The organism is Brevibacillus jepli (assembly GCF_047229145.1).
GTDB lineage: Bacteria > Bacillota > Bacilli > Brevibacillales > Brevibacillaceae > Brevibacillus.
In genome coordinates this window covers 171,697-229,367 of the sequence record NZ_JBFEFW010000001.1, presented here as the reverse complement: position 1 = coordinate 229,367, position 57,671 = coordinate 171,697, and the positions used below count along the sequence as shown (strand labels likewise).

Sequence of the window (57,671 nt, the reverse complement as noted above, 5' to 3'; positions counted from 1 at the left end):
GTCTTACTTCACGTGGCGTAACCAAGGTCATCGCAATTCCTTTGCGACCTGCACGGCCAGTACGACCAATACGGTGTACATAGCTTTCCGAGTCTTGTGGAATATCGTAGTTGATTACGTGAGACACGTTCCCTACGTCGATACCACGTGCAGCTACATCTGTCGCGATCAAGAATTCAATGGAGCCCTCACGGAACGCATTCATTACTTTGTCACGCTGTGCTTGCGACAAGTCGCCATGCAAGCCGTCTGCAAGGTATCCACGGGATTGCAGCACTTCGGAGAGCTCATCAACACCGCGCTTAGTGCGGCAGAAAATGATACCCAGCTCGACATCCTCACTGTCCAGAATACGGCAGAGGCTCTCTACCTTGTTGCGATCAAATACTTTGTAGTATACCTGTTCGATCAATGGCGCCGTCACTTCTTCACGGCTGACCGCGATCGTTTGCGGTTGTTTCATGTAACGGGTAGCCAAACGCTTGATTTCTGGCGGCATCGTCGCAGAGAACAGCAAGGTTTGTCGCTCTTCAGGCATATGTGTGATGATCGTCTCGATATCTTCGATGAAGCCCATGTCCAGCATTTCATCCGCTTCGTCCAAAACGAGTGTATGTACGTGCTCCAACTTCAGTGTTTTGCGGCGCAAGTGGTCCATGATACGACCAGGAGTACCTACGACGATTTGAACGCCTTGGCGCAGCGCGCGAATTTGATGTCCGATCGATTGTCCACCATAGATAGGCAGTGTACGAACTTTGTTGTATTTCGAAATGCGCAAGAGCTCTCCCGCAACCTGGATAGCCAGCTCACGAGTCGGAGTCAGCACGATCGCTTGTACACGGTTCGCAGGTGAAATTTTTTCCACGAGTGGAATACCGAATGCAGCGGTCTTACCAGTACCTGTCTGAGCTTGACCAATCAGGTCTCCGCCATCCAGTACTTTTGGAATGCAAGCTGCCTGAATCGGCGATGGCTCTTCGAAGCCCATATCGTGGATCGCTTGAAGAATAGATTTATGTAAAGGAAAATCAGAAAAAATCGTCATGAAAAAATCACCTTTCTTTTTGCATTTGCAGCGCATAAAACAGCGCGTATTTTGCGGCACGCCCAACGATTGCCTGCCTTCTTCCTGCCAGGCGCAGCTCTTTTACAACTGTGGGCATACCCTCTGCCGCGATCCCTACATAAACAAGGCCAACAGGCTTGCCCTCGGAAGGATCAGGACCAGCCACTCCCGTAACAGAAATCCCGTAGGTGGCTCCCAGCTTTTCTCGTACATTTTCCGCCAGCAATTGAGCTGTTTTCTCACTTACGGCTCCATCTGTTTGCAATACGGATTCAGGTACTTCGAGCAACTGATTTTTCACTTCATTCGTGTAGCAGACGACTCCACCACGGAAAACATGAGAGCTTCCCGGTACGGAAGTGATCAACGAAGCAATCGCTCCTCCTGTGCAGCTTTCCGCACAAGCAATCGTCTCCTTGCTCTCTTTCAGCTGTTGAACCAGCACAGCATGCAACGACGAGTTCTCGCCCATTCCGTACATATACTGGCCAACGCGATCCAGAATCTCTTTTTCTACAGGCAAAATCAGGGATTCCCCTTCTTCGACCGTAGCTGCCCTCGCTGTAATCCGCAAAGTGACTTCGAATTCCTTCGCGTATGGCGCAATGGTTGGATTCTCCTGCTTTTCAATCAGATCGAGTAGCTGCTCCTCCAATGCCGACTCGCCAATTCCGTAGAACCGAAGTACATGAGAATGAAACACTTGCTTTTCAGGAAGTAAACCGGTCAAATAAGGCATCACGTAGTTCTCCACCATGGGATACAACTCGCTTGGTGGTCCAGGCAACAGCACGAACGTACTACTGTCATGACGGATAGCCATCCCCGGCGCCATCCCGAAATCGTTTGAGAATACATGGCTGCCCGAAAGCACTAGCGCCTGCTTACGATTGTTCTCCGTCATGACAATCCCACGTTGCGAAAAGAACTTTTCAATTCTTTCCATGGCCACTGGATTCGTTTCCAATCCAATACCTACATGCCCCGCCATGGTTTCTTTCGTCAAATCATCTTGAGTAGGACCAAGCCCACCCGTGAGAATGACGAGATCAGATCGCCCTGATGCCAGTCGAATCACTTGTAGCAATCGCTCCGTGTTGTCTCCCACAACTGTATGAAAGTATACACCCACACCAATATCCGCCAGCTTCTGAGAGAGAAACTGTGCGTTTGTATTGGCAATCTGGCCTAACAAAAGCTCAGTACCTACCGCGATAATCTCCGCTCTCATCTTCCTCATCCATTCTCTTTGAGAGTAGAAAAGCCTCTAAACTAATAGTTTATCACTTAGAAACGCTCAAGAGAAGAGTCTTGTGAAAAAAGAGACCAATACCCGCATTACGAGTATTGGATCACGTTACGATTCTTCGCAAAGTAGTCGTACCCGGAGTAAATCGTGATGATTACCATAGCCCACGTGGCTACTTCGTCGAACGGAATACCAAAGAACTCAAATGGGAAGTTGCGAATCATGACAGCCGTAATTGCTACGATCTGCACCCATGTTTTCAGTTTACCCAATGCACTCGCAGCAATTACCTGTCCTTCTGCTGCTGCAACTAGCCGAAGACCAGTCACCGCAAACTCACGGCTGATAATGACAATCGCAATCCATGCCTCTAGACGCTGCATCTCTACAAGTGAAATCAGTGCTGCAGAAATAAGTAGTTTATCAGCAAGCGGGTCCAGAAACTTCCCCAAATTCGTTACGATTTTATTTTTCCGCGCAATGTAACCATCGAGTCCGTCCGTACTGGCTGCTAGGATAAACACCAAAGCCGCAATCAGCTCGTTATACGTCATCGTCAGGCTGCCAATCGAAAATGTCCCGATGTTGTAACGCACCAGCATAAAAAACATAACTACCGGTACCAGAAAAATTCTGGCGAGGGTGATGCGGTTGGCGAGATTCACCTAGACTACCTCCCCGGCTAAATCGTATTCATAGGAGTGTGTAATTTTTACTTTCACAATGGTGCCTAATTCGCCTTTAAAACCGGAGACGAATACTTCACCATCGATTTCCGGAGCGTCATACTGTGTTCGACCTACATAAATATCGTTACGTCCCTCGTAACGTTCAATCAAAACATCCAACACTTGACCAACAAAGCGTCCGTTGCGATCTCCGGCTACTTCACGCTGAACTTCCATCAGCATGTTCGCTCGTTTTTCTTTGATCTCATCGTCTACGTGGTCAGGCAGACGTGAAGCAGGAGTGTCATCCTCGTTGGAGTAAGTGAACACACCCAATCGATCGAAGCGGATATCCTTCACAAACTCAGATAGACGCTCGAAGTCTTCCTCTGTTTCCCCAGGGAACCCGACGATCAAAGACGTACGCAGCGCAACATCTGGAACCTGAGCGCGAATTTTTGCTACCAGCGCACGAATGTCCGTTTGTCTTCCTGGACGACGCATTCTTTTCAGGATATGGTCCTCTGAGTGCTGCAAAGGCATATCTACGTATTTGCACACTTTTGGATTGGTAGCAAAGGTGTGAATCAATTCATCCGTGAAAAATCCAGGGTACGCATAGTGCAGACGAATCCACTCGATGCCCTCGACTTCTGCCAAACGGTTTAAAAGTTCAGGAAGCATGAGCTTTCCGTCATAGATGTCAGTTCCGTAGTTCGTGGAATCTTGTGCGATCAAGCTCACTTCTACGATCCCTTGTGCGGCCAAATGACGCGCTTCTTCCACAATGGACTCGATCGTACGACTGCGGAATCCGCCACGCATCAAAGGAATCGAGCAAAACGTACAGGCGTTGTCGCAGCCCTCAGCAATTTTAATATATGCAGTGTACGTGCCTTGCTTCACTTTCCGTTTCACTACATCTTCGTACGTAAAGATAGGATTTCCTACAAAAATCGGACGCTTTCCCTCTAGAGACTCTTCGATAATACCCGTAATCGACATAAAATCGCCTGTTCCGACAATGCCGTCCACCTCAGGAATCTCATTCAAGATATCCTCTTTGTAACGTTGTGTGAGACAGCCTGCCACCACAAGCGATTTCAGTTTGCCGGATTCCTTCAATTCACCCATTTCCAGAATCTTATTCACGGATTCTTCCTTGGCTGCATCGATGAAACCGCAGGTATTGACGATGACCACGGTTGCTTCTTCTGGGTTATCAACCAGTTCATAGCCTTTTTCATCTATCAGATGGGCCATCATGTCCGAATCAACGAGATTCTTTTCACAGCCCAGCGTAACAATCGCTACTTTTTCACGCGTGCCTACCTTCTCTGTCATCTTTTTTCCTCCATTTGGTCACACCAACCCATATTACACCTATCCAGTATAATATAAGCCTAAAGGAAGTGTCAAAAGAGACAAAAGTATGAAAGGCAAGCATACGCTTGCCTACTGGGTGACCGCCTCTTTTATTTTGATCGTAATATTAGACGGCATGGACTTCATTTTAGACGTATCTACCAAGACACCGTTAACCTTCAATTCCACTACAGTCGGTTTGCCCAAACGGATATAAGCTGATTTCCCCAGCTCAATCGTTTTCTCCTGATCCTTCTTGAGCGTGGCCTGTTCAACATACGTTTTGCCTTTTCCTTCCGAAATACCAAACCAGCTTGTGCCTTCCTTCACCTTCATATGTACCGTGATTTTTTCTCCACCTTGCAAAGAATAGTTATACATCGATCCTTGCTGAGATTCGAAAGTGATCGTTGCCTGAGGAGGTTCCGTTACGGTTTCAGGTGTGTTCGTTCCTGTTTCAGGAGGTGTGGCGATCGAAGGGGGTATCGGTTGTTGAGCAATCGGAGAAGTAGTTGCCCCACCTCCATTGCCAGGTGTAACAATTTCCGCTCCTGGGTTAACTGTTCCACCAGGCACTGGCTGAGTCAACTGACCTCCGTTATTGTTGACGACAGCGAAATAAATTACCCCGATAATCAAGGCAATAAACAAGATGAGCAAGGTCTTTGTGACCCATCGTCCCGCTTGTAATGGATTGTTCGCTGAAGCAACTCGTCTGCGACGCAGTCGTTCTACTTGCTCTGTAGGTGGCTGGGCCGGCAAATCGGACTGAAAGTGAGTCAGGATGTGATTCGGGTCTAGACCGACGGCTTCCGCATAGCTCTTTATGAATGCACGCGCGTAAAAGTGGCCAGGAAGTACATGAAAATGACCCCTTTCAATGGCTTCCAAATATCGCCGCTGTATCTTGGTGATTCGTTGGATGTCGTCGAGCGTGATTCCTTTTTCTTCGCGGGCCCTTTGCAGGACTTGACCTAGCTCAGACACAGCTGCCCCTCCTTAATTCATTTCGAAATTATCAAAGCCGCGATTGTTGATAAGCTCATATGTAATCTCTTCGTCCGGATGATGACGCAGCTCAATAATGTAATGGAAATCATCGATTTGGTACTCTGATTCCCTTACAAATATATCCGGATGTTCAATGATTTTTGCGGCAGGAAAATTCATAATCTCCCGAAGCAAGGTAAAGTGCTTTTCTGTCGATCGCAGCGTTGAGACAATTCCATCTATCAAATATACATGATCAGTAGACATTTCATCAATGGCTAAGGAACTACGCACCGTCTGGCGCAACAAAGTAGAGGAGATGAATGTCCAACGTTTATTGGCGGATACGCTGGCAGCAATCATTGATTCTGTCTTCCCTACGCGAGGCATTCCGCGAATCCCGATGAGCTGGTGACCTTCTTTCTTCAGGATTTCTGCCATGAAATCAACCAGCAAGCCCAGCTCCTCACGAACAAAACGAAACGTTTTCTTGTCTTCGCTATCTCGTTCAATGTAGCGACCGTGGCGTACAGCCAAGCGATCCAGCATTGTCGGGGGACGTAACCTCGTTATGGTTATGTTGTCCATTTTTTGCACAACGTTGCGCAAAACCTCCATTTTTTCATCATCATCGGTCAAGAGCAGCATACCTCGACGCATTGTATCCACACCATTGATCGTCACGATGTTGATGTTCAACATCCCCAGAATAGAAGATACGTCCCCTAAGAGACCGGGACGGTTACGGGCAATCTCATACTCCATGTACCATTCTTTCTTCGCTTCCATATGCAATCCTCTCCGCCAACCAGAATTCTCTTCTTATGTAGTATATCACGTTCGTATCATTCGACAATCGCGAAAAGAAAAATCCCCAAAAGTAGGGGATTTGAATGGCTAGCTGCCAGCGTTCGCGTCGTTGCGATTCTGAACAAGCTTCACCATGAGTGTTGCCAAAGCTTGTTGCTGCTGTTGATCACCTGCGTCCCACAGCTGTTTCAACAGACGCTCCTGATCGTTTTTCGGGTCGACTTGCTCGGACAGATAGCTACCGATTTGATAAGCTACGTTTTGAAGCGTATCGCTTTCCATCCCGGCTTGTTTCGCTTGTTCTACCCGATCTCCGAGAAACGCTTTCCAGTCGCTAAAATTGTCAAGAATCGACATAGGGAAATTCCCTCCTTTTGTACGTTGCGAACAGATTTGCTGCCCACACAAAAGGTAGAATTCCATCATTTCTCGTATTTTATTCATGCATACTTTCTGCTATGTGTACCATCCTCCGTTGGGACTAATCACTTGGCCAGTCACATAACTGGAATCGGCTGACAACAAAAAGCGCACGACGGCCGCAACCTCGTATGGTTGTCCGAGGCGGTTTGCTGGTATTTCTTCTGCGATCATTTCTACTTCATCCGGTGCAAAGCGCTCCATCATACCTCCAGCAATCGCTCCAGGTGCTACTGCATTTACCGTAATTCCGTTTGGGGCCATTTCCTTTGCCAGGGATTTGGTAAAGGTGTTAATTGCTCCTTTAGTCATGGAATATAGAACCTCACATGATCCTCCGGTTAGACCCCAAATCGAAGAAATGTTGACGATACGCCCATATCTTGCGCGCAGCATGGCTGGAACAGCAGCTTGGCATACAAAAAAAGCAGATCGGACATTGAGAGCAATCAGCTCATCGAATTTCTCGACGGTCACATCTGTAAACAAACCAACGTCATCCACGGAGGCATTGTTGACGATCAACAGGGGTGCAACCTGCATCTGGCCAAACATCGCGGCAATTTGCTCTGGATTACGCAAATCAGCCTGAAGAATGCCGTACGGAACGTCGCGCTCCTGACATTTTCGAACAAGCGGCTCCAACTTTTCCATGTTGCGATTGTAATGCAGATAAAGGGGAACCCCCGCATCAATCAGGTAGGCACCTATCGCCTGCCCAATCTCTCCGGAAGCTCCCGTAATTAACGCCCACGGCGTCTCTTGCTTGAACATGAATACATTACTCCTGTGGCGAAGCAGAACGAACGATGGAAACAGCTATCTGCTCGGGTAAAAAATGCTCCTTCAATCGTTTTTCCACATCTTCGCGTGTGATCGACTCCAGAGTCGGCACCACGGAAAACAGATCGTTACCATTAAATTTGAAGCTGGTGAACTGGTTGGCGATGAACTCCACAGAGTTCAGTGACCGCAGGAAATTCCCGATTTTTTTACGCTTCGCGCGCTCAAAATCATCCTGTGCAATTCCGCTTTGCTTCAGCTGTTCGATCTCCGCTTTGATTGTTTCCACCAAGCGCTCCGGGTCAGGCGTATCTCCGCCAATAATCGTATACGCATAGTCCTTCTCACTGCTGTAGTCAAAATCAAAGCTTTCCGTAATCAGCTCGCTATCATACAGACGCTCATAGACAGCGGAGCTAGTACCGAACGCGATGTCCAATACCAGTTTAGTAGTCAGCTCACGTTTTAACAAGGCTTCCTTGGTCAGCCCGTTTTCCTTTTCCTTAATGCCAATCATGCATTTAGGCAGACCAACTGTAAGAAAAGCTTCGACTTTTGCCTCCGCAGGAGCTGCCGGCTCTTCTGGGAAAACGCGAGTGATTTGTGGTGCAGGGGGAAACTCCTTTGCTCCCTGGTTTTCCCGAATGAGCTTCATGATCGCTTCCGGTTCAAATGATCCCACGACTAACAAGAGCATGTTTGCCGGGTGGTAAAACGTTTCATAGCACTGGTACAAATACTCTTTGGTAATATGAGAGATCGTCTCGATCGTACCTGCAATCTCAATATTGATCGGATACTTTTGGTACATGGCCTTTAAGAGGTTCATGTACACCTTCCAGTCAGGATTGTCATCATACATCGTGATTTCCTGACCGATGATTCCTTTTTCCTTTTCTACACTGGCATCTGTAAAGTACGGGTCCTGCACATAGTCCAGCAGCAGATTTAAATTGTCATCCAATTTGTCTGTGCACGAGAACAAATAAGCGGTTCGATTGAAGCTCGTAAATGCGTTGCAGCTTGCACCATTTTTACTGAACTCGTGCATGACATCCCGATCTTTTTTCTCAAACATTTTGTGCTCGAGAAAATGCGCAATTCCATCGGGTACATTGATTTCCTCCCCGCTTCGGGTACGAAAATGGCTATCGATAGAGCCATATCGCGTCGTGAACACAGCGTATGTTTTGCTAAAGCCTTGTTTTGGAACGAGATAGACTTGCAATCCATTCTGGAGAGTCTCATGATATACCGTTTCATTTACTTGTTCAAAGACAGTCGTCTGCATCTTACGCCTCTCCCTTCTTGTCCCGCAGCAGATAAATCGTGTCAATCGTCACTTTCTCAGCCACTTTCTTGATATCCTCAATCGTCGCTTGGTTGATTCCATTCAAGAGCTCCTCGATTTTGCGAGGGCGCCCACTAATGACTCCATTGTACGTAAAATCAATCATGCCACGAGCACTGTCCAATAGCTCACGGAACTGGTTTGACAATGTAGCACGTGTCTGGCTGATTTCCTCATCAGAGATGCTTCCTTTTCGCATCAAGTCAAGCTGTTGCTTAATAATCTCAACAGCGCGCTGATATTTGCTGACATCAATCCCGGACATAATCATGAGAATGCCTTTGTGGCTCTCTAAACGGGATACGGCATAATACGCGAGGCTCTCTTTTTCCCGGACGTTGACAAACAGCTTGGAATGAGGAAAGCCGCCTAAAATTCCGTTGAACAAGAGCAGCGTCGGATAATCGTCATCCTTGTAGGTGATCTGTGTACGGCACCCGATGTTGAGCTTTGCTTGGTTGACATCGAGTCGATCGATAACCTCTCGCTCTTCAGATACCTGCTTCGCCGTCGAGCTGATTTGCAGCTCTTGGACTTGTGAGCGTTCCAATGGAATGTGCTTGCGAATAGCCTCGATTACTTCTTGCTTCGCGACATCGCCGACGACAAACATATTGATCGGATTCGTCGTCGTTACTTCTTTATAATATTGATACAGCTCCTGACCCGTTATCCCCGACAAATCCTCTACGCGCCCTTGTACAAGGAGAGAGAATGGTTCCCCTTTGCACATTTCCTCTGTGACGCGTTGATTCGCATACTTCATTTTGTCGTCAATCAGGCTCTCCATCCGTTTGCGAAGAGTTTCTTTCTCTTGTGACATGTACTTCTCGGAAAAAGCGTTCTCCTTTACGTACGGCCTCGCGAGCATATCTCCCACGAATTCAATAGCCTGCTCCAAAAGAGATGCGTCTTTGGACAAGTATTTTTCATTCGGTACTTCCATATAAATCTGCAGGATTTGTCTCTCGCCTTTTTTCATAACGTCTACATCAAAAATGGCGCCGTACAGAAAATCCAAATGTGCACGCAATAGCTTCGTTTCCGGAAAACGAGCGCTGGCACGCTTCATGACCATCGCAAGTAATGCTGTCTTTGTTACGTGTTCCTCCGACAAGGCCTGTTCAATCATCGTCACGATCGTGGTTGTCTTGAACTTTTCTGTTGGAAGGATATGTACGTTCATCCCATTGATTTGGGAGCTTTGAAATGCAATTTCGGTTGTTTGTGCAGTCATGCCCATTCTCCCTTCTCCATCAGCTTACTCATACTCTTCTCTATTGTAACCAATTGTCAGGGCATCAAGCATCAGAATCTTCCATTATATATCCCGGTGCTTCCATCCTATGCGTTCACGCCAGTCCTTTAATACGTGAATCACTGTGCAAACCTATAACGAAAAAGAGCGAACGGCACCTTTGGCAAAGTGCGTTCACTCTTTTTCTTACATATCCATGGCGTCCCAATCTCGGGGATCATCTGATGTTCGATTCTCTTCAACAAATCGACCGCAATCGGACGAGAGACAGAGCACACCATCCAGCTGCTCATCGTGAAAGGGAACTCCGTGGCTTCCACCACAATACGGACATGTCCACATACGAAGGGCCTCCTTTATTTATGAGGGTACTCCTTAGTAGTTTGTCCCAATATCAAAATGGACTTTCCGCTTTATTATGCTCCCAATACCGTAAGTAATCATACGGATCAATCGCCTGCCCCGTACTGTTACGGTAGAGGCCAAAATGCAGGTGAGGTTCAAACATGCCAACTGTTCCAGTTCCACCGTAGCCTGTGTCACCCACAAACCCAATTAACTGTCCAGCTTTAATTGCTTTACCTACGCGCAATCCAGGCGCAAATGCCTGCAAATGAGCGTAATACATGCGATATTGGCCATTCTTATCTGTAATGTTCACACGCCAGCCACCATACGTATTCCAGCCTACCTTGTTAATCGTCCCATCCGATACAGAATAAATCGGTGTTCCTTTCGGTGCCATAATATCGATGCCTTCGTGTCTGCGCACATTGCCGCTATTCGACTCTGTCCACTCTCGATCAGATCCGAAGCTATCACCGTACGGCTCATACCAACTGTTGCCATGGAATGGAAAGCGTAATTGACTACCAAGCAAGCGATCATCCCCTACTTTTTCGGCTAAGGAATGCTCTGCTTGTTCAGCACCTTTTGGCAAGAATAGAATTTGGCCTACAATCAGCTCATCAGAAGAGAGATGGTTATTTTTCTTAATGGCACTCATGTTCGTTTCATGGTTAGCAGCGATTTTCGTTAAGGTATCTCCCTTTTGAACGACATAGGGATTCGATGAGTAATTCACATTCGCAGCTTTGTCTTCAACAGGCTTGGATTGTATGTATGCGACAGCCGACTTCTCGTCCCATTGTACACGATACCCAAATGCTTCCGATATAAATCGTATCGGTACAAGCGTCCGCTTATTCACAATGATTGGCGAGACATCCATCTTCAATTGTTTTCCGTTAACGTACGCAACCTTGCTGCCAATTGTAAGTGTGACGCGCTTGCCCTTTTTGGTAAGCATCACTTTTTGACTGGTGGCATCGTAGCTTACATTTGATCCGGTTGCTTCTCCTACTACCCGAATCGGAACGAGCATCCGCCCATTTTGATGGACTGGTGATACATCTGAGATGACACCAATTCCATTGACAACGACTGAAATCACAGGACCTGGCTCTTTTGCGGAAGCCATACCACCGGATGCCGCTATCATCAGGCAAAAAACAAAAGCGCCTAGAAGCCTGTTCCATCGAAAACTGCTGTACTTACGCAGACAGCGGTTCATCTTTTTCCCTCCTCACAGACAATTTACCAAAACGGGTATGACCGTTTTTGCTGACCGCAAGCAGTCAAAAAAATTATCGCACAGAGGAAGTGACAGGTTCTAGACGCTAAATTTTGTCAACGAATCATTAACGCGATCCCGTATCGTAAGGTTTTCCAAGGGCCGCTGGTGCACTGGATCGTCCTACCAGACCAGCCATCACGAGAATCGTCAATACGTACGGAAGCATGAAGATAAATTCAGTCGGAATGTAATTGGTCAATCCGAAGATTTGCACCAAAGACTTGATCGCTTGAGCGACCCCGAAGAACAAGGCTGCCCCCATTGCACCAGCTGGATGCCATTTACCAAAGATCAAGGCCGCAATCGCGATAAACCCTTGTCCGGAAACCGTATTATGGGAGAAGTTACTTGTCGTCGTCAAGGAAATGGTAGCTCCACCTAATGCAGCCAGCATACCACTGATCATAACGGCAGTGTAGCGCATTTTCTTAACGTTGATCCCTACTGTATCAGCCGCACGCGGATGCTCACCAACTGAACGCAAGCGCAATCCGAATGGTGTCTTAAACACAACATACCATGTAACAAAAACGGCAATGAAAGCTAAAAAGCTAGTAGGATACGCCTCAAAAATGGCATGTCCGATATACGGAATTTCACTCAATCCAGGAATACTGAATTTGGTAAACACAGAGGACAAGGTTGTCGTCTGACCTGCTCCATCGAAAATAATTTTAGTCAGGTAGATGGAAAGTCCTGCTGCCAAGAAGTTCAGGGCCACACCACTGACGGTCTGGTCCGCTTTAAATGTAACAGAAGCAACGGCATGCGGGAGTGCAAAAATAGATCCGGCGATTCCTGCCGCAATAAATCCGACCCACGGTGCCCATGCACCAAGTGAATCTTGAAAAGCAAAGGTCATTACAGCACCGGTAAAAGCACCGATAATCATCATACCTTCTAGCGCAATGTTCACAACACCAGAACGCTCCGAGAACAATCCACCCAATGAGGCAAAAATCAAGGCAGTAGAAAACACGATGGTATCATGAACGAGGTTGCTAAGAATTAATCCCCAATCCATCAGTTTCCACCTTCCTTTTTCTTAAGCAAAATCGGCTTCACAAATATTTTCACGATGCCATGTGCAGCAACGAAGAAAATAACAGAAGCAATGACGACCCGAATCAGCTCAAACGGTACACCCGCGCTAAACTGCATGCCGCTCGCACCGAAAGTGAGGACACCAAACAATATGGCAGCAAGGATAACCCCAAACGGTGTATTCCCGCCAATCAACGCGACAGCGATTCCATCAAAGCCATAGCCAGTATGCTGTGTCATAATCGCTTGATAATGGAATACGCCCAAAATCTCAGTAGCTCCGCCAATCCCTGCGAACATACCACCAATAAACATAGCTTTTACGATATTACGATTTACGTTCATACCAGCATATTCTGAAGCATGCGGGTTCAAACCGACTGAACGCAGTTCATAGCCGGATTTTGTTTTCCAAAGAATAACATAGAAGAAAATAGCAGCGAGTACCGCAATCAGCGTTCCCCAGTGCAAACGAGCATTGTCAAACATCTCTGCGAGCCAGGTAATGGTTATAATAGCAGAATCCTTAACTTCTTCGGATGTTTGCTTTCCTGCCGGGATAAAGAAAGCGTTCATGACCCAGTTGGCCAAGTAGAGAGCTACCCAGTTCAACATGATGCAGGTAATAACCTCATTGACACCGCGGGCTGCTTTCAAATATCCGGCAATTGCTCCCCACAGACCACCCGCTACTGCCCCCGCAAGAATGGCGAGTGGAGCGTGGATGATTGCTGGCAGATCAAAGGAAACACCTACAACAGTAGAAGCAATCATTCCTACGATAAATTGACCTTCTGCCCCGATGTTAAAGAGACCTGTACGGAATGCAAAAGCCACAGCCAAACCTGTAAAGATCAAAGGTGTAATTTGACGGATTGTTTCCCCGAAGTTATACGCACTACCAAATACTTTATTAATCAATGCCATATAGGCATCGATTGGGTTAAAGCCACCCGCCAGCATTGCGATTGCCCCGGTCAACAGACCAAGAATGATCGCGACGACAGGAACGAGAAACGATTCTTTTGTAAATACCGCAATGACCTTATTCATCGTTTCCCCCTCCTTGCATTACTTTTCCACCGGACATCATCAAGCCCAACTCTTGTTCTGTAGTCGATTTCGCATCGACAATTCCCACAATGGTTCCTTCATAAATAACCGCAATTCGGTCAGAGACGTTAATAATCTCGTCCAGCTCCAAGGAAAGTAAAAGAACTGCTTTTCCTTGATCACGCTGATCGATCAGTCTGCGATGAATGAATTCAATAGCTCCTACGTCCAAGCCGCGAGTAGGTTGAGCAGCAATCAACAAATCCGGGTTCTTGTCCACTTCGCGGGCAATAATTGCCTTTTGTTGGTTACCTCCGGAGAGTGCACGTGCTGGCGTGTAAATACTCGGTGTCCGCACATCGAACTCTTCAATCAGTTTTGCCGCATGCTTGTCAATGGCGCCATAATCAAGAAAACCGTTTTTATTAAACGTTGGATGGAAGTATGTTTCCAAAACCATATTTTCACTCATGGTGAAATCAAGAACCAGACCTCGCTTATGTCTGTCTTCTGGAATGTGAGACAAACCAGATTCCGAAATATTACGCGGATTTTGATTCGTAATTTCTTTGCCATTAAGAAGGACACGACCGCTCGTTGCCTTACGCAAGCCAGTCAATACTTCGATGAGCTCGCTTTGACCATTTCCATCGACTCCGGCAATTCCGAGAATTTCGCCAGCGCGAACCTCCAGACTGAGACTATTCAGAGCATTTACGCCACGGTTGCCCATTGCTGTCAGATTCTCCACTGCAAGGATCGTTTCTTTCGGTTTGGCAGCCACTTTATCTACTCGGAAGTTGACTTCGCGACCAACCATTTTTGCAGCCAAATCATCTGGATTTGTATCTTTTACTAAGACAGAATCAATCACTTTCCCACGACGAATGATCGTAACCGCGTCACATACAGCCATAATTTCTTTCAGCTTGTGTGTGATCAGAATAATCGTCTTACCTTCTTTTACCAAGTTATGCATGATCTCGATAAGTTCATGGATTTCCTGCGGCGTCAAAACAGCCGTAGGCTCATCAAAAATCAAGATGTCAGCACCACGATAAAGCGTTTTCAAAATCTCTACACGCTGCTGCATCCCTACTGAGATATCCTGAATTTTTGCTCTCGGATCAACTTTGAGCCCGTATTGATTCGACAGTTTTTCTACCGCTTTCTCAGCGCTTTGAATATCTATCTTCAACCCGTTTTTCGGTTCATTTCCTAGCACAATGTTTTCCGTGACTGTAAATTTTTCTACGAGCATAAAATGTTGATGAACCATTCCAATACCAAGTTCATTTGCAATCTTTGGGCTGGTGATTTGTACTACTTTTTCGTTAATCAGAATTTCGCCTTCATCCGGCTGATACAGACCGAACAAAATATTCATGAGTGTCGACTTGCCTGCGCCATTCTCTCCGAGCAGCGCATGAATTTCACCTTTTCCTACGGACAGTGTAATACTGTCATTTGCAATAATACCTGGGAATCGTTTTGTGATCCCTCTCATTTCAACTACTTTTTTTACCGAGTTCATGCATGCTCACCCCATTTTTCGGGTCTATTGTGAAGGTAAAGGACAAGGCCAGTAGCTCGAACCAGCCTTGTCCATTTGCAGCTTCCCTAGTTTTTACTTGTCAGGAACCGTGATTTCGCCTTTAACGATTTTTTGCTTGTATTCTTCAACCAGCTTCAGTACGTCTTCTGGAACGTTCTTCGTAGAAGTTTCCGCCAGACCTACACCGTTTTCAGCCAGACCGAGCCATTGAACTCCGCCTTCGAATTTACCCTCAGACAGGTCTTTCGCTACGCGAATAACCGCTTCGTCAACGCGTTTTACCATGGAAGTCAATGTGATCTCATCGCCGAAAGTTAGGGATTGGTCTTTGTCAACACCGATTACCCATACGTTTTCGCCTTTAGCTTTACGGTCTTTTGCTTCGTTGAACACACCGTCGCCTGTACCGCCGGAAGCGTGGAAGATGATGTCCGCGCCTTGACCGTACATTTGGGATGCAGTGGATTTACCAAGGTCTGGTTTATCAAAAGCACCTGTGTATACTTTGAGAACTTTAATGCTTGGATCTACAGCTTTTACACCAGCTTCGAAACCAAGGTCAAAGCGTTTAATTACAGGAATATCAACGCCACCTACGAAACCAACTGTTTTCGTTTTGGTCATTTTCGCTGCAACTACACCAGCGAGGAAGGAGCCTTCATGCTCTTTAAAGAGTACAGATGCTACGTTAGGAGCCTGTACTTCAGCGTCGATGATCGCCAATTTAGCGTCTTTGTTTTCATCTGCTACTTTTTTCAGGTGGTCACCCATCAGGAAGCCGATACCCCAAGTCAGATCCCAACCGTCTTTTACGAATTGAGTCAAGTTTGGTACGTAATCAGCATCTGTTTTGGATTGCAGATAGTTTACGTTTTCTTTCGGGAGATTCAAATCGGTTTGGAGTTTTTGCAGCCCTTCCCAAGCGCTCTGGTTAAAGGAGTTGTCGTTTACACCACCAACGTCTGTAACCATACCTACTTTGATAGCTTTAGCGGCTGGTGCGCCTCCATTGCTACCAGTTTGGCCTTGAGGCTGTGCTTCTGGTTTGCTTCCGCAGCCAGCGAGAACGAGCGACACGCTGAGTGCTGCAACAGAAAGCACGGATAGAACTTTCTTCATCTGAGATTACCCCCTGTTTTTAGTTGATGAAATTGTTGAGTGAGGTTTCCCTCACAGTTACAACCGTCTCCGTACGACATGAAAGTGAATTTTGTCAGCCCTGAAGTAATTATGGGAGTATAGCACTGGCTTTTCACTTTCGTCGTAATGAATCTGCTTGAGCAAGAGCATAGGTGCAGATTTATCGCAGTGCAGCAGGTTGGAAACCTTTTCATTGTAGCCCATGGGTTCAATATCAGCCACTGCATATGCGATCCTAACCCCTGTTACGCTCTCCAGCCATTTGAAGATAGACTCTCCACTTGCCGCATAGCCCTCAGGTACCAGATGTGCGGGAATGCGGTCCACACAATAAACCACGGGCTCACCGTCAGCCGTGCGAATCCGTTCTACCATGAGAACGCCTTCACCCGGATTTAAGGCAAGCCGCTTCCTCTCTTCTTCAGCAGATTCGGCAAAGGATGTTCGGAGGATCAATGTTCCTGCCTTATATCCTTGGCGCTCGATTGCATCCGTCACACTAAAGAGTTCCCCAATCCCGCCTGAAAAAACAGGCTTCGAGTTGATAAAGGTCCCTACACCGTGTCTACGAATGACAATCTTTTCTTCTTCAAGAAGTCGGAGTGCCTCGCGAAGCGTCGCCCTGCTTACACCAAGCTGTTTAGATAGTTCGGCTTCAGAAGGGAGGCGTTCACCAGGACGTAGTTGTCCGGATTCAATATCACTCTTGATTTTGTCCATGACCAAGAGAAAAAGTGATCGAACATTCCCTTTGATGCTCATCATCATTCACTCCTGCTGTCCGCAAGCCACCCAACAGGTAGGACGTCAGACCTCTGATTCGTATGAGACATGATAACAACAATTTCCTTCAAGCTCATAAAAATTTTACATGAGGGGCGACTATCATGCAAGCCAAATATTTATGAATAATAATGCAAAAAGATTAATTTCGACAGGGATTTTTCATCCAAACTAGGAAAAAAGACCCTGCCAGCACAGATTCTGGCAAGGTCGATCTCTACGATATATTACTTTCCATGGAAGGACGTGGAAGACGAACCTCACGAGGCTTGCTTCCCTCATAGGGACCTACCACACCCTGCGCTTCCATCATATCGATCAAACGTGCCGCTCTGGTATATCCGACACGCAGACGACGTTGCAGCAAGGAAGCGGATGCCGTCTGTGCTTCAGACACGATTTGTACAGCTTGATCGTACAGCTCATCATCTACGACTGGCTGCTGTTCCTCCTGCACTTCACCCGGGATCATCTCTTCATTGTAGCGTACTTCTTGCTGTTCTTTTACAAAACGTACAACCTCTTCGACTTCCTTATCGGATACAAAGGCTCCTTGAACGCGAATCGGCTTGGACGCTCCCATCGGCAGTGAAAGCATATCGCCTCTACCCAGCAGCTTTTCTGCGCCGCCCATATCCAAGATGGTTCTGGAGTCGGCCATCGAAGACACACCGAAAGCAATTCGGGATGGAATGTTCGCCTTGATCACACCCGTAATGACATCTACAGAAGGTCGTTGCGTCGCAATAATTAAATGAATACCGGAAGCACGTGCCATTTGTGCGAGTCGACAAATCGCATCCTCAACTTCTCCAGGCGCTACCATCATCAAGTCCGCCAGCTCATCGACAATGACGACGATATAGGGAAGAGGCGTTCCTTCCACTTGAGCGTTGTACATCTCGATATTGCGGCTGCCCGTTTTTGCAAACAGATTGTATCGGCGCTCCATCTCGGAAACAACTTTTTTCAATGCAACAGATGCTCTTCTCGGATCCGTTACAACTGGAGCCAGCAAATGGGGGATTCCGTTGTACACATTCAGCTCTACCATTTTGGGGTCAACCATCATGAGCTTGACTTCTTCTGGTTTTGCCTTGAACAAAATACTCATGATCAATCCGTTAATACATACGGACTTTCCGCTTCCCGTTGCGCCAGCCACGAGCAAATGGGGCATTTTAGTCAAATCGGCAACGATTGGCTCTCCAGAAATATCTCGGCCAAGTGCTACGGTTAGCTTTCCTGGTGCATCCTGATACTCAGGGGCTTCCAACACTTCTCTGAGTGATACAACTGCAACCTCTGAATTCGGAACCTCGATGCCAATCGCTGATTTTCCTGGAATCGGGGCCTCAATTCGAATATCTTTTGCAGCCAGTGCCAATGCAAGGTCATCCGTCAAGCTGACAATCCTGCTCACTTTTACTCCTGTAGCGGGCTGTACCTCGTATCGTGTAACTGCTGGCCCCCGATGAACTTCGGAGACAGTCGCATTTACACCGAAGCTTTTTAATGTCTGTACTAATTTGGCTGCGTTGGAGGTATGATCGACTTCTTTTCCCGTTGAGCTTGCTCGTGGCCTAGCGAGCATTTGCAAATTTGGGAGCTCGTAAGGTACCGCTAGCTGTTCTTCCGCTCTGTCCAAGGTACCGAAGATTTCTTCTTCCCCTTCCAACGCAAACGTAATTTCTTGGTTCGTTTTCGGTTGTGTTGCTCTGGATTGATTTACAGGTACACCAGGTGTTTCATCCTCTTCAAGCGCAATCCGATCCGTGAAATCACGAATGAGCGGGACATTCGGTTGTTGGTTTTCTTCATCCGCTACAGTTGGCTTGGCTTTTTGTTCCTGCAAAGCGGAAACAGCGATTGCCTCGTGATCAGCCTCAGATTGCTTTTGCTTGCGTGCCTCCTCGGCTTCCTTCGCTTCTTTCTTTCGCTTCTCGCTCTCCTCTTGCAAAAGCTGTACAGAGTCCTTCACTGTATCCTTTGCCTTCCCGTAAAACAAAGCGAGCTTGTCCTTGGCAAACATCAAAATGTTTACGTAGGAAAGGTTGAACAGAAACATCAATCCAACGAGGAACAGGAACACAATTACGAGACCTGTACCAATTGCACCAACGAGCCCATTCGTCACTGCAAAAAATAGAGCGCCTACCATCCCGCCGCCTACTCCAGTGGTGGACACCCTTTGGCTATGATCCAGCCAGATTCTGTCCCACGTGACTCGAATGATACTTTGCTCAGCAAACTTTCCATCTGCCGTAATTTGTTTGTACAGAATCATGTGATCCCAAGTTAAAATCGCCACGCCAATTAAAGCGATTCCCAGTACGCGGTAAGTAAGCTTCGGTGATTTTCTTGTAAACATCATATGTATGGCCATACCGATTAGCAGCACAGGAATGATGAAATCCCATGAGCCCGCAATAAACCGAAATAAAAGTGCCAGTACATTTTTGCCCAGCCATCCACTCTCCAAAAGCCCGATCAACGATAGCACGATGATGAGAAGTCCCAGCAGCTCTATCTTGACAACTGAGGCCAATGCCGCTTGTGAACGCTCTTTTTTTCTCCTACTCAATGGCACGCCTCCTCCTCGTTATTCCACTCGTTATGCACCATAACTGTAAAAAAGGCAGCCGTCGTGTGTTCGGCTGCTGTTCGTACATAACTAGTATAACACAGGAAATTCATAGAAATACAGGACTTCTTAGGCTAGCCATTCGGGTTGAAACTGAATTTTTTGTCCGGGAGCGTACTGCTCCTTCAGGTAGTCTTGCGGATCTGGACTAATCAGCCTGACGATCTTTCCTTCAAACGGTCCAGTCTGCTCGATCAGCATCGTCGCATGACCGAATGCAATCTCTTTCAGCTCCTGTTTTTCCACTTGCTCCATGTTCTCAAAAACCGTTTCCATCGGGATGATGGAGTATAAAATCATTGGAGTACACTCTCCTCGCCTTTTTGCGCTTTGATCAGTTCGTTTAACTTTTTCAGCGCACTTCCAAGGCCGCCGACCTCATCAATCAATCCGTATTTGACCGCATCTACACCGATCACATTCGTACCGATATCACGTGTCAGTTCACCGGTTCTGGTCATCAGCTCACGGAATTTTTCTTCGGATACATTAGAATGTCGTGAAATGAAGCTCACTACACGGTCTTGCATTTTATCCAAGTACTCAAACGTTTGGGGAACACCGATCACAAGACCCGTCAAGCGGATCGGGTGAATCGTCATCGTGGCGGTCTCTGCAATAAATGAATACGATCCGGCTACGGCAATCGGTACACCGATACTATGACCACCACCTAGTACGAGCGTGACTACTGGCTTGGACAAGGACGACACCATTTCTGCAATCGCCAAGCCCGCTTCTACATCCCCGCCAACCGTATTCAAAATAACGAGAACGCCCTCTATTTTACTGTTTTGTTCAGCTGCAACCAACTGGGGAATAAGGTGCTCGTATTTGGTCGTCTTATTTTGAGGAGGGAGCTGAATATGCCCTTCTACTTGTCCGATGATCGTCATACAATAAATATTGCTTTCGAGCTGCGGGACATTTGTCTGCCCCAGTTGCGTGATGGAATCGAGCAGTTTTTTCTTAGGATCTTCCTGTGCAGGTGTTTCTCCTGGAGGTGAAGCTGCTGGCTCCTGATCCTCCGTTGGTGATTGTGGTGGCTGGGATTCCTTACTATTCATCGCAGCACTTGCAAAAGGCGGCCTATTTAAAAAATCGCTAAATTGTTGATTCGACATGGATGATCCTCCCTCACTTTCCTCTGTAGTATGGATAGGGAGAGGAAAAATCATGCGCCACTCCAACCAAAAAAAGCCAGAAATCCTTCTGCGAAGGGATTTCCAGCTCTTCTTAACGTGATCCTACACTTCCATAATAATGGGCAAGATCATTGGACGTCTGCGTGTTTGCTCGTACAGATAACGGCCTAATGACTCTTTTACATTATTTTTCAGAGAAGACCATTCATTTACATTTTCTTCCATGCATTTGACAAGTGTTTGGGTCACTATGCGATTTGCCTCATCCAGCAGCTCTTCGGATTCACGTACATAGACGAAACCGCGAGAAATGATGTCTGGACCTGACAAAATCGTGCCATTTTGTTTGCTGAGTGTAACAACAACTACCAGTATGCCATCTTGTGACAGTAATTTGCGATCTCTAAGTACGATGTTTCCTACATCACCAACACCCAAGCCGTCAATCAAAACATTACCAGCATGGACTTTTCCACCGTAACGGGCTTTACCTCCTGCGAATTCAACCGTATCGCCGTTATCCAGCAAGAACGTGTTTTCTTCAGGAATTCCAACCTGTTCCGCAAGAAGGGCATGTGTTTTCAACATGCGGTACTCACCGTGAACGGGAATAAAGTACTTAGGCTTCATTAAGTTTAGCATCAGACGCAATTCTTCTTGGCTACCATGACCGGAGACGTGGACGGTTCCGTTAGGTCCATGGCCACCATAAATGACGTCTGCACCGATGCGCGATAATTGATCAATCGTACGCGCCACGTATTTTTCATTCCCGGGAATCGGGGTTGCTGCGATAATTACGGTATCTCCTGGAAGGATGTCAATTTTCCGATGGGCGGATCGGGCCATCCGAGTGAGCGCAGACATAGGCTCTCCTTGGCTTCCAGTTGATAAAATAACGACTTGTTCAGCATTCAGCTTGTTGATTTCATCGATCTCAACAATCAAGCCCTCAGGAACCAATAAATACCCTAAGTCTCTGCTGATGTTTATGACATTTTGCATGCTCCGGCCGACAACCGTCAACTTGCGGTTAAACTGTGCTGCTGCGTCCACCACTTGTTGAATACGGTGAACGTTCGATGCAAAAGTAGAAACGACAATACGTCCAGATGCTTTGCTGAACACATCCATGAGTGCTTTTCCCACTGAGCGTTCCGATCCGGTAAATCCAGGCCGTTCTGCATTCGTACTGTCAGAGAGCAAGCACAAAACGCCGCGGTCGCCTATCATCGCCATTTTTGCTAAATCAGCTACCTGGTTGTTAACAGGCGTTTGATCGAACTTGAAGTCTCCTGTATGGACGATGTAGCCTTCTGGCGTATCCAGGCATACCCCTACACAATCCGGGATGCTGTGGTTTACACGGAAGAAGGTTGCCTTCATCTTACCAAGGACGACTTCCGAGTCGCTGTTGATCAATACGCGCTTTGTTTCGTTTAGGATGCCCGCTTCTTTCAATTTTGCATCAATCAGACCAAGGGTAAGTTTTGTCGCATAAACCGGGACTTTCAAATGCTTCAGCACGTAGCTGAGGCCGCCGATGTGGTCTTCGTGTCCATGCGTAATAATAATACCCCGAACCTTGTCGCGATGTTCCTCCAAGTAGGTGATATCCGGAATAACCATATCAATCCCCAGCATTTCCTCTTCCGGGAATTTCAATCCGGCATCAATCACTACGATGTCGTCACCGCTTTGTACCACGTACATATTCTTCCCAATTTCGCCGACTCCGCCCAGGGCGAAAACGAGAACAGAGTGATTCGTCTTTGCCAAAACGTGTAACCTCCTATATTTAGTTGTCATGTCCACTCAAAAAAACCGCCCCAAATCACTTGTTCTTATTATACCCGAAGTGAAAACCTGAACACAAGGAAAAAGAGCCATCCCGGGCAGGAATGGCTCTTGATCTTCTATGGAGTTAAACAAAACGGTCAAGACCGATTTGTTTACCGCAAGCGGCACATCTACTTTCATGAAAAACATCGAGATGTTTTTCACAGAAACAGCGAATGCACGAATGCTTTTTCTTCTTCGTTCAGTTCCACTAAAGGCAGGCGAACACCACCTGTTTGAACCCCGAGCTTTTCTAATGCGACCTTGGTTGGTCCTGGGCTCGGGTAAGCAAACAAACCTTCAAAAACTGGCAGCAGCTTGCGGTGAAGCCTTGCTGCTTCTGCATGATTCCCCGCAAAGAACGCGTCGATCATTTCGGTCATTGGGCGGCCAACTACGTGACTGGCCACACTGACAATCCCTACACCACCAATAGACAGTACTGGCAAGGTTAATCCATCATCTCCGCTATACAGCTCAAAGCCCTCTGGCGCATGCTCAATAATTTTTGCCATTTGAGATAAATTGCCAGATGCTTCCTTCACGCAAACGACATTTGGCAGTTCAGCCAGACGCAGGGTGGTTTCCGCCGTCATATTGACGACAGTTCTTCCTGGTACATTGTAGAGCATAACTGGCAACTCTGTAGAGTCAGCCAACGCTTTAAAATGTGCGTAGAGCCCTTCCTGTGACGGTCTGCTGTAGTAAGGCGCAACGAGCATCACAGCGTCTACACCAGTGGATTGTGCCGCTTGGGTGAACTCAATACTCGCAGCCGTGTCATTGCTCCCTGTTCCTGCTATGACGTGGCATCTTCCGTTTGCATAGGAAACCACATGACGGAAAAGGTCGAGCTTTTCTGTGCGAGACAAGGTCGGAGATTCTCCAGTTGTACCACTGACGACAATCCCCGTGGTGCCATTTGCGATCAAATGGTCAATCAATCGTTCTGTTTTATCATAATCGATTTGAAGTTGATCATTAAAAGGCGTTACCATTGCGGTAAGCAGTCTTCCGAATCGTGCCACTAACTCTCCAACTCCTCTTGTCGTGATCAATAGGTATCTAGGGTTAGGATATGTCCTGCCTACATGTGTTGAATATGCAGGTTAAACTGCTGATGAAGGGCACGAACCGCCTTCACCATATCCATTTCATGCACAAGTACCCAGATGGTTGTATGGGAGTCAGCCGATTGGAGGATTTGAATGTCTTCTTGCGTGAGAGCCTCCACGATTCGCGCCATAACGCCGGGTACGCCCGTCATTCCCGCACCAATCACGGACACTTTTGCGCAGTGCGGTAACAGCAGTGGCTCATAACCCATTTCGGTTAACAAGCGAGCAGCTTTTTCTCCCATTTCATCGTGCACCGTGTAAGCCACACCCAATGGATTCACATTGATGAAATCTACACTGATGTTATTGGTTGCCATCGTTTTGAAGACTTGTAGCTGTGTATCGTATGACCCTTCTTTGTTCGCGACCTTGATCTGGGTAATATTCGGGACATGTGCAATTCCCATCACGACCCTGTCGTGTACAGTGTAGCCCATTTTCCCGATCTCCAGCATGGTCGTAACAAGTGTACCGGGGTCGTCCGAAAACGTAGAGCGAACACGAATCGGCACGTTTGCCTGCATCGCGATCTCCACCGCTCTTGGATGAATGACTTTTGCACCCAGGTGAGCCATGTTGCAAATTTCCGTGTACGTTACCATGCCGAGCGGCTGCGCTTCCTCAACGATACGCGGGTCCGCCGTCATAATGCCTTCCACGTCGGTGAAAATATCCACCATATCAGCCTTCAAGGCGACACCTAGAGCGGTTGCAGTTGTATCGCTCCCGCCCCGTCCTAGTGTCGTAATTTCCCATTCAGCTGTACGTCCCTGAAACCCTGGAACGATCACAACTTGACTTGTCTGCAAGTCATGCAATAGGCGACTTGGATCGATTGACATGATTTGTGCATTCGTAAAATCGTCGCTCGTCACGATATTTGCCTGACCGCCCGTCAAAATCGTTGCTTTTATCCCACGTGCATTCAGCATGCTGCACATGATTGTTGCAGAAATAATTTCTCCGGTATGCATCAGCATATCCATTTCTCGACTTGGCAGTTGGTTCCCATTCGCCCGAACCAACTGCAAAAGTGTATCGGTTGCGTATGGATCACCTTTACGACCCATTGCCGATACGACAACGACGAGGGCATAGCCCTCATCTATTGCTTTTTCCATGTGGTAGATTGCCCGCATCCGGCAATCTTCCGTCGTCAAGGAAGAACCACCGAACTTCTGGACGAGAATCTTCACTAACCTCTCCCCTATGCTCTTGCTTTGATGAGTTCTTCAGCAATTTGTACTGTATTCCATGCTGCACCTTTGAGAAGATTGTCAGAAACGATCCACATATGCAGTCCACGAGGATGATGGAGATCACGACGCACCCGGCCCACAAATACATCCAGTTTGCCTGTTGCCTCAGTAGCGAGCGGATACTGCTGTTCCCCCGGCACATCTACTAACACGACACCAGGAGCGTTTTCCAGCAGAGCTATTACTTCTGCCAGATCGTAATCTTGTTTCAGCTCTACATATACCGATTCACTATGGCCGTAAACCACTGGAATACGGACGCAAGTGGCTGAAACATGTACAGTGTCATCACCGAAGATTTTTTTGGTCTCATTGACCATTTTCATTTCTTCATAAGTAAAACCATTGTCGGTGAACACATCAATCTGCGGAATCGCGTTGTAAGCAATCTGATGATGTACGGGCAATTTGCCTACTGGAAGTACGTTACACTGCGGTTCCTTCCCGTCCAAAATGTCTCGACTCTGGTCGAGCAATTCATTGATCGCAGATTGACCTGCACCAGATACTGCCTGGTAAGTAGAAACGATAATTCGGTCTATACCAAAACGATCATACAAGGGTTTCAGAGCGGCAACCATCTGAATCGTAGAGCAATTCGGATTCGCAATGATTCCTTTATTCGCGAGCGCAGCATCCATGTTTACTTCTGGCACAACGAGAGGAACTTCCGGGTCCATACGAAACGCGCTGGTATTGTCAATTACGACAGCACCATGACGCACTGCGTGATGAGCCAGTTCCTTACTGACCGATCCGCCAGCACTAAACAAGGCAAAATCAATTCCTGCAAAACTGTCAGGAGTTGCCTCTTCCAGCACAATTTCTTGTCCCTTGAACGTTACTGTTTTACCAGCAGAACGTCCAGAAGCAAGCAGCTTAAGTTGTTTGATTGGAAAGTTGCGCTTTTCTAATAGTTGAATCATTTGCTGTCCGACTGCACCAGTCGCACCGACTACAGCAACATTGAAAGTCAGTTGGTTTGCCATCTCTTACTCTCCTCCTAATCGCGAAAAAGCAGGTTAATTGTTTTTTCTGTAGTCTTATTAGTAGTTAAATCTCTCAATGAGCAAGGGTTGCAATTGTCGACCTTCCAAAGCTGCTTCGCACGTCTCCAATAGGAGATCCATACGAGCCACAAGCGAGTTCGGCTTTTTATCCGGAGCATCCTGCCCGAACGGCACGAAATACATGTTTTTCGCAGCCAACAGCTTGGCAATATTGGCTGCATTTAATCCCAGACCATCATTGGTGGAAATGGCGATCACAACGGGTCGCAGATTACGCATCGTCGCTTTTGCCGCCATCAGTACGGCACTATCGGTAATGGCATTTGCCAGTCGACTCGTCGTACTGCCCGTGCAGGGTGCAATCAGCATGACATCCAACAGCTTAGAAGGCCCTAACGGCTCTGCCTGAGGAATCGTTGAAATCAGCTCTTCCCCTGTCAGTTCTTTTATTTGTTGTTGCCAGCCTTGAGAAGTACCGAAGCGCGTATCCGTGGTCATGATCGTATTTGAAACAATCGGTACCACCCTAGCTCCAGCCTCCACAAATCGCTTAATTTGCGGCATTGTTTCTTCAAAGGTGCAATGCGATCCAGACAAACCAAATCCAATGGTCTTTCCCTGTAGCTTACTCATGTTGCATCCCCTCCTGGAGCTTTCCTTTGATCCGCAATAAGACGAGACAATGTTTGGGCTAAAATTTGTCCTGCGGTTTTAGGTGCAACGATTCCAGGTAATCCGGGAGCAAGAAGAGCCTTGATGCCTCGTCTTTCAGCGTAACGAAAATCTGTTCCTCCTGGCTTGGAGGCAAGATCAAGAATAAACGCCGATTGAGGCATTTGAGCGATAACTTCTGCCGTGAGTAATAATTGCGGGATGGTATTAAAAATGAAATCAGCATTCGTAACCTGTTTCCTTACTTCGCTTATATGGAAGGGAGTCAATCCCATCTCATAAATGCGTGCCAAGTGTTCCTGACGCCTAGCCCCCACTCTTACGCGAGCTCCCAATGCATGCAATGCCCGAGCCATAGACAAACCTGTTCGGCCCAATCCCAAGACAATTGACTGTGATCCATGAATGGTGATATCCGTATTTTGAATGGCCATCATTAACGCTCCCTCTACCGTAGGGATAGAGTTATAGATAGCTACGTCATCACGATCCAACAGCTCCACGAGAGGAATCTTTGTGGTAGCCAACAGCTTTTTCAGATAAGGCTTAGCCATTCCCGTGTAAACCACGCAATGACTGGGCAGACTCGCCACATGTTCTTCTAGCAATTGCAGTTGTTTGGAGCAGAAAATACTTTCCACGTATCCTTGGTCATCGGTCCCTACGATGGGTAGGATGAGGGCGTCCACGTCTTTCAACACATCGCATGTTAATAGTTTCTTCGTTGCCCCTGTAAAATTGCTTTCCAGGTTGTCGAAGCCAACTAACGTGACGCTAGCATCCAGTTGTATGCATCGCTTAATGACTTCCAACTGGCGAGCGTCTCCGCCGATGAAGGCAACATGTATGCCCGTTAGCATGCTGCGTTCCCCTTTCCACACATTTTACTGCATCAAATGATCGGAACGCAAAGGTTTTCCTCTTGGAAAAGTTGACGGAAATCCATGCGGTCTACCCCCATCCTATTCCGTTCCTGCTACTTCGGTGACAGTGGCGCCTACTTTTGAGAAGCTTGTGCCTCAGGCGAATGTAGCTGGATGATGACCATATCCGGGCCAATTTTCACAATAGAGCTCCACGGAATAACCAAGTCCTCGCGCTTCTTTCCAAACCCAAAGAAACTGCCTCCTGGCAAGATAATGGACTGAATCGAGCCGTTTTCCGGATGGATCACTAAATCGGAATCACTGATGACACCCATTTTCTCCCCGTTGTCCAGACCGATGATCTCTTTTCCGCCCAACTCACTTAAGCGCATGGAGAAGCCCCCTTTGTCCTTCGATTTACTGTTGATATACGCAAAAAAATCCGGGCTATGCCGGATTTTTGCTATCAGGTATGCTGCATTTTTAAGGTTATAACAAAATGTCGTTCTTCACGTTGGCAGGGAAGCCGTCTAGCGGGCTCACCATCGCCATAGCCATTTTGGAACGGAACAACTGTTGCGCCACTGCCAACACGGATTCGTGCGAAACACGGTCAATTTTGGCGATGATCTCATCCAAGCTGAGGTGACGACCCAACAAAAGTTCATTTTTGCCAAGTCGACTCATGCGGCTATTCGTGCTCTCCAAGCTTAGCATCAAGCTTCCCTTTAGCTGCTCTTTTCCTTTGTTCAGCTCTTTGTCCGTGATTCCATGATCTGCTACATCGCGCAGGACGTTGGATACAATGTCAAAAACCTGTCCAACTTGCTCTGGTGCTGTTCCTGTATAAATATGGAACGTACCCGCTTCTTTATAGGAAGAATGATAGGAATAAACCGAGTATGCAAGGCCGCGTTCCTCTCGAATCTCTTGGAAAAGACGAGAGCTCATGCTGCCACCCAAAACGTTGTTCAAAAGAATCAAGGAATACACTTCAGGATGTCCTACTTTAAAGCCTGGTAGAGACAGGCATAGATGCGCTTGCTCTGTCGCCTTATGATGCGCGATAACGTTCCCCGCAAAATCCGGAGTTGCCAAGGTCGGCATGCTGCCTGGGCGCGAGAAAGCTTGAAAGCGCTTTTTAATATCTTCAATCAAACTGTCTTCAAAGTTACCTGCTACGGTAATCACCGTGTTCGTCGGCAAGTAATGCTGATCGATATACGCGAGCAAATCGTCACGCTTTAAGCTGCGCAGGACATCTTCCGTCCCCAAAATCGAATACCCGAGCGGGTGAGTGCTGTGCGAAGCGCGCGCAATCAAATCATGCACAAGATCATCTGGCGTGTCTTCATACATGCTAATCTCTTCAATGACGACGTTCTTTTCCTTTTCCAGCTCATCTGCATCAAATACGGAGTTGAAGTACATATCGGAAAGAACATCGAGAGCAATTGGGGCGTGCTGGTCTAACACTCTCGCATAGTAGCAAGTGTACTCCTTCGAGGTAAAGGCGTTCACATTTCCGCCAATCTCATCAAAGGTTTCAGCGATTTCCTTCGCGGAACGAGTCGTCGTCCCTTTAAAGAACATATGCTCGAGAAAATGGGAGATCCCGTTATTTTTCTCATTTTCATATTTCGAACCGGTCCCTACCCAGATGCCTAATGCAACAGAGCGAACGGACGGAATCCGTTCCGTCACGATTCTAAGACCGTTATCACACGTATGACGTTGTATCACGTAAATCCTCCTCGGCTGTTCATCTGTCTCTATCCGCAAACTCGGGGAATTTCTTTGTAAACACGTCTAACTATAGCAAACTTCCTTTGTCTCCACAATAAATGAACATGTTTTCGGGCTACGGTAATCGGCGGCTGGATATGACCTCGGATACTGTCGTCGGTTGCAGCCCCTTTTGCTTAGCAATCGTTAAAAGTTGATCCAGGCTTGCCTCGGAGGTAGAAGTAGGATGCATGAGAACGAGTACCCCATTCCCCATCAAGCGGCTTATTTTCTTAATTACATAAGCTGGTGAGGGCTTTTGCCAGTCTACCGTATCTGCTGTCCATAGAATAGTCTTCATTTGATAGGACGAATGCGCAATTTGTACGACGCGTTGATTAAAAGCGCCGGATGGTGGCGCAAACAGTGTAGGTTTCACTTCTAACGTTTTGAAAATGACATCTTGTGTTCGACTGATTTCTTGATGAATCCGCTGTGACCCCAATGTATTCATATCTGGATGGGAATACGCATGATTACCAATCTCATGACCACGTGCCAAGATCTTTTTGGCTTCCTCCGGGTAGCGTTTTACCCAAGAGCCATCCAGAAAGAAGGTCGTCTTCACTTTATGCTTATCCAGTGTATCCAGCATCGAATCGAGATACTCATTTCCCCACGCCACGTTGATCATAAAAGAAATAGCCGGCTTATTTGGGTTGCCTCGATAAATAGGCTGTGTCCCCAATTGCTCAAGCGAAACAGCCGGAGGTACTTCCTTGTATACGAGCAAATCTGGACTGGATGCGCCCACAGCCAGCATTTTATTGAGTGACGCTTCTACATCGACTACACGGCCATTGTAGCCAGGGATCGCTTTCCACGTCGCATCTAGGACGGCATCTATCGGCTGTTCCTCTCTGCCATCTTTCCACTGCTCTATTTGTGCTCGTAAACGTGCTTTTTCGTCTTCCTTGATATCTGCACTTACGACTTGGACCTTTTTCATCGTGCTAATGTAGTGATGAATAGGCTGATAATTTAAGAGAACGATCAGCACTGCTCCATAAGCGACTATGAACCAAAGTCTCCTCGTTCTATTCGTCATTAGGGCGCCGTCCTCCTCTATTGTCGTACGAGTCTCTCTTGTCCAATGTATGAGTAGAACGGACGACTTAGACATATGAAAGACGAGGATTCGCGCACAAAAGAAAAAAGCTTCCGTACACGAATTTCTTCGAGTGACGAAGCCTTTTGTTTTTCTTTATTCAGGTTGCGCTGGCGTTTCAGCAGCTTGTGCAGCAGCAGCTTGCTCTTTCAAAACTGCTTTGCGAGAGAGATTGACACGACCTTGGTCGTCGATCTCAGTCACTTTCACTTGTACTTTATCACCAACTGCGACAACATCTTCTGTTTTGGCTACACGCTCTTCAGCCAGTTGGGAGATGTGGCACAAGCCTTCCTTGCCTGCGAACAATTCGATGAACGCACCATACTTCTCTACGCGTTTCACTGTACCCAGGTAAACCTGACCAACAGCTACTTCACGAACCAGATCTTCAATGATTTGTTTCGCGCGCAGATTCGCTTCGTGATTAATGGATGCGATGAAGACTCGTCCATCTTGCTCGATGTCGATTTTTACGCCGGTTTCTTCGATAATCTTATTAATGACACGACCTTGTGGACCAATTACATCGCGAATTTTCTCCGGATTGATCGTCATGGTCATGATTTTTGGTGCATAAGGAGACAGCTCTTTACGCGGTTCGGAAATCGTGCTCATCATATGCTTCAGGATGTGCAGACGACCTTCACGCGCCTGTTCCAAGGCCAGCTCTAAAATCTCACGGTTAATACCGGAAATTTTGATGTCCATTTGGATCGCAGTTACGCCTGCTTCCGTACCAGCTACCTTGAAATCCATATCTCCCAAATGGTCTTCCATCCCTTGAATATCAGTCAGGATCGAGAAAGATTGTTCATCTTTGCTCATAATCAAGCCCATCGCAATTCCTGCTACTGGTGCTTTGATCGGTACACCTGCATCCATCAAGGCAAGTACGCTTGCGCAAATCGACGCTTGCGATGTGGAACCATTGGATTCAATCACTTCGGATACGAGACGAATCGTATAAGGGAACTCGACCTCAGAAGGAATGATCGGCTCAATTGCACGCTCACCTAATGCACCATGTCCGATTTCTCGACGCCCTGGAGGACGCAATGGACGGGCTTCACCCACGCTATATGGCGGGAAATTGTAGTGATGCATGAAACGCTTCGATTCTTCCAGACCGAGACCGTCCAGAATTTGAACATCTCCCAGCGCTCCCAATGTGCAAACGCTCAGCGCTTGTGTTTGGCCGCGTGTAAACATAGCGGAACCATGTGTACGAGAGAGAATCGTTGTCTCACTGGACAGCGGACGAATTTCACCAAGAGCTCGTCCATCTGGACGGACCTTTTCTTCTGTAATCAGACGGCGAACTTCATCCTTGACGATATTCCCAAGCACTTCGCTAATCATTTTCTCCTGCTCTGGATAAGCTTCCGGATCCTTGGCAGCAAAATGCTCTTTTGTTTCTGCTTTGATATCGTCAATAGCATCGTAGCGCGCTTGCTTTTCTTCGATACGAACTGCTTCTTTCAAACGTGCTTCCGCATAAGCGCGCACTGCTTGATCGATTTCAGGATCAACCTCATGGAGGATGACTTCCATCTTCGGTTTGCCGATTTCTGCTACGATCATGTTTTGGAATTCTACCAGTTGCTGAATAACCTCATGACCTGCCATGATGGCTTCGAGCATAACTGCTTCCGGTACTTGATCTGCGGCAGCTTCTACCATGTTAATCGCTTTGTGCGTACCTGCTACAGTCAGGTGAATATCGCTTTTCTCCGCTTGTGCTACTGTAGGGTTGATGACAAACTCACCGTCGATACGTCCTACGATAACGCCTGCAATCGGTCCTTCAAAAGGAATCTCCGAAACGCATAGCGCTGCAGAAGTACCGATCATCGCAGCGATTTCTGGTGAGCAGTCTTGATCCACAGACAGAACCGTATTCACGATTTGTACATCGTTACGGAATCCTTCTGCAAAAAGAGGGCGGACAGGGCGGTCAATCAAGCGGCTAGCCAAAATCGCTTTTTCGCTTGGTCGTCCTTCTCTTTTAATAAAACCGCCAGGGATTTTCCCAACCGCATAGAGACGTTCCTCATAGTTGACAGTCAATGGAAAGAAATCAAGTGGTTTTGGTTCCTTCGAGACTGTAACTGCGGACAGGATTGCTGTATCGCCGTAACGAACCAAGACCGAACCATGCGCCTGTTTAGCCATTTTGCCAAATTCCAGGGTCAGTTTTCGGCCTGCCAGTTCGAAGTCATATGTACGGTATTGTTGCTCCATGATGCTAGCAGTCCTCCTTCACAACAATGTGCATTTCACACTTTGTTTTCTACCTATATGTATTATTTCCTGCCATCGTAAAAATTAAATGGGTACCTTTGGCAGTCGTTCTAGATAATAAAAAAAGCTTCTTTTGTGAAGCTAATTTAATCAGACAAATTGTTACCAAGCCTTTTTACTCGTTTCGGATGGGCTTAGCGCATTTCTACGCTAAACCCTCCTACACGATAGAAAAAGCGGGCAGAACCCGCTTTTTACAAAACGCTGATTAGCGGCGCAGACCCAGACGGTCTACTACCGAACGATAGCGTTGAACATCTGCTTCACGCAGGTATGTCAACAGGTTACGACGTTGACCAACCATTTTCAAGAGACCACGACGGCTGTGGTGATCTTTCTTGTGCGTACGCAAGTGTCCGTTCAGATTGTTAATGTTTTCGGTCAAGATAGCGATTTGCACTTCCGGGGAACCGGTGTCGTTCTCATGAGTACGGAACTCTTGAATCAGTTGAGTTTTACGTTCTTGAGTCAATGCCATCATGACTCACCTCCTAATTTTTTATACCGTTTGCCGAGTCTGCCGTCGGTGAGCATCGGACAGCCAAGCTACGGTTATCTGTACAACGTTTTGAATTATAGCATACCATTTTGTGAAAAGCAAAGAGAATCCTTTACGAGATTCCCTCTGCGAATTTTTGTTTCGCCGTCTGCACATCTCGTCCAATTTGCGCGATGAGTGCATCGACTCCAGCAAATTTTTGTTCCTCCCGAATGTAGAAAAGGAACTCTACTTCTACTTCTTTGTCATAGATTTCACCAGAGAACTCAAAGATGTGCACTTCTAGTGACTTTTCTTTTTTCTCCAATTCAAATGTAGGCTTGATCCCCACATTCATGACACCATAGTAGCTTTGTTCATCTACGGTAAATCGAACGCCGTAGACGCCATTCTTTCCAATCAAATACGGCTCGCTCACTTGGACGTTAGCGGTAGGAAATCCAATGGTACGACCTCGTTTATCGCCATGCACGACTGTCCCGCGCACCTTGTAAGGACGTCCGAGCAGATGCCTAACTTGTTCAACATCCCCATGATGAAGATATTCACGGATGATTGTACTGCTCACTTTTTCACCCAAACGATTAACCGGACCAACGATGTCGAGCCCATAACGACCCTTGCTCATTTCTTGCAAGGTATGGGCAGTCCCCATCCCGCGATAACCAAAAGTGTAGTCAAAGCCAACGACAACATGGCGGCATTCCAATGGGAGAATGCACTCCGCGATGAAATCTTCTGGATAAATAGCCGCAAAGCTAATATCGAACTTCATCACATACGTGGTGTCTACGCCCATCTTTTCAAATTGCTCGAGCTTGTCAGCAAGTGGTGTCAAATAGCGGGTATAACCGCTTTGCCCCAATACTTCTCGAGGATGCGGATCAAAGGTCACTACCGTACTTTGCCATCCGTTTGCTTTCGCTGTATCAATCGCCTTTTGGATTACACGGCGATGCCCAATATGTACACCATCAAAGTACCCCAGTGCAATCGCACAAGGATTCGCTTGCAGGTCAGACGGAAACGGGTATGTCAGGTAGATCGTTTTCACGGATTACACCTCGGCTGGAAAGACTTTTTCTGGTTTGGCGAAAAGTCCTTTGTCTCCACGGCACACGCGATGGATGCCAAGTAATTCTTCCCCGGCAAACAAGCATATCAAGCTTCCTTCCTCTGCAGTTACTCCAGGAAGCGCTGTCGCTAGTCCATTGCGCACTGCTTTGGTTCGTTCTGGCTTCACCTGATAAGATGGTAAGAAGGAGATTGCCTGAGGGATGGAGACCAAGTGTCGGGAAATGTCTTCCCCGCTTGCAGCCTGTTCTTCAATCTGCTGGAGTGGGATTGCCTCTTGCTCCAAGAACGGGCCGCTTTTTATTCGCCGCAACAGCTTCATATGGGCAGGATAACCCAGAGCGCGTCCGAGGTCAACACATAAGGTGCGCATGTATGTGCCTTTGGAGCAAGTGCACGTGAATGCAACATCGACAGTGTCCCCATCCACGCTGATCTCATGAAGTGTCAGTTCATACAGGTTCACTTTCCGTGGCTGCCGTTCGATCACAGTACCTTCGCGAGCCAGGTCATACAGCCGCTTGCCGTTTACCTTTACCGCAGAAAACATAGGAGGTACCTGCTCCATCTCGCCTAAAAAGGACTCCAGCAGTGCTTGGATACGCTCCGTAGTAATCGACGCTACATCTACAGTCGCCTGTTCCACTACTTCACCAGAAGCATCTTCTGTCGTTGTAGTCGAGCCAAGACGCATGACGACATCGTAGCGTTTTGGCAGCTCTTGCAAATATTCCACTAGCCTTGTTGCGTGTCCCACACAAATCGGGAGTACACCGGTAACATCTGGATCAAGTGTACCTGTATGACCTACTTTTTTTGTTCCATACAATCGACGAATACGCGCTACACAATCATGGGAAGTCATACCAGCTGGTTTGTCGATAACCAGCACGCCGTTCACGTTACTCATCGAATTTCACTCCTACTGCATCTTCCAGCACAGTCCATACTTTTTGCTGTACCTCTGAAAGTGTTCCTTTGATCGTGCATCCAGCTGCTTTTGCATGACCACCGCCACCGAGCTCTTTGGCTATGATCGCTACGTCAACCCGGTCACGAGCACGCATGCTCACTTTGACGATTCCCGGTTCAGCTTCTACAAAAGAAACGCCGACCTCTACCCCTTCAATGTTGCGGCAGTAATTCACCAATCCACCTGCATCTTCTCGCTCGGCACCCACTTCAGCAAAATCAGCTGCAGAAACAGTGATGGATGCAACCAGATTTTGATGGGACAATTGCAACGTTTGCAGAGCACGACGCAATACTTTTACATGAGCAAAAGTGATTTCCTCCAAGCAACGCTCTGCTACATCGCCAGGCTTCACACCGTACCCAAGCAATCGAGCAGCGATTTCCATGACGCGCGGCGATGTATTGGAATAGCGGAATCCACCTGTATCCGTCAGAAGACCGGTATAAATACATAACGCGAGCTCTTCGTTGAAACAAACCCCTGATGCTTCAGCGACATCAAACAAAATTTCGGCTGTCGCGGCAGCATCTGGTCGAACCAGGTTAACCGTTCCAAACTGATCGTTGGTCGGGTGGTGATCGATATTCAGCAAGGCAGCTCCAGACGCAAATAAAGACCGTACATCGCCCATCCGCGACTCATCCGCGCAGTCTACGGCGATAACGGCCCCGAACGTTTCGTTCAGCGGTTGTTTGCGCAGGTTATAAAGACGGTCAAACCGCGGCAAGAAGTTGAACTTGATCGGTGTCTCCCCTTCATTTACAACCACATACTCTTTTCCAAGCTGCTCTAGCATGAGCACGACTCCCAATGCAGACCCTGTAGCATCACCGTCAGGATTAACATGTGAAAGAACCAGGAAGCGGTCGTGCTCCTGCATAAACCGAGCCGCTTCCTCCACTGCTATATGATTAGGATTCATCCTGTTTCTCTCCTTCGGTGGAGATTTCCCGCAGGATTGATTCAATTTTGCTTCCGTAGTCAATAGACTCGTCCAGCTTGAATACAAAATCAGGAATGTGGCGCAGCTTCACGCGTTTCCCGATCTCCGTACGCAAATAACCTTTTGCTTTTGTCAAACCAGCAAGAGAAGCTTTGCGTTCTTCCTCACTACCGAAAATGCTGACAAATACCTTTGCCAATTGCAGGTCACTGCTTACCTCTACATCCGTTACGGTTACAAAACCGACACGAGGATCTTTGAGTCCACGCTGCAATACGAGGCTCAGTTCTTTTTTGATTTCTTCACCTACGCGGCTAATCCGTGTTTTATTCATCGATTTTCACCTCCGCTGACTGTTCATTAATCGTAGTATTCCGTATCCACACGAATCAACTCTACATCTGGATGGTTCTCTACAAATCGAACGACAGTCTGCATTTCTTGTTGTAAAAAAGACATCTCATTAGCAACGGCAGCGATACCCAACACGGTACGCTGCCATTGCTCGAGATAAGCCACCTCTGCCGCGGAGACGTTAAATCGGCTCCGCAGCTTGCCGATCAGACTTTTGACGATGGCCCGTTTTTCTTTCAGGTTTTGGCTAGCGGGCAGAAACAGTTCAATCTGCACACCGGCTATCATTATTGTTTCACTTCAACCATAACGAATGCTTCAATTACGTCGCCGATTTTGAGATCATTGAAGCGTTCCAAAGTCAGACCGCACTCATAGCCAGCTGCAACGTCTTTCGCATCATCTTTGAAGCGCTTGAGGGTGTCGAGCTTACCTTCATAAATCACAATGCCTTCACGGATCAAACGCGCACCAGCATCGCGGCTCAATTTACCTTCAGTCACATAGCAACCTGCAATGTTTCCGACTTTGGATACTTTGAACACTTCACGAATCTCAGCTTGCCCGATAATATTTTCTTTGAAGACTGGATCAAGCATACCTTTGAGAGCAGACTCGATCTCTTCGATTACAGTGTAGATGACACGATGCAGGCGAATGTCGATCTTCTCTTGTTCTGCCATGCTGCGTGCATTCGGTTCAGGACGTACGTTGAAACCAATGATGATGGCATTCGAAGCATTTGCCAAGGTAACATCGGATTCCGTAATCGCCCCAGCACCTGTATGAATGATCTTCACACGAGTTCCGTTGACATCGATTTTCTCCAAAGCGCCACGCAGAGCTTCTACAGAACCTTGTACGTCACCTTTAACAATCAGGTTCAACTCTTTGATGTCGCCTTCTTGGATGTGTTGGAACAAGTCATCCAAAGATACGCGGGAGCTCTCACGACGCTCGGATTCACGCTGCTTGGATGCACGTGCTTCGCCGATTGCGCGGGCTTTCTTCTCGTCTTCAAAGACACGGAATTGGTCGCCTGCTTGTGGAACGTCATTCAGACCTGTGATTTCTACTGGCGTAGATGGACCAGCTTCTTTCAGACGGCGTCCTTTGTCGTTAACCATCGCACGTACACGACCGAAAGCAGATCCTACTACGATAGGGTCGCCAACACGCAGTGTTCCTTGTTGAACCAAAATGGTTGCAACTGGACCGCGTCCCTTGTCAAGCTCAGCTTCTACTACAGTACCGCGAGCACGTTTGTCTGGGTTTGCTTTCAGTTCTTGTACTTCGGATACAAGCAGGATGTACTCCAGCAATTCCTCGATACCTGTGCGCTGTTTAGCGGACAATGGGGAGAAGATTGTATCGCCGCCCCACTCTTCGGCAACGAGCTCATACTCGGTCAGCTCTTGCTTGATACGGTCAATATTGGCTTCTGGTTTGTCAACCTTGTTAACAGCTACGATGATTGGTACATTCGCTGCTTTCGCGTGGCTGATCGCCTCAATTGTTTGCGGCATGACACCGTCATCTGCTGCAACAACCAGAATGGTAATATCTGTAATTTGCGCACCGCGTGCACGCATGGTTGTGAACGCCGCGTGACCTGGTGTATCGAGGAAAGTAATTTTCTTTCCTTTGATCTCAACTTGGTACGCTCCGATATGCTGTGTAATTCCGCCTGCTTCTCCCGCTACTACATTTGTAGAGCGGATCGCATCCAGCAAAGTTGTTTTTCCGTGGTCAACGTGACCCATGATGGTAACAACTGGTGGACGCTCCAAGAGACTTTCTGGTGCATCTACTTCTTCCAATGTTTCGAAGTTGGTTTCATCGATGATGATTTTTTCTTCCACTTCTACATTGTAGTCTGCACAAATAAGTTCGATCGCTTCACGATCAAGGTACTGGTTGATTGTTGCCATGATGCCCAGACCAAACAGCTTTTTGATAACTTCTGCTGGTTCCTTGCGCAATTTTACTGCCAGCTCATTCACAGTCAAGGACTCTGTGAAAGTAATCTTTGTAGGTGGTTCAAGAACGGGACGTTGCGGCTTTTGGCCACCACGATTGTTATTGCCACGGCGATTATTTTGGTTATAGCGGTTATTACCACCGCCACGGAAAGGCTGACTCTTTTTGTTATCTTCAAAAGTCTTTTGAGTCTGTGGACCCTTCTTGATTTTCTCGCGTTTTTCCGTTCCCACGTTTGAAGGAAGTTTAACTTTGTCTTCAAACTCTTCACCAGTACGTCCCTCTGTTTGGTTAGCAGTAGGTTGAGTGGAAGAGCCAGGTCTCTGAGCTGGACGCTGTTGGTTTTGCGGTCGTTGCTGATTGTTCTGTGGTCTTTGTTGGCCTTGGCCTTGTGGTCGTTGCTGGTTACCTTGTGGCTTGCGGTCATTCGGCTTTGCGGGTTGACTTCTCATATTGTTTGGTTTTCTCTCCTGATTCTTCCCCTGATTTTTTCCATGCTGAGGACTTTGCTGATCGGAATTGGCACTCGCACTGTTGTTAGCTGGACGATTGATGTTTGATGTGCTTCCTCCACGATCGCTGTTAGGTCTGTCATTTCTAACCGGTTGAGCTTGCCCCGCTTGTTGTTGGGGTTTGTTCTGTTGTCCTCTGGAGTCGTTGGGGCGTCGTTGATCTTCCGTTTGTTTGGGTCGTGCATCACTTGACGTATTGCGCACTTCTGGTTTGGCACCAGAACGCAATTTGGCCATGTGATCCTCGATCCTTTTGATCGTCCCTTCTTCCATGATACTCATATGATTTGCTACTTCTATATTCAATCGTTTTAGCAAATTGAGGATTTCCTTGCTGCTCATGTTGTGCTGTTTGGCATATTCATACACACGTGTCTTCAAATATACTTCACCCTTTCTAAGTTAGGTGAGCAGACGCTGAATGCTTTCGGCCAATTTCCCATCGGTTACCGCCACGGTAACGCGCCCATCTTTTCCGATTGCGTGTCCCAATGAATGTCGGTCGCCAGTGGTTACACATGAGACACCGTAATAGGAACATTTATCCTTAACTTTCTTGGCGGTATTGTCTGATGCATCAGATGCGAGCAATACCAGTCGGGCCTGACCATTACGAACAGCGGTAATAACCAATTCCTCCCCGGTAACAATCTTCCTCGCACGCATCGCCAATCCGAGTAATTGTGCTGCTTTTGGGATCATTTTCCCATCATCTCCAGCCACTTCTCACGGAAAGCATCATACTTTTCTTGGGAGATGGACATATTTAGGGCACGTTCCAGCACTTTTTTCCATTTTCCCGATGCGAACGCATCCGGCTTCAGACAGCTTTCCTGCCGACACACATAGGTACCGCGTCCCGCCGCCCTTCCAGTAAGATCAATGACGATCTCTTCTTCTGGCGTCCGGACGACGCGGATTAATTCCTTTTTCGGAAACATTCCTTGGCAAACAATGCACTTACGCAACGGGATCTTTTTTTGCTTCATGATTATTCGTTGTCCGTCCCTTCATCGCTCTCTACTTCTTTCGGATAAGCGATGCCTTCTTGGTCGGCTTGGGACTCGCTCTTGATATCGATCTTCCAGCCAGTCAGCTTAGCTGCCAGGCGTGCGTTTTGACCGCGTTTACCAATTGCCAGAGACAATTGATAGTCAGGAACGATCACACGTGTAACCTTCTCCGTCACGTTGACCTCAACATGCAGCACCTTTGCAGGGCTAAGTGCATTGGCTACGTATTCGGCAGGATCTTCCGACCAACGAACGATGTCGATCTTCTCGCCTTTGAGCTCAGTAACGATCGTTTGGACACGCATGCCCTTTGGACCGACACATGCGCCCACTGGATCTACATCTGCGTTGATGGAATGCACAGCGATCTTCGAGCGATCACCTGCTTCACGCGCTACAGACTTGATTTCAACCACACCGTCATATATTTCTGGCACTTCTAATTCAAAGAGGCGCTTCAAGAGCCCCGGGTGAGTACGGGAAACGACGATTTGCGGTCCTTTAGTGGTTTTCTCTACTTTGATGATGTATGCCTTCACACGATCTTGTGATTTAAAATCTTCGGATGGCATTTTTTCCGTGATCGGCATAACGGCTTCCGCCTTACCCAGATCAATGTAATAATTGCGAGCGTCCATACGTTGAACGACGCCAGTAACGATATCGTCTTCACGCTCAATAAACTCGCTGTAGATCAAACCGCGCTCCGCTTCACGAATGCGCTGTGTAACCACTTGCTTCGCTGTCTGAGCGGCAATACGACCGAAATCACGAGGCGTTACCTCGATTTCTACGATGTCCTCCAGACGGAAGTTAGGATCGATTTCTTGTGCTGCTTCTTGAGAGATCTCAAGGCGCGCGTCCAAAACCTCTTCGACTACGCTCTTACGCGCAAACACACGCACCATACCTGAATGACGATTTACATCCACCCGCACATTTTGGGCCGAGTTGAAGTTACGTTTGTATCCAGAGATAAGAGCCGCTTCGATGGCCTCGATCAGTACGTCTTTGGTGATGCCTTTCTCTCTCTCAATGGCTTCTAAAGCCTCGATAAAATCGCCGTTCATGACTTTCGTTGCCTCCTCCTTTACTTACCACGGGCTAACACTGGCCGAGACAACTAAAAAATAATTGCCATTCTAGCCGTGTCAATTTGCTCTTGGGAAATTACATACGTTTTCTTTGCTTCTTTTACTGTCAGCTTGCCATCCTCATAGGATATCAGTTCGCCTTCGAACGTGGTTGCACCTTCTATTGGCTCTTTTGTTGTGATATGCACATTTTTGCCGACAGCTTTCGTGAAATCCTTATCCTTACGCAATGGGCGCTCAGCACCCGGCGAAGATACTTCTAAAAAGTATGCTGTAGGGATGGGATCTACTTCGTCTAGTTTTTCGCTCAGCTTCTCGCTGACAAGGCGGCAGTCATCGATGTCGATGTTGCCAGTTTCATTGTCGATAAACACGCGCAGAAACCAGTTGCTGCCTTCCTTTTTGTACTCGATGTCAACCAGCTCCAGGCCCACTTCTTCAACAATGGGCGTGACGAGTTCAGTGACGATGCTCGTTACCTTGCTCAAGCAAGTACCTCCTTCTCATTTGAACCATGAGGTGTAGCCAGAAAGAAAGAGTGGGTTTCCCCACTCTCGATCAGCCATGCGTATAAAACCAGTATTTCCAAAAAAATTATAGCATAACAGCCCTCCGCTGACAACCTTTGGATGACTCTCTGCCTAGACAGCACGCCTTAGAACAAGGATAGCTGATTGGATTCTGGCAACCCTTTCAATGCCCCCTGCTCGTCCAGGAACTCCAATATGGTCTTGGAGATGCGTGAACGGGATAGGAGGTCTTCCTTGGACAAAAACTCTCCATGCTCTCTAGCCTGCACCATACTGATCGCTGCGTTCGTCCCCAAACCAGGCAGGGCGTTGAATGGAGCAATGAGAGAATCTCCTTCGATCAAGAAGCGAGTAGCGTCCGATTTGTACAGATCAACGTTGGTAAAACGGTAGCCACGCTCTACCATCTCCAGTGCCATCTCCAAAACAGTCAGCAATGCTTTTTCTTTTGGCTGTGCATCGTGTCCTTTACCCTCGATCTCTTCAATCTTTTGCTTAATCGCTGCTGAACCTTTGACCATCAGTGGGATGTCGAAATCATCTGCGCGAACAGTGAAGTAAGTCGCGTAAAACTCCAGCGGACGATGAACCTTAAAGTAAGCAATCCGCACAGCCATCATGACGTAAGCAGTCGCGTGCGCCTTCGGGAACATGTACTTAATCCGCTGGCATGACTGAATATACCATTCGGGCACGTTGTTATTGCGCATTTCTTCCTGATCTTCTTCAGGAACCCCTTTACCCTTACGCACGGACTCCATGATCTTAAAGGCACGAGAAGGCTCCAGCCCTTTATAGATCAAATACACCATGATATCGTCACGACAACCAATTACGTCTGGCAGCTTGCACGTACCATTGCGGATCAGGTCCTGAGCATTATTCAACCAAACGTCTGTACCGTGTGAAAGTCCAGAAATCTGAACAAGCTCGGCAAATGTAGTCGGTTTGGTGTCTTCGAGCATCTGACGTACGAATTTGGTTCCAAACTCCGGGATGCCAAGGGTCCCCATGTTTGTACCGATTTGCTCCGGTGTGACCCCTAACGCTTCCGTCGTACTGAAAATGGACATCGTCTTTTTATCATCAAGTGGAATGGTCTTCGGGTCCATTCCTGTCAAGTCCTGCAGCATACGAATGACGGTCGGATCATCGTGTCCAAGAATATCGAGTTTCAGCAAGTTATCGTGAATGGAGTGGAAGTCGAAATGTGTCGTGCGCCATTCTGACTCGTTATCGTCTGCCGGGAACTGGATGGGACAAAAGTCTTCAATCTCCATGTAGTCAGGAACAACAATAATTCCGCCTGGATGCTGGCCTGTTGTTCTTTTTACACCTGTGCAGCCGTTCACGATTCGGGCTATCTCCGCATTGCGCAAAGTCATTCCCCGTTCATCCGCATACTTGCGTACGTATCCGTAGGCTGTTTTTTCCGCAACGGTACCGATCGTTCCTGCGCGATATACGTAGTCCGCTCCGAACAGTTCTTGCGTGTACTTGTGTGCACGGGGCTGATAGTCACCGGAGAAGTTCAAGTCAATATCGGGTACTTTGTCTCCTTTAAAGCCGAGAAACGTTTCAAACGGGATGTCTTGCCCATCCTTGGCATACATAGTTCCGCATTCTGTGCATGCTTTATCCTCCAGGTCGAATCCAGAGGCAATCGAACCGTCCGTGATAAATTCACTGTGTTTACAGCTTGGGCAACGATAGTGCGGAGGCAATGGGTTTACCTCTGTAATCTCAGACATCGTCGCAACAAACGACGAGCCTACAGAACCACGAGAACCTACCAGGTAACCATCATTCAATGACTTCGTTACCAAGCGTTGCGAAATTAAATAAATCACACCAAAGCCGTGCTTGATAATACTGTTCAATTCTTTTTCCAAGCGATGCTCGACCAGCTCAGGCAACGGATCTCCGTATAAGGACTTTGCCTTGTCATAGCACATTTGACGCAGCTCGTCGTCCGCTCCTTCAATGATCGGCGTGTACAGCTTGTCTGGAATCGGACTAATATCCTCAATCATATCTGCGATTGCATTCGTGTTCGTAACGACGATTTCTTTTGCGATCTCTTCCCCTAAAAAGGAGAACGACTCTAGCATCTCATCCGTTGTATGGAAGTAAAGCGGCGGCTGATTCCCGGCAGTTGGATCGCCTTTTGACAATAGGAAAACATCGCGGAAGATTTCGTCCTGAGGATTGAGAAAATGCACATCCCCTGTCGCTACGACCAGCTTGCCGAGCTCTTTTCCCATTTCGACGATCTTTTGATGATAGCCCTTCATCGTATCAAGCGACGGAATTTCTTCATTACGCAAGAGTGGTGAGTAATGAGCAATCGGTTGTAATTCTATATAGTCGTAAAATGCTGCTACTTCCTTCAGCTCTTCAGGTGACTTGCCTCGCAAAATCGATTGCATCAACTCACCGTCTTTGCATGCTGTCCCGATTAGCAAGCCTTCGCGGTACTTGGTCAACTGGCTACGCTGGATACGCGGCCAGCGGAAGAAGGTTTCCACATGGGAGCGGCTCACGAGCTTGTACAGGTTTTTGAGGCCTTCTTTATTTTGCACGAGAATCGTCGCATGGAAAGGACGTCCGCTCTTGTAGTCCGCCTCTTCGTTGCTTTTTTCATTCAGCTCCGCGAGCGATTGGATCTGTGCTTCCTTTATATCCTTCAACATCTGCTGGAACACCTGGGCAAGTGCCACGGTATCGTCCAACGCACGGTGAGCATTAATTAGATCTACGTTAAACTTTTTGGCTAAAGATCCCAAACGATAATTGCGCATTCCTTTGTACATCAACCGAGCCAATGGCAACGTATCTAAAAATGGATTGCTCCATGGCTCCATGCCGATCCTTTTGGCACAGGCATTGATAAATGCTTTGTCAAACTCCGCGTTGTGCGCGACGAGGATTGCGTCACCAGTAAAATCCTTGAACTTGCGAAGCACCACATCAAGTGTGTCCTGTCCGCGGAGCATCTCGTTGGTAATACCTGTAATCTCTGTCGTCTTCGGTCCAATTTCCAGCTGCGGGTCGATCAGCTCTGTCCATTGGTCGACAATTTCTGAGCCTTTCATTTTGACTGCAGCGATTTCGATAATCGTATGTTCGGACGCGTTTAAACCCGTCGTCTCGGTATCAAACACAACGTATTCTGTATTTTCATCAATGGAAATATTAGTGTCTGGTTGCAGGTTGTAAACAATATCAATGCCATCCTCGACTACGTATGCTTCCATACCGAGAATGCATTTGATATTGTTCTTTTTCGCGATGGAATACGCCTCAGGAAAAGCTTGCACGACACCATGGTCAGTGACGGCAATTGCTTTATGCCCCCACTTGGCTGCCGTCGATACGAGCGATTTTACAGAAGCAACGGCATCCAGCGCACTCATTGGTGTATGACAATGGAGCTCTACACGTTTTTCTTCTGCATGATCCTTGCGAACGACCTGCTCAATCTGGTTCAAATCATTGGCATTCATGACTAGCTCACGTACGAACGTGTCATGCTGTACACTTCCCCGTACCTTGACCCACATGCCGTCTTTCAGCAATTCGAGCATTTTCACGTCTTCTTTATCACGGGAGAACATTTTTACTGTGAGAGAATCCGTATAGTCGGAAACGTTGAACGTCAGCAAATGACGTCCACTGCGGAGTTCTTTCACTTCCACATTAAATACCGTTCCTTGAATGACAATACGGCGTTCCTCTTCTTGAATCTCGCAAATAGGGATAGGCGCATCTTTGATTTCATAGCCCATCATGAGCGTAGTAACAGCCTCAGCTTTATCAGAGCCTTTACTATCTTGCTGAACAGCCGTCATCACGACTTCCACGAGAGCACGTTCTTCTTCATTGCGTTGTTCCACGAAAGCTTTGTACGCATCATCGCTTTCTTCTCCATGGAAGGTGAAGCGCATCGAGCAATCTGTTGCTTTTTGAAAAGCGGCCAAAAGCTCATTATCCGCTCGCTTGCGCTTGGCAACCTCAACGGTCATCTCCGTTGGCAAGTACACCTTCACTTCCTGCTGGTCTACTTGCTTGCGTGCTTGACGCATAGTGACTGCCAAGGAGTTCAGGCTTGGCTCCAACCCCGCTAGCAAGACATCCCAATACTCTTCGACTACGTGATCGAGCGCCGGCTTTTGGAGATAACGGAATCTGGCATCTACTTTGGCAAGATGTGAAAATGTATGCGTCAGTCGTTTGGTAAACGCCGCATAAACATCTGCAGGTATCATTCTCGGGAGTGTAAAGTGAAAAACCCATTCTTTGTTTTGCTTATACAGCTCTAGCTTGTCGATCTGAGCATCCACAAAAAAGCGCTCAACCCATTCGGCAGGGACTTCCATTTGTTTGACCAGCAGGGAGAAGCGATGTTTTTGCTCTTGTAAACGGTCCATGGTATTCCCACATCCTCTCAAACAAGAAAAAGAGGCACTCCCCAGTAATCTAGGGGAGTACCCCGTAAAAATTCGACAAATTTCTTCTTATTCCTGCATGAAACTAGTTGCCGAACAACGCAGCTCCAGTTTGGTCTACACGAGAAAGCAAGTCTTTCACTTCAGCGACCAACTGATCCAGCTTCACATCGTGTGTTTCACCGTTTTTGCGGATACGCACTTCCACCGTGCCTTCTTGTGCCGCTTTATCGGAAACCGTGATTCGCAGTGGCAATCCGATCAAATCAGCATCTTTGAACTTCACACCAGCACGCTCAGGGCGATCGTCAAACAAAACCTCTACGCCAGCCTTGCGCAATGCTTCTGTGATTTGTTCACTAACTTGGCGTTGCTCTTCTACTTTAACATTGACCGGAATCACATGCACATGGAAAGGTGCAACAGCTACTGGCCAAATGATTCCATTTTCATCATTGTTCTGCTCGATCACTGCTGCAATCGTACGGGATACACCGATTCCGTAGCAACCCATGATCATCGGTTGGCTGCGACCGTTCTCATCCAGGTACGTAGCACCCATGGCTGTCGAGTATTTCGTACCCAGCTTGAATACGTGACCGACTTCTACACCACGTGCAAACTTGATGACACCACCTGTACGAGGGCATTCATCGCCTTCTGTAATGTTGCGCAAGTCAGCGTACTTAGAAACCGTGAAGTCACGGCCAGCAACTACGTGAGTCAGATGATAGTCTGTTTCATTTGCACCGACCACACCATCATGGACATCTCGAACAAAGTTGTCCGCGATGATTTCCACTTTTTCAGGATCAAGGCCAACTGGTCCTACAAATCCAGCAGGAGCACCCGTTACCGAGACAATATCCGCTTCAGATGCCAGTCCTACGATCGTTGCATCGTACAAGTTTTTCAGCTTCACTTCGTTGATCTCATGGTCACCGCGCACGAGGACCATAACCAGCTTGTCGTCTACGCGATAAATGAGACTTTTGATGATTTGCTTCGCTTCGATTTGCAGTGCTTGTACCAATTGCTCAATCGTTTTTGTGCCAGGCGTATGCAATTTTTCTCTAGCTGGCGCTTCTGTTGCTGGCGTGGCAGATGGCTTGTACACGACTTCCGCCTTTTCCAAGTTGGCCGCATAATCGCCTTCTTCCGAATAAGCAATCGTGTCTTCCCCAATTTCGCACAACGCCATGAATTCATAGGTGCCTTTTCCGCCGATTGCACCTGCATCTGCTTCTACCGCACGGAAGTTCAAGCCGACACGCGTAAAGATGTTTGTGTATGCATCATACATAGCCTGGAAGTTACGATCCAGACCTTCTTGTGTCGTATCGAAAGAGTAAGCATCCTTCATAATAAACTCACGGCAACGAATCAAACCGAAGCGTGGACGTACTTCATCACGGAACTTGGTTTGAATTTGATAAAGGTTGATTGGGAGCTTCTTGTAAGAGTTAATTTCATCACGAACGAGACTCGTAATGACTTCTTCGTGGGTTGGACCCAAGGCAAAAGGACGATCATGACGGTCACGCAGGCGAACAAGCTCGGGACCGTATACATCCCAGCGACCCGTTTGATGCCACAGCTCAGCTGGCTGCATCGCTGGCATCAAGAGTTCTTGTCCCCCAGCATTGTTCATTTCTTCACGCACAATCGCTTGGATTTTGTGCAGGGAACGGAGCGCCAGGGGCAGGTACGTATAAATACCCGAAGCCAATTGGCGGGCCATCCCGGCGCGGAGCAGCAGCTTGTGGCTGGCAATCTCCGCGTCCGATGGCACTTCCCGCAGGGTAGGAATCAACATTTGACTTTGCTTCAACACGTGCGTGTCCTCCTTATGCCTCATCAGCAATCAGTGTTCATTACCCTACTGTTGTAGGTTTTTGCTCACTGACCATTTCGTTAATTTCTTTCATCAACTCTTCAAACAGCTCGGTTTCTTTTACTTTCCGAACAATTTCACCATTGCGGAAAATCAAGCCTTCGCCATTTCCGCCGGCAACGCCGACATCTGCTTCGCGAGCTTCACCTGGGCCGTTTACTGCACAACCCATTACCGCTACTTTCAACGGTACTTTCAGTGTGGAAATCGCATCCTCTACTTTGGTCGCCAAGCCAATCAAATCAATTGCGCATCGACCGCAGGATGGGCAAGCGATCACGACTGGATCGTTGTTCACGATGTCCAGGCTGCGCAGAATTTGTTTTGCTACTTTAATTTCTTCGACTGGGTCAGCTGTCAGTGATACGCGGATCGTGTCACCGATTCCCATCGACAGTACGGTACCAATTCCAACAGAAGACTTAATGCTGCCAGAGAACTGTGTACCCGCTTCCGTCACACCTACGTGCAACGGATAGTTACGTTTCTGTGCCATTAAGGAATACGTTTGGATCATCGTTGGTACATCGGAAGACTTCAAGGAAATCACGATGTTGTCGTAATTCAAGTCTTCCAGAATTTTCACGTGATCAATCGCACTCTCAACGATTGCTTCCGGAGAAGGATATCCGTACTTTTCCAAAAGTCTTCTTTCGACAGAACCGGAGTTTACCCCGATGCGGATGGGAACATTACGCTCACGGCATGCTTCTACGACGCGTTGCGTTTTCTCTTTCGAACCGATATTCCCTGGGTTGATCCGAATTTTATCAATCCCGCTCTCAAGAGCAATCAATGCCAGCTTATGGTCGAAATGAATATCGGCCACGAGAGGCAGCGGGGAGCGTTCTTTAATTTTCTTGATGGCACGGGCTGCATCCTCATTGATGACGGCCAAGCGGACAATTTGGCAACCGACATCGTGCAGTCTCTGAATCTCGGCCAGTGTTTTTTCTACATCACGTGTGTCTGCTGTCGTCATCGACTGGATGACTACGCTTTTTTGGCCCCCGATTTGCACTCCGCCTACAAAAACCGGTTTCGTCTCCTCGCGCTTGAACATTTTGCACCATCCTTTTACTTTTGTCTGTTTTTCTTTCTATCGTGTTAGTACGTGATTAGGAGAACAATCGTTGCAGATCGTTCCAAGTCACAACCAAAATTAGCAACATCAAAAAGGCAAAGCCCAAGAAATGAACCATTCCTTCTTTATGCGGGTCAACAGGTCGACCACGCAGCGCCTCTACTCCCAAGAAAGCGAGACGTCCACCATCCAAGGCTGGCAGTGGCAACAGATTGAACAAACCAAGGTTAATGCTCAAGACAGCAGCCCATTTCAACAGAATCGCCATGCCTTGTTGAGCAACCTCTCCTGTCATCTTGAAAATGCCTACTGGACCACTCAAGTCCTTCAGTCCATACTCGCCGGTGACGAGCATCCCCAAGCTTTTCAAGATCATCATAGTAAAATCGTAAGTCTGAGTCCCACCGTATTTCAGAACCTCTCCTGGGGCATACGTGGTCGCATTTGTTACCATGATTTTACCCACGTTGTTTTCGTCTTTCCCTACTTTAACTGGCACAGTCATACGTTGGCCATTGCGCTCGTACTCAAATGTTAATTGTTGATCCGGCGCTTTACTAATCTTCTCTACTACGTCTTTCCACGAGGATACAGGCTGACCTTGTATCGCAATCAGCTTATCCCCTTGCTTTAATCCAGCCTGTGCAGCAGGTCCACCCGGGATGACTTCTCCCAGATAGCTGCCATTCGGTACTCCGTACAAAAAGCCAATGACGATGAACAAGACGAACGCGAGCAAGAAGTTGGCAGCAGGTCCTGCAAAAATCGCCCAAAAACGTTGCGAAACGGTCTTGCCTTTGAACTGTCTGTTCAGAGGGGCAATCTGCACTTCTTGTCCATCCTTAACCAACTGTGCCTGTGGATGAACAGCAAACGTCTTCTCTTCCCCATCCAGCTCAAGAACGATATTTAAATTTTGCTCCAGATCAAATCGTACTACTGTACCAGTGATCGCACGAGCAGAACCAGAACTTGGCCCATCGAGCAAAATATGTGTGACCTTTCCTAACGCATCCCGCTCCACGCTTACTTCCATGTGCGGTTTCAACATATCCATCTCCGGGTCTTCCCCCGCCATGCGGACAAGTCCTCCGATAGGTAAAAGGCGAAGGGTGTATTCCGTTTCTCCCCGCTTCACGCGAAAAATTTTCGGCCCCATGCCTAGTGCGAATTCACGACACAAGATCCCTGCCCTCTTGGCCAAGAGGAAGTGTCCTAGTTCGTGCACAAAGACAAGTACCCCAAATACAGCTACTATCGCGAGAATTGATTCAACGGAATCCAAGTTGGGTAAAGGCAAGTGAACAGCCACCTTTCTGTCAAGTATCTAACACTCATATTCCTTATATGGATACGAGCGCATAAGAGCGTGCCCACTCATCAGCTGCAAAAATATCTGCAAGCTCTGGACTTGCTACCCCAGGGTGAGCTTCGCAAGTTTTTCTGACCACCTTCTCGATGTCTAAAAAACTGATTGCTCCCTTCAAGAACCTATCGACTGCGACCTCATTGGCTGCATTCAATACGGCTGTATGCGTACCACCTGCTTTGCCGCATTCATACGCTAATTTTAACAGAGGATAACGCTCATAATCCATGGCTGCAAAATGGAGCGTAGCGATCTTGACTAAATCAAGTGGTTCCGTAGGCAGTTCTTTTCTGATGGGATAGCTCATGGCGTACTGAATCGGGACCTTCATATCTGGCGTACCGAGTTGGGCCATAACCGCTCTGTCTTTGTATTCTACCATAGAGTGTATGATACTTTCATAATGCAATACGCATTCAATCTGCTCATAAGGTAAATCAAACAACCAATGAGCCTCGATCACCTCAAAACCTTTGTTCATCATGGTTGCAGAATCGATGGTAATTTTTGCACCCATGCTCCAGTTTGGATGTGCAAGCGCCTGCTCTACCGTCACTTGCTGCAAATCCTCACGGGGGAGATGACGGAACGAACCGCCTGAAGCGGTCAAAATGATGCGTGCTACATCTTCCTTGCGCTCCCCTTGCAGACATTGGTAGACGGCTGAGTGCTCGCTGTCTACCGGAATAATCGATACGCCTTTTTCTTTCGCTCGTTTCATGACGACAGGGCCAGCGCTCACCAGTGTCTCTTTATTGGCCAGTCCAATTGTTTTTCCCGCCTCGATTGCAGCTAGCGTAGGAGCAACTCCTACGCTTCCAACAACAGCAGTCATAACAAAATTGGCAGCTTCATGACGGGCAACCAGTTCCAAGCCTTCCGAACCGTAAACAATTTCAGGTTGAGACTTGCCCGCCAATCTTTCTCGCAGTTCAACGGCAGCCTGCTCATTTCCCACAGATACGAGCTCTGGCTTGAATTTTTCCACCTGACGCGTCAATAGATCGACGTTCGTTCCAGCAGCCATGGCCACCACTGAAAACTCTTCTGGGTGCTGGTCTACTACTTCGAGTGTACTCGTTCCAACTGAGCCCGTTGAACCTAAGAGCGCTATTTTTTTCACGGATTTCACCCTCTATATCTCTTTCTATATGCAAAAGGTTTTAGACAATACCTAATAGATGTAGAACCGGAAAGACGAGCAAAAAACTGTCAAAACGATCCAAAACGCCTCCGTGACCAGGAATGAGCTGTCCTGAATCTTTCACTTGGAAATGCCGTTTGAATGCCGACTCAACCAAATCACCCAATTGCCCGACGATACCAGCAACGAGTGCGATGGTCATAGCCTGATTAAGTGACAAATTGCCAAAGCTTGCATTGATGGAAAGAACAATCAAGACGGAAGCAATGAGACCTCCTAAAGCCCCTTCCACGGTCTTGTTTGGACTTATTTCTGGCCACAGCTTGCGCTTACCTATGGCTTTTCCGACAAAATAGGCGCCCGAATCAGTCGCCCAGATTCCCATAATAACCATGACAGTAACCATGAATCCATCTGGAAGATTTCGGGTAGCGGCCATATACGTAAAACCGTAGCCTATGTATAACGCCCCCACCAACGTAAGGGCGACGTGTTCAATGTGAAACTGATTTTTCCGTAGGACGGAGTAAATCAACAAGAGCAGGATGACGGGCAGCATCAGATCCGGCATGCTGATACTGAGCCAATCCGAAAATAATAGAGACGGCCACAAAATGCTTAACATCAATACATATCCGAGCAATCCTGCCAAATAAAATGACTGAATCCCAGCCATTCTCATAAATTCAAAATAGCCAATGACAGCCAGTAAAAACACCAAAAGTGAATACCAGACTCCACCAGCATACATCAATAATAGAAAAGCAGCCCCACCAATCAGGCCTGTTATTATACGTTGCTTCAACTGATTCCACCTCTCGGCTATACCGCCCCGTAGCGACGAGCTCGGCCTTGGTATTCCACGATTGCTTGATAAAAATGTTCACGGGTAAAATCAGGCCACAGCACATCCGTAAACCATAATTCTGTATATGCCAACTGCCACAGCATAAAGTTACTCAAGCGAATCTCACCACTCGTGCGAATCAAGAGGTCTGGATCGGGAATTTCGCTTGTATACAGGTAGCTGGAAATCAATTCCTCATTCAGTTGCTCTGGTTGAAGTTCACCTGCTTTTACTTGTGCTGCCATTACTGAAAATGCTTTTGCAAGTTCATCACGCCCTCCATAATTCAGGGCAAAATTCAATTGAAGACCGCTATTGTTCTTTGTCTTCTCTTCCGCTTCCAGCAAAGCTTTTAACGTATGAGAAGGCAGTTCGCTTTTACTGCCCAGCATGCGAATACGGACTCCACGTTCTATTAATTCATCCAATTCTGTCGACAAAAATTCCTGCGGAAGTTTCATAAGAAAATCCACTTCATCGCGCGGGCGCTTCCAGTTTTCAGTAGAGAATGCATACATCGTGATATAACGCACGCCAATCTCGTCTGCAACCTTCACGACTTCTTTTACAGCTTTCATTCCTGCACGGTGCCCGGCAACCCGGGGTAAACTGCGCTTGTTGGCCCAACGACCGTTGCCATCCATAATAATTGCCACATGCTCCGGAATTTTACCGGAACGATCGAATTCGGCTGGCTCCGATTGCTTTTCTTTGCGGCCCCATTTGCGCGCCAGATGTTCTAACATAAAGTGTTCCCCCGTAATGAGAGATATAGACGTACATCCCCCTCAAGCGAGGGGGACTACCATTACCTATACTTCCAAAATGTCTTTTTCTTTGTCCTTGACAGTCTTGTCAACTTCAGCGATGAATTTATCCGTAGTCTTTTGGATCGTTTCTTGGTGACGACGGGAATCATCTTCAGAAATGGTAGCAGCCTTTTCCAGCTTTTTGATTTCCTCGTTTGCATCGCGACGGATGTTACGAATCGCTACCTTTGCTTCTTCTCCACCTTTTCCAGCCAGCTTCACCAGCTCTTTACGACGCTCTTCTGTGAGTGGAGGAATGATCAGGCGGATAATCACGCCATCGTTGGATGGAGAAATTCCCAAATCCGATTGCTGCAGCGCACGATCAATTTCTTTGAGCGCTGTTTTATCCCATGGCTGGATAGTCAGCATACGTGGTTCTGGTACGCTGATGTTTGCCAATTGACTGATCGGTGTTGGCGAGCCATAGTAATCTACTGTTACGCGGTCCAGCATCGCTGGGTTCGCACGTCCTGCACGCAGGCTGGACAGGTCTTTTTTCAAAGCATTGATCGCTTTATTCATGCGATCTTCCATGTCTTTTAGCACAGTTTGTGGCATAATTATTCCCCTTTCACCAGAGTACCGATTTTGTCGCCCATTACTGCCCGACGAATATTACCTTCTTCAGAAATGTTAAAGACGATCAATGGAATACTGTTATCCATGCACAGGCTGGATGCTGTAGAATCCATGACGCCCAAACCTTTGTTCAGCACTTCCAGGAATGTCAACTGGTCGTACTTCTGAGCGTTCGGGTCAAGGCTCGGGTCTGCAGAGTACACACCGTCAACCTTGTTTTTCGCCATCAGGATCACTTCTGCTTCGATCTCAGCCGCGCGCAGTGCAGCAGTCGTATCCGTTGAAAAGTAAGGGTTACCAGTGCCGGCAGCGAAGATGACCACACGCATTTTTTCCAAATGACGAATGGCACGACGGCGTATGTATGGTTCTGCTACCTGTCTCATCTCAATCGAGGTTTGAACACGAGTCGGGACGTTCACTTTTTCTAACCCATCCTGCAAGGCGAGTGAGTTCATAATTGTGGCCAGCATCCCCATGTAATCGGCTGTAGCCCGATCCATGCCTTTAGAGCTGCCGGAAAGTCCGCGCCAGATGTTACCTCCTCCGACGACTACTGCGACTTGTACACCCAATTCTACGATTTCCTTGATCTGGTTAGCGACGGAGAAAATAACTTTAGGGTCAATACCATAACCCAAGTCCCCCGCCAGTGCTTCCCCACTCAACTTTAACACAACCCGTTTATAGGCAGGAAGTGGCATGTGAAACGGCCTCCATTCATGAATCATTCTCTGTGCCCAGTCTTCATTCCTTCTACAAGGGAACAGGTACACACTTCTATTTACATGCAGAGAGTTTCACACAAAGTGAAACTCTCGCTTTGAAAATAGGGAACACGAAGGTGTTCCCTATAACCTTTATTATTGCTTATTTACTTGCGCCATTACTTCAGCTGCGAAGTCTTCTTGTTTCTTCTCGATACCTTCGCCTACTTGGAAGCGAGCGAATTCTTTCAAGGTAGCACCTGCTTCTTTCAACAGTGCAGCTACTTTCTTGTCAGGATCTTTAACAAATGGTTGTTCAACCAGTACGTACTCTTCGAAGAACTTGGAGAGACGGCCCTCTACCATTTTCTCAACGATGTTAGCAGGCTTGCCTTCAGCCAGTGCTTGGTTTTTCAGAACTTCACGCTCACGCTCGATCTCATCAGCGGAAACTTCTTCACGGTTAGCAAAACGTGGGTTGGACGCTGCAGCGTGCATTCCCAGGTCTCTAGCGAGTGTCTCGTCTTGTGTACCTTCCAAAGTAACCAGAACGCCGATACGGCCACCCATGTGCAGGTAAGCACCGAATACGCCAGCGTCAGTTTTCTCAGAGATTGCGAAACGACGGAAGGAGATGTTTTCTCCGATAGTCGCGATTTTCTCGTTGATTACATGAGCCAAAGTTTCGCCAGCGCCTTTGAATGGTTGCTCCAAAGCTGCTTCAACAGATGCAGGACGTTGGGATACAACGTGCTCAGCGATGTCTTTTACAAGTGTTTGGAACTCAGGGTTTTTACCAACGAAGTCTGTCTCGCAGTTTACTTCTACAACTGCTGCAACGTTACCCGCGATTGCTGTAGCAGTCAAACCTTCTGCTGCGATGCGTCCGGATTTTTTCGCTGCTTTCGCTACACCGCGCTCACGGAGCAAGTCAATTGCTTTTTCCATGTCACCTGCTGTTTCTTCCAACGCGCGTTTGCAATCCATCATACCTGCGCCTGTACGCTCGCGCAGTTCTTTAACCGCTTGTGCACTAATTGCCATTGAGTGAAACCTCCTCGGAAAGTTACGATCCTATTATAGTCGAAAAGCATGTCGCCTGCTAACAACTTGGCGACGCTATTCAGCAAAAAAGGATGGACGGGGGTTCTGACACCCTCAGTCCACCCTTTAACACACATGCTTACGCAGTTGTTGTTGCTTGTTGCTCTGTTCCTTGGTTTCCTTCTTGCAGAGCGTCTGCCATTTTAGCAGTGAGCAATTTCACAGCGCGAATTGCGTCATCGTTACCTGGGATCACATAATCGATTTCATCTGGATCGCAGTTAGTATCTACGATAGCAACGATTGGGATACCCAATTTACGAGCTTCTGCTACAGCGATGCGCTCTTTACGAGGATCGATAACAAACAGAGCGTCAGGCAGTTTATCCATGTGAGCGATACCGCCCAAGAATTTTTCCAGACGATCCATTTCTTTGCGCAGAACGATAACTTCTTTCTTAGGCAATACTTCGAAAGTACCATCGTTTTCCATACGCTTCAGCTCAGCCAAGCGAGATGTACGTTTTTTGATGGTAGTGAAGTTTGTCAGAGTACCACCCAACCAACGTTGGTTGATGAAGTAGTGACCTGTGCGTTCTGCTTCTTCTTTAACGGATTCTTGTGCTTGTTTCTTCGTACCAACGAAGAGCACTTTACCGCCGTCTTGAGCGAGTTCACGTACGAAGTTGTACGCTTCCTCTACTTTTTTAACGGTTTTTTGCAGGTCGATAATGTAGATTCCGTTACGTTCGGTGAAGATATAGCGAGCCATTTTCGGGTTCCAACGACGAGTTTGGTGACCGAAGTGTACACCAGCCTCGAGCAATTGTTTCATCGAAATTACTGCCATATTTCACACCTCCTTCAAAAATGGTTTTTGTGATGCCTACCTCCGCCTCACCGCATGTTCCAAGCAATTCTGCCTATAGGCAGCACCGTTGCCGGAATTGGTGGACGTGCGATTTCAACACCGTAAATGAATATATCATATGGGAGTTTCAATTGCAACAAACGAATTCCATTTATTTCGTAAAAAATAGTTTTGGCCATCTTTGGTTAACCACAAGTGTTCGCATTATGATCCATTGAAAAAACCGCCTTATTTTTTAGGCGGTGTTGTAATCAATTTAACAATGTCTGCTTCCTTAGCAGAGTTGGACACCTCATAGGTGCCGACCCGAATACGGTCTAGCTTGTCGCTAGCGCGGAGCTGTGCCACAAATTGATTCTCTGCAGGAAGAATTCCTTCCTTTACAAGAATGTTCGCGACATCCTCTGCGGTTGCTTTGTAAGGGACAGTGAAAGAAACCTTCTTATCAACTGTTGGCGCCTCCACTGTTGGAGCTGTAGGTGCCACCACGTTAGTTGCTGGTGTTTGCGTGGTCGGTACTGTTTGGTTCGGTTGTGTGCCCTTACTTACTGGATTTACTGAGGGAGCGACCTTTTGCTCTTGTGGTGCTGCAGGTGCCGCTGGCTGTACAGTAGGCGTCTGCGGCTCTTTTGTGACAGGTGGCGCAGTTTGCCCTACCTTTGGTGATTCTGGAGCCTTAGGCCCTCCTGGGGCTGGCTGTAGGTTCACTTTCTTTTCTTCCTGCCACTGTTTGTATTCTTCTGCGGTGAGCACGACCATTTCCAGCTCTTGTGCTGCTACTTTCATCTGGTCTGCAGTCATGGCAGGGGCTGGAGCAGCCTGTTTAGGCGCTAACAGCCCAAGAATTGATGTAGCCACAATTAAACCTGCTCCAAAGCCGAATAATAGCTCTTGTTTACGCATCGGCAAGACCTCGCTCATGCTTGTCTGCCAAGGAGAAGATCAGATCGATTTCTCCTCTGCCAGCACCGAG

Annotated in this window: 54 protein-coding genes (2 of these 54 only partly in view); all 54 read right to left on the bottom strand. The window is 47.4% G+C overall.

The window, feature by feature from the left end; translation table 11 throughout:
- On the bottom strand, nucleotides 1–1,048 hold the 5' portion of the coding sequence (locus AB1L17_RS01195) for a DEAD/DEAH box helicase (protein ID WP_412843073.1). 542 nt of this gene lie to the left of the window's left edge; the window shows 1,048 of its 1,590 coding nt (coding positions 1–1,048); the start codon lies at nucleotides 1,046–1,048; the stop codon falls past the left edge of the window.
- A gap of 7 nt (nucleotides 1,049–1,055) precedes the next feature.
- Nucleotides 1,056–2,300, bottom strand: a complete 1,245-nt coding sequence (locus tag AB1L17_RS01190; RefSeq protein WP_412843074.1) for a competence/damage-inducible protein A — start codon at nucleotides 2,298–2,300, stop codon at nucleotides 1,056–1,058.
- A gap of 107 nt (nucleotides 2,301–2,407) precedes the next feature.
- Nucleotides 2,408–2,983, bottom strand: a complete 576-nt coding sequence (gene pgsA, locus AB1L17_RS01185) for a CDP-diacylglycerol--glycerol-3-phosphate 3-phosphatidyltransferase (RefSeq protein ID WP_017249262.1) — start codon at nucleotides 2,981–2,983, stop codon at nucleotides 2,408–2,410.
- On the bottom strand, nucleotides 2,984–4,330 hold the full coding sequence (gene rimO, locus AB1L17_RS01180) for a 30S ribosomal protein S12 methylthiotransferase RimO (protein WP_412843075.1): 1,347 nt from the start codon (nucleotides 4,328–4,330) through the stop codon (nucleotides 2,984–2,986). It abuts the gene before it with no gap.
- A 111-nt stretch (nucleotides 4,331–4,441) separates the two neighbouring features.
- Nucleotides 4,442–5,338 carry a helix-turn-helix domain-containing protein gene (locus AB1L17_RS01175; protein WP_412843076.1) on the bottom strand — a complete coding sequence of 299 codons (897 nt, stop codon included), beginning with the start codon at nucleotides 5,336–5,338 and terminating at the stop codon, nucleotides 4,442–4,444.
- A 12-nt stretch (nucleotides 5,339–5,350) separates the two neighbouring features.
- Nucleotides 5,351–6,130: a DUF3388 domain-containing protein gene (locus AB1L17_RS01170; protein ID WP_412843077.1), complete on the bottom strand. Its 780-nt coding sequence runs from the start codon at nucleotides 6,128–6,130 to the stop codon at nucleotides 5,351–5,353.
- Nucleotides 6,131–6,238: 108 nt separating this feature from the next.
- Complete coding sequence (locus AB1L17_RS01165) at nucleotides 6,239–6,508, bottom strand: DUF3243 domain-containing protein (RefSeq protein ID WP_412843078.1); 270 nt, start codon at nucleotides 6,506–6,508, stop codon at nucleotides 6,239–6,241.
- A 99-nt stretch (nucleotides 6,509–6,607) separates the two neighbouring features.
- A complete protein-coding gene (gene ymfI, locus AB1L17_RS01160; protein WP_412843079.1) occupies nucleotides 6,608–7,345 on the bottom strand; it encodes an elongation factor P 5-aminopentanone reductase in 738 nt (245 codons plus the stop codon).
- Between the two features lie 7 nt (nucleotides 7,346–7,352).
- Nucleotides 7,353–8,645, bottom strand: a complete 1,293-nt coding sequence (yfmH, locus tag AB1L17_RS01155) for an EF-P 5-aminopentanol modification-associated protein YfmH (protein WP_412843080.1) — start codon at nucleotides 8,643–8,645, stop codon at nucleotides 7,353–7,355.
- A gap of 1 nt (nucleotide 8,646) precedes the next feature.
- Nucleotides 8,647–9,942, bottom strand: a complete 1,296-nt coding sequence (gene yfmF / locus AB1L17_RS01150; RefSeq protein ID WP_412843081.1) for an EF-P 5-aminopentanol modification-associated protein YfmF — start codon at nucleotides 9,940–9,942, stop codon at nucleotides 8,647–8,649.
- A gap of 207 nt (nucleotides 9,943–10,149) precedes the next feature.
- Nucleotides 10,150–10,305, bottom strand: a complete 156-nt coding sequence (locus tag AB1L17_RS01145; RefSeq protein WP_412843082.1) for a hypothetical protein — start codon at nucleotides 10,303–10,305, stop codon at nucleotides 10,150–10,152.
- A gap of 52 nt (nucleotides 10,306–10,357) precedes the next feature.
- Nucleotides 10,358–11,536 carry a stalk domain-containing protein gene (locus tag AB1L17_RS01140; protein WP_412843083.1) on the bottom strand — a complete coding sequence of 393 codons (1,179 nt, stop codon included), beginning with the start codon at nucleotides 11,534–11,536 and terminating at the stop codon, nucleotides 10,358–10,360.
- A 127-nt stretch (nucleotides 11,537–11,663) separates the two neighbouring features.
- Nucleotides 11,664–12,623: an ABC transporter permease gene (locus tag AB1L17_RS01135; protein ID WP_412843084.1), complete on the bottom strand. Its 960-nt coding sequence runs from the start codon at nucleotides 12,621–12,623 to the stop codon at nucleotides 11,664–11,666.
- On the bottom strand, nucleotides 12,623–13,696 hold the full coding sequence (locus tag AB1L17_RS01130) for an ABC transporter permease (protein ID WP_412843085.1): 1,074 nt from the start codon (nucleotides 13,694–13,696) through the stop codon (nucleotides 12,623–12,625). The genes AB1L17_RS01135 and AB1L17_RS01130 overlap by 1 nt, the downstream gene beginning before the upstream one ends.
- Nucleotides 13,689–15,230, bottom strand: coding sequence for an ABC transporter ATP-binding protein (locus AB1L17_RS01125; RefSeq protein ID WP_412843086.1), 1,542 nt, complete (start codon nucleotides 15,228–15,230; stop codon nucleotides 13,689–13,691). Before AB1L17_RS01125 ends, AB1L17_RS01130 begins: the two co-directional genes overlap by 8 nt.
- A gap of 93 nt (nucleotides 15,231–15,323) precedes the next feature.
- Nucleotides 15,324–16,370 (bottom strand): BMP family ABC transporter substrate-binding protein, encoded by a 1,047-nt coding sequence (locus AB1L17_RS01120; RefSeq protein WP_412843087.1) that lies wholly within the window; start codon nucleotides 16,368–16,370, stop codon nucleotides 15,324–15,326.
- Between the two features lie 57 nt (nucleotides 16,371–16,427).
- Nucleotides 16,428–17,153 carry a GntR family transcriptional regulator gene (locus AB1L17_RS01115; protein ID WP_412843088.1) on the bottom strand — a complete coding sequence of 242 codons (726 nt, stop codon included), beginning with the start codon at nucleotides 17,151–17,153 and terminating at the stop codon, nucleotides 16,428–16,430.
- Between the two features lie 238 nt (nucleotides 17,154–17,391).
- On the bottom strand, nucleotides 17,392–19,764 hold the full coding sequence (locus AB1L17_RS01110) for an FtsK/SpoIIIE family DNA translocase (RefSeq protein ID WP_412843089.1): 2,373 nt from the start codon (nucleotides 19,762–19,764) through the stop codon (nucleotides 17,392–17,394).
- A gap of 123 nt (nucleotides 19,765–19,887) precedes the next feature.
- Complete coding sequence (locus tag AB1L17_RS01105) at nucleotides 19,888–20,118, bottom strand: YlzJ-like family protein (RefSeq protein ID WP_412843090.1); 231 nt, start codon at nucleotides 20,116–20,118, stop codon at nucleotides 19,888–19,890.
- On the bottom strand, nucleotides 20,115–20,942 hold the full coding sequence (locus AB1L17_RS01100; protein ID WP_412843091.1) for a ClpP family protease: 828 nt from the start codon (nucleotides 20,940–20,942) through the stop codon (nucleotides 20,115–20,117). The genes AB1L17_RS01105 and AB1L17_RS01100 overlap by 4 nt, the downstream gene beginning before the upstream one ends.
- Before the next feature lie 123 nt (nucleotides 20,943–21,065).
- Nucleotides 21,066–22,772, bottom strand: coding sequence for a ribonuclease J (locus tag AB1L17_RS01095; protein WP_412848857.1), 1,707 nt, complete (start codon nucleotides 22,770–22,772; stop codon nucleotides 21,066–21,068).
- A gap of 191 nt (nucleotides 22,773–22,963) precedes the next feature.
- Nucleotides 22,964–23,830, bottom strand: coding sequence for a 4-hydroxy-tetrahydrodipicolinate synthase (dapA, locus tag AB1L17_RS01090; RefSeq protein WP_412843093.1), 867 nt, complete (start codon nucleotides 23,828–23,830; stop codon nucleotides 22,964–22,966).
- Between the two features lie 59 nt (nucleotides 23,831–23,889).
- A complete protein-coding gene (gene dapG / locus AB1L17_RS01085) occupies nucleotides 23,890–25,116 on the bottom strand; it encodes an aspartate kinase (protein WP_412843094.1) in 1,227 nt (408 codons plus the stop codon).
- A gap of 11 nt (nucleotides 25,117–25,127) precedes the next feature.
- Nucleotides 25,128–26,168 carry an aspartate-semialdehyde dehydrogenase gene (locus AB1L17_RS01080; protein WP_412843095.1) on the bottom strand — a complete coding sequence of 347 codons (1,041 nt, stop codon included), beginning with the start codon at nucleotides 26,166–26,168 and terminating at the stop codon, nucleotides 25,128–25,130.
- A gap of 57 nt (nucleotides 26,169–26,225) precedes the next feature.
- Nucleotides 26,226–26,822: a dipicolinate synthase subunit B gene (locus AB1L17_RS01075; RefSeq protein ID WP_412843096.1), complete on the bottom strand. Its 597-nt coding sequence runs from the start codon at nucleotides 26,820–26,822 to the stop codon at nucleotides 26,226–26,228.
- The gene (gene dpsA / locus AB1L17_RS01070; RefSeq protein WP_412843097.1) at nucleotides 26,819–27,721 is read right to left on the bottom strand and encodes a dipicolinate synthase subunit DpsA; all 903 of its coding nucleotides are present in this window, start codon (nucleotides 27,719–27,721) and stop codon (nucleotides 26,819–26,821) included. Before dpsA ends, AB1L17_RS01075 begins: the two co-directional genes overlap by 4 nt.
- 137 nt (nucleotides 27,722–27,858) lie before the next feature.
- On the bottom strand, nucleotides 27,859–28,119 hold the full coding sequence (locus tag AB1L17_RS01065; protein WP_412843098.1) for a YlmC/YmxH family sporulation protein: 261 nt from the start codon (nucleotides 28,117–28,119) through the stop codon (nucleotides 27,859–27,861).
- Between the two features lie 97 nt (nucleotides 28,120–28,216).
- The gene (locus tag AB1L17_RS01060) at nucleotides 28,217–29,470 is read right to left on the bottom strand and encodes a M16 family metallopeptidase (RefSeq protein WP_412843099.1); all 1,254 of its coding nucleotides are present in this window, start codon (nucleotides 29,468–29,470) and stop codon (nucleotides 28,217–28,219) included.
- A gap of 118 nt (nucleotides 29,471–29,588) precedes the next feature.
- Entirely contained in the window at nucleotides 29,589–30,560 is a 972-nt protein-coding gene (locus AB1L17_RS01055; protein ID WP_412843100.1) for a polysaccharide deacetylase family protein, read from the bottom strand.
- A 156-nt stretch (nucleotides 30,561–30,716) separates the two neighbouring features.
- Entirely contained in the window at nucleotides 30,717–32,864 is a 2,148-nt protein-coding gene (gene pnp / locus AB1L17_RS01050; RefSeq protein ID WP_412843101.1) for a polyribonucleotide nucleotidyltransferase, read from the bottom strand.
- A gap of 268 nt (nucleotides 32,865–33,132) precedes the next feature.
- Nucleotides 33,133–33,402, bottom strand: coding sequence for a 30S ribosomal protein S15 (rpsO, locus tag AB1L17_RS01045; RefSeq protein ID WP_015891708.1), 270 nt, complete (start codon nucleotides 33,400–33,402; stop codon nucleotides 33,133–33,135).
- A 133-nt stretch (nucleotides 33,403–33,535) separates the two neighbouring features.
- Entirely contained in the window at nucleotides 33,536–34,477 is a 942-nt protein-coding gene (locus AB1L17_RS01040; protein WP_412843102.1) for a bifunctional riboflavin kinase/FAD synthetase, read from the bottom strand.
- Nucleotides 34,478–34,480: 3 nt separating this feature from the next.
- Nucleotides 34,481–35,407 (bottom strand): tRNA pseudouridine(55) synthase TruB, encoded by a 927-nt coding sequence (gene truB, locus AB1L17_RS01035; protein WP_412843103.1) that lies wholly within the window; start codon nucleotides 35,405–35,407, stop codon nucleotides 34,481–34,483.
- Nucleotides 35,400–36,395 (bottom strand): DHH family phosphoesterase, encoded by a 996-nt coding sequence (locus AB1L17_RS01030; RefSeq protein ID WP_412843104.1) that lies wholly within the window; start codon nucleotides 36,393–36,395, stop codon nucleotides 35,400–35,402. The genes truB and AB1L17_RS01030 overlap by 8 nt, the downstream gene beginning before the upstream one ends.
- Entirely contained in the window at nucleotides 36,385–36,750 is a 366-nt protein-coding gene (gene rbfA / locus AB1L17_RS01025) for a 30S ribosome-binding factor RbfA (protein ID WP_007719226.1), read from the bottom strand. The genes AB1L17_RS01030 and rbfA overlap by 11 nt, the downstream gene beginning before the upstream one ends.
- A gap of 26 nt (nucleotides 36,751–36,776) precedes the next feature.
- Entirely contained in the window at nucleotides 36,777–37,058 is a 282-nt protein-coding gene (locus AB1L17_RS01020) for a DUF503 domain-containing protein (RefSeq protein WP_412843105.1), read from the bottom strand.
- Nucleotides 37,058–39,643, bottom strand: a complete 2,586-nt coding sequence (gene infB / locus AB1L17_RS01015) for a translation initiation factor IF-2 (protein ID WP_412843106.1) — start codon at nucleotides 39,641–39,643, stop codon at nucleotides 37,058–37,060. Before infB ends, AB1L17_RS01020 begins: the two co-directional genes overlap by 1 nt.
- A gap of 21 nt (nucleotides 39,644–39,664) precedes the next feature.
- Nucleotides 39,665–39,964, bottom strand: coding sequence for a YlxQ family RNA-binding protein (locus AB1L17_RS01010; RefSeq protein WP_137028391.1), 300 nt, complete (start codon nucleotides 39,962–39,964; stop codon nucleotides 39,665–39,667).
- Complete coding sequence (gene rnpM, locus AB1L17_RS01005) at nucleotides 39,961–40,251, bottom strand: RNase P modulator RnpM (RefSeq protein WP_048033422.1); 291 nt, start codon at nucleotides 40,249–40,251, stop codon at nucleotides 39,961–39,963. Before rnpM ends, AB1L17_RS01010 begins: the two co-directional genes overlap by 4 nt.
- A gap of 2 nt (nucleotides 40,252–40,253) precedes the next feature.
- On the bottom strand, nucleotides 40,254–41,345 hold the full coding sequence (gene nusA, locus AB1L17_RS01000; RefSeq protein ID WP_412843107.1) for a transcription termination factor NusA: 1,092 nt from the start codon (nucleotides 41,343–41,345) through the stop codon (nucleotides 40,254–40,256).
- A gap of 53 nt (nucleotides 41,346–41,398) precedes the next feature.
- Nucleotides 41,399–41,857 carry a ribosome maturation factor RimP gene (gene rimP, locus AB1L17_RS00995; protein ID WP_412843108.1) on the bottom strand — a complete coding sequence of 153 codons (459 nt, stop codon included), beginning with the start codon at nucleotides 41,855–41,857 and terminating at the stop codon, nucleotides 41,399–41,401.
- Nucleotides 41,858–42,024: 167 nt separating this feature from the next.
- Nucleotides 42,025–46,329 carry a PolC-type DNA polymerase III gene (locus tag AB1L17_RS00990; protein WP_412843109.1) on the bottom strand — a complete coding sequence of 1,435 codons (4,305 nt, stop codon included), beginning with the start codon at nucleotides 46,327–46,329 and terminating at the stop codon, nucleotides 42,025–42,027.
- Nucleotides 46,330–46,432: 103 nt separating this feature from the next.
- Nucleotides 46,433–48,178, bottom strand: a complete 1,746-nt coding sequence (locus AB1L17_RS00985; RefSeq protein ID WP_412843296.1) for a proline--tRNA ligase — start codon at nucleotides 48,176–48,178, stop codon at nucleotides 46,433–46,435.
- A 43-nt stretch (nucleotides 48,179–48,221) separates the two neighbouring features.
- A complete protein-coding gene (gene ispG / locus AB1L17_RS00980; protein WP_412843110.1) occupies nucleotides 48,222–49,304 on the bottom strand; it encodes a flavodoxin-dependent (E)-4-hydroxy-3-methylbut-2-enyl-diphosphate synthase in 1,083 nt (360 codons plus the stop codon).
- Between the two features lie 55 nt (nucleotides 49,305–49,359).
- The gene (rseP, locus tag AB1L17_RS00975) at nucleotides 49,360–50,625 is read right to left on the bottom strand and encodes an RIP metalloprotease RseP (protein WP_412843111.1); all 1,266 of its coding nucleotides are present in this window, start codon (nucleotides 50,623–50,625) and stop codon (nucleotides 49,360–49,362) included.
- 43 nt (nucleotides 50,626–50,668) lie between these two features.
- Nucleotides 50,669–51,817: a 1-deoxy-D-xylulose-5-phosphate reductoisomerase gene (locus tag AB1L17_RS00970; RefSeq protein ID WP_412843112.1), complete on the bottom strand. Its 1,149-nt coding sequence runs from the start codon at nucleotides 51,815–51,817 to the stop codon at nucleotides 50,669–50,671.
- Between the two features lie 40 nt (nucleotides 51,818–51,857).
- Nucleotides 51,858–52,643 carry a phosphatidate cytidylyltransferase gene (locus AB1L17_RS00965; RefSeq protein WP_412843113.1) on the bottom strand — a complete coding sequence of 262 codons (786 nt, stop codon included), beginning with the start codon at nucleotides 52,641–52,643 and terminating at the stop codon, nucleotides 51,858–51,860.
- Between the two features lie 17 nt (nucleotides 52,644–52,660).
- Nucleotides 52,661–53,431, bottom strand: a complete 771-nt coding sequence (gene uppS / locus AB1L17_RS00960; RefSeq protein ID WP_412843114.1) for an undecaprenyl pyrophosphate synthase — start codon at nucleotides 53,429–53,431, stop codon at nucleotides 52,661–52,663.
- A gap of 66 nt (nucleotides 53,432–53,497) precedes the next feature.
- Complete coding sequence (frr, locus tag AB1L17_RS00955; protein WP_412843115.1) at nucleotides 53,498–54,055, bottom strand: ribosome recycling factor; 558 nt, start codon at nucleotides 54,053–54,055, stop codon at nucleotides 53,498–53,500.
- Nucleotides 54,056–54,057: 2 nt separating this feature from the next.
- Nucleotides 54,058–54,780 carry a UMP kinase gene (gene pyrH, locus AB1L17_RS00950; protein ID WP_412843116.1) on the bottom strand — a complete coding sequence of 241 codons (723 nt, stop codon included), beginning with the start codon at nucleotides 54,778–54,780 and terminating at the stop codon, nucleotides 54,058–54,060.
- Between the two features lie 159 nt (nucleotides 54,781–54,939).
- A complete protein-coding gene (gene tsf / locus AB1L17_RS00945; protein WP_412843117.1) occupies nucleotides 54,940–55,827 on the bottom strand; it encodes a translation elongation factor Ts in 888 nt (295 codons plus the stop codon).
- Between the two features lie 139 nt (nucleotides 55,828–55,966).
- Nucleotides 55,967–56,677 (bottom strand): 30S ribosomal protein S2, encoded by a 711-nt coding sequence (gene rpsB / locus AB1L17_RS00940; protein ID WP_069849249.1) that lies wholly within the window; start codon nucleotides 56,675–56,677, stop codon nucleotides 55,967–55,969.
- Nucleotides 56,678–56,926: 249 nt separating this feature from the next.
- Entirely contained in the window at nucleotides 56,927–57,601 is a 675-nt protein-coding gene (locus AB1L17_RS00935) for a DNA polymerase III subunit gamma/tau (RefSeq protein WP_412843118.1), read from the bottom strand.
- Nucleotides 57,594–57,671 carry the end of a DUF6115 domain-containing protein gene (locus AB1L17_RS00930; protein WP_412843119.1) on the bottom strand. 438 nt of this gene lie beyond the right edge of the window, so 78 of the gene's 516 nt are visible here — the last part of the coding sequence; its start codon lies off the right edge, out of view — the gene reads right to left on this strand; the stop codon is at nucleotides 57,594–57,596. Before AB1L17_RS00930 ends, AB1L17_RS00935 begins: the two co-directional genes overlap by 8 nt.

Bases quoted from the DNA above. Each gene is read 5' to 3' on its own strand.
- AB1L17_RS01190 (WP_412843074.1), bottom strand. From the start codon at position 2,300: ATGAGAGCGGAGATTATCGCGGTAGGTACTGAGCTTTTGTTAGGCCAG.
- rimO (WP_412843075.1), bottom strand. From the start codon at position 4,330: ATGACAGAGAAGGTAGGCACGCGTGAAAAAGTAGCGATTGTTACGCTG.
- AB1L17_RS01170 (WP_412843077.1), bottom strand. From the start codon at position 6,130: ATGGAAGCGAAGAAAGAATGGTACATGGAGTATGAGATTGCCCGTAAC.
- AB1L17_RS01165 (WP_412843078.1), bottom strand. From the start codon at position 6,508: ATGTCGATTCTTGACAATTTTAGCGACTGGAAAGCGTTTCTCGGAGAT.
- ymfI (WP_412843079.1), bottom strand. From the start codon at position 7,345: ATGTTCAAGCAAGAGACGCCGTGGGCGTTAATTACGGGAGCTTCCGGA.
- yfmH (WP_412843080.1), bottom strand. From the start codon at position 8,645: ATGCAGACGACTGTCTTTGAACAAGTAAATGAAACGGTATATCATGAG.
- yfmF (WP_412843081.1), bottom strand. From the start codon at position 9,942: ATGACTGCACAAACAACCGAAATTGCATTTCAAAGCTCCCAAATCAAT.
- AB1L17_RS01145 (WP_412843082.1), bottom strand. From the start codon at position 10,305: ATGTGGACATGTCCGTATTGTGGTGGAAGCCACGGAGTTCCCTTTCAC.
- AB1L17_RS01140 (WP_412843083.1), bottom strand. From the start codon at position 11,536: ATGAACCGCTGTCTGCGTAAGTACAGCAGTTTTCGATGGAACAGGCTT.
- AB1L17_RS01135 (WP_412843084.1), bottom strand. From the start codon at position 12,623: ATGGATTGGGGATTAATTCTTAGCAACCTCGTTCATGATACCATCGTG.
- AB1L17_RS01130 (WP_412843085.1), bottom strand. From the start codon at position 13,696: ATGAATAAGGTCATTGCGGTATTTACAAAAGAATCGTTTCTCGTTCCT.
- AB1L17_RS01125 (WP_412843086.1), bottom strand. From the start codon at position 15,230: ATGAACTCGGTAAAAAAAGTAGTTGAAATGAGAGGGATCACAAAACGA.
- AB1L17_RS01120 (WP_412843087.1), bottom strand. From the start codon at position 16,370: ATGAAGAAAGTTCTATCCGTGCTTTCTGTTGCAGCACTCAGCGTGTCG.
- AB1L17_RS01115 (WP_412843088.1), bottom strand. From the start codon at position 17,153: ATGAGCATCAAAGGGAATGTTCGATCACTTTTTCTCTTGGTCATGGAC.
- AB1L17_RS01105 (WP_412843090.1), bottom strand. From the start codon at position 20,118: ATGATTTTATACTCCATCATCCCGATGGAAACGGTTTTTGAGAACATG.
- AB1L17_RS01100 (WP_412843091.1), bottom strand. From the start codon at position 20,942: ATGTCGAATCAACAATTTAGCGATTTTTTAAATAGGCCGCCTTTTGCA.
- AB1L17_RS01095 (WP_412848857.1), bottom strand. From the start codon at position 22,772: ATGACAACTAAATATAGGAGGTTACACGTTTTGGCAAAGACGAATCAC.
- AB1L17_RS01080 (WP_412843095.1), bottom strand. From the start codon at position 26,168: ATGGCAAACCAACTGACTTTCAATGTTGCTGTAGTCGGTGCGACTGGT.
- AB1L17_RS01075 (WP_412843096.1), bottom strand. From the start codon at position 26,822: ATGAGTAAGCTACAGGGAAAGACCATTGGATTTGGTTTGTCTGGATCG.
- dpsA (WP_412843097.1), bottom strand. From the start codon at position 27,721: ATGCTAACGGGCATACATGTTGCCTTCATCGGCGGAGACGCTCGCCAG.
- AB1L17_RS01065 (WP_412843098.1), bottom strand. From the start codon at position 28,119: ATGCGCTTAAGTGAGTTGGGCGGAAAAGAGATCATCGGTCTGGACAAC.
- AB1L17_RS01055 (WP_412843100.1), bottom strand. From the start codon at position 30,560: ATGACGAATAGAACGAGGAGACTTTGGTTCATAGTCGCTTATGGAGCA.
- pnp (WP_412843101.1), bottom strand. From the start codon at position 32,864: ATGGAGCAACAATACCGTACATATGACTTCGAACTGGCAGGCCGAAAA.
- rpsO (WP_015891708.1), bottom strand. From the start codon at position 33,402: ATGGCATTGACTCAAGAACGTAAAACTCAACTGATTCAAGAGTTCCGT.
- truB (WP_412843103.1), bottom strand. From the start codon at position 35,407: ATGAGTAACGTGAACGGCGTGCTGGTTATCGACAAACCAGCTGGTATG.
- AB1L17_RS01030 (WP_412843104.1), bottom strand. From the start codon at position 36,395: ATGAATCCTAATCATATAGCAGTGGAGGAAGCGGCTCGGTTTATGCAG.
- rbfA (WP_007719226.1), bottom strand. From the start codon at position 36,750: ATGAATAAAACACGGATTAGCCGCGTAGGTGAAGAAATCAAAAAAGAA.
- AB1L17_RS01020 (WP_412843105.1), bottom strand. From the start codon at position 37,058: ATGATAGCCGGTGTGCAGATTGAACTGTTTCTGCCCGCTAGCCAAAAC.
- AB1L17_RS01010 (WP_137028391.1), bottom strand. From the start codon at position 39,964: ATGATCCCAAAAGCAGCACAATTACTCGGATTGGCGATGCGTGCGAGG.
- rnpM (WP_048033422.1), bottom strand. From the start codon at position 40,251: ATGAAGCAAAAAAAGATCCCGTTGCGTAAGTGCATTGTTTGCCAAGGA.
- nusA (WP_412843107.1), bottom strand. From the start codon at position 41,345: ATGAACGGCGATTTTATCGAGGCTTTAGAAGCCATTGAGAGAGAGAAA.
- AB1L17_RS00990 (WP_412843109.1), bottom strand. From the start codon at position 46,329: ATGGACCGTTTACAAGAGCAAAAACATCGCTTCTCCCTGCTGGTCAAA.
- ispG (WP_412843110.1), bottom strand. From the start codon at position 49,304: ATGTTCAAGCGCGAGGAGACGAAACCGGTTTTTGTAGGCGGAGTGCAA.
- uppS (WP_412843114.1), bottom strand. From the start codon at position 53,431: ATGTTAGAACATCTGGCGCGCAAATGGGGCCGCAAAGAAAAGCAATCG.
- frr (WP_412843115.1), bottom strand. From the start codon at position 54,055: ATGCCACAAACTGTGCTAAAAGACATGGAAGATCGCATGAATAAAGCG.
- pyrH (WP_412843116.1), bottom strand. From the start codon at position 54,780: ATGCCACTTCCTGCCTATAAACGGGTTGTGTTAAAGTTGAGTGGGGAA.
- tsf (WP_412843117.1), bottom strand. From the start codon at position 55,827: ATGGCAATTAGTGCACAAGCGGTTAAAGAACTGCGCGAGCGTACAGGC.
- rpsB (WP_069849249.1), bottom strand. From the start codon at position 56,677: ATGGCAGTAATTTCGATGAAACAATTGCTCGAGGCTGGTGTACACTTC.
- AB1L17_RS00935 (WP_412843118.1), bottom strand. From the start codon at position 57,601: ATGCGTAAACAAGAGCTATTATTCGGCTTTGGAGCAGGTTTAATTGTG.